Here is a 48093-nt window from a genome sequence, read left to right as displayed (position 1 = left end):
TTTTCCTGTCTTTTGTGTTCGAGCAATACTCCTACAACCCTTGTACGGTAAGCTTTTTGCTTCTTTTCAGCAAGCCCGCTATAGGTTTGGTCCCCTTCAAAATCGTGAATCGCAGTCCGAACCGTTTCCCCAGCAGTCTTATCGGGACAGACGGCATGAACAATATGGCCCACCATTTGTAGCGCTTGAAAAGGGACCATCACTTCATAATCTTCCACATAATCGCCCACTAACATTAAAATCCGCTTTCCCGTCATGTTTGGACTCCTTGGCAAAATTTAACCGACAAAAAAATGAAGCAAAGCTGACTTACTGGATAACAAGTCAGCTTTGCTTCATTTTAATCAGGGGAGGGTTGTGATTACCTCCTTGGAGACTAGGGGAGAGGGAACTCGCCTAGAAACCGTTGCGGCCCCAAACTACCATCGTGATGGAAAAAGTAAAAACACCTAAAAAAGCAGCCCAACCCACAGTCAAAATATCCATAGTCTTATTTCGCCAGTCATGATAACGAAGGATTTCAGATTTTAATCATACGTCAAAGCGGGACAGAATGGACTGGAAGGGCGATACTCAACGCCATCCCCCAAGCGGAGGACCTTCGGTTTCCGGGATGATTGGAGAGGCGATCGCAACACACAAACCCAGAACTTCCCCCCTAATGAGTACAACCTACTCCCCTAACCCGCTTTCCTGGTTCACGAAATCGTCCCAGGACCTCCACAAGCGGGAATCTGTGAGCGCAATATCCTCATCCAACTCGATGATGAGAGGTTGAATTGGGATATTCTGTAAGTGTGCTAATTCTGAGGCTATTTCACCGTTCATAACATCAACCAGAGATATCTTTCCCACAAAACCAATTCAGAAATGAGTTAGGAATCAGCCAATGAGGCAGCTAGTCAAGGGGACTAGCTGCCGACGGATCTATGAGCGCTTGTAAGGCCGTGAAATTGGATAATTTAATTGCCCTAATCCAGGATTCGATACGGTTCCCAGCATACAAAGATTTCAGGACCTTGGTTTTAAAGATTTCCAAACTAGACAAACCAATTCTGTCAAGTTTAGCAAAATTAGTATCGAGACGGTAGGGAAAACGGCCAGTAAGCTCTCGCAAGCGGATTTGATAATCCCGATCGCTCCGATACTCTCTGGAGTGTATTCCCCAGGAATTAACTAAGGCGATCGCTTGAGCTAATTGCATCTCTGTTCCTTGAAATACTAAGCCATTACAGTTCGTTTGCTGGAGGTTCCGAGTCCGGTTGCTTGTATCTTCTGGTTCCATCACAACATAGTAAGGTGGATTATGATAGTGATTATCGCGAGCTTTTGCCACATCGAGGGCATCTCCAATCCAAATATCAATAATTTTAGGTTTACCAGCTAAAACTTCCTCCAGCATCCAACAGACAAGGACGACTTTTATCTGATTAGCCTGGAAAGTTGTTTGACTATCGCGAAATCGAGCCGTTATTTCCGTTGAGATGGGAAACCAGGTTTTAACTTCGATTCCGGGTACAATATTAGGAATTCCGCTCAAGATTGCATCAGGGAAGCCAGGGTCTTGTCTAATCCATCGACAGCCATCCGGCCAAACTTGGATTTCATTCAAATGTCGAATGAGTGCATATTCTATGAAATTGCCGATTATCGGAGATAATTTACTAACAATTTTCGACAGTTCTATCGCGCCTTGCAGATCACTGGGCTTCGATATCGTTATTACATCGATTTTATGGCCCTTCAATTCAAGTAAGGCCAGCGTTGCTATTTCAAGCGCTTGGTGGTAGTCCACTAATTTTCCTGAGTTTCAATGGTTGATTCTACTTGTTCAATGAATTCTATAAAAGAAATCCCGATCGCCCGACAATATGCCCGCAATTCAATGACATCAATTCGTCTTTCACCTCGTTCACATTTACTAACAAACGACTGGGTTTGTCTTAACCGTCCGGCAACTTGTTCTTGCGTCATCCCTGCGGCTTTTCTCGCCCTGCGAAGCTGGCCGAGAAATAGCAAATATTCTTGCGTAAAAATTGACTTTTCCATTTCACCTGACCTCAAAGAAAATGATATAGTCGATTTTAGAATAGTCCAAAATCGACTATTTTTTAAAATTCAATTAATGCAAAAATAAAACTAATCAAGAATAAAAACCTTTAAATTAGAGACGACCCAGCAAGAATGAATAAAAAAATGCAAGATTTGACTCTTATCCCAAGCACTGCCATCGGTGGCGTCCAGATCGAGAATGCTGATGTGGCAACCCGGTATCAATTTTGGCAAGCCCCTACGGTGATTGTGTCGGATGGGGCTTATGGGTTGGGGCTTTTCCCCGGTGATCCACCGACTCCAACCGATTTGCCACACTGGTACGATCGCCACATAGAAGCCTGGTCTGACTATTGTTTGCCCGAAACAACTTTATGGTTTTGGTGCAGTGAAATGGGTTGGGCCACCATACACCCTCTCTTAGAAAAAAATGGCTGGCAATATCGCTCAGTCAATATTTGGGATAAAGGGGTTGCTCATATTGCCGGAAATGTTAATAGCAAGACGATTCGACGGTTTCCAATTGTGACTGAAGTTTGTGTCCATTATGTTCGTAATGTGGAATTACCCACTGGGAATGGCGATCGCTTACCGATGCAGCAGTGGTTACGGTATGAGTGGCTCAGATCTGGCCTGCCTCTGAATAAAACAAACGAGGCGTGTGGTGTGAAAAATGCTGCTACTCGTAAATATTTTACTCAAGATCGGCTGTGGTATTTCCCCCCCCCAGAAATGATGGCTTGTCTGGTTAGTTATGCAAATCAGTATGGTAAACCAACAAACTGGCCCTATTTCTCACTCGATGGAAAGTCGCCGGTTACCGCCGACCAATGGTCACGAATGCGCGCCAAGTGGAATCATTTTCATGGGGTGACCAATGTTTGGTCAGAACCCGCAGTTCGAGGGGCAGAACGGCTTAAGGATAAACAAGCTAGATGCATTCATGCGAATCAAAAGCCACTGCGTTTAATTGAGAGAATTATCTTAGCTTCTAGTGATTCTAATGATGTAGTCTGGGAGCCTTTTGGGGGCTTATGTTCAGCAGCCATCGCTTCGATGCGTAAAGGCCGTCGCTGTTACAGTGCTGAAATTAATCCTGATTATTATAAACTGGCAAAAAATCGCCTAGAACAAGAATATGATATTCGGAGTTCTGCTTTATTTCCTGAGTTGGTCTAAGACTGAATCCATTAAAAGCTAGATTGTAGCTTTAGGAAAGTAGGGTCTTGCTTATTCCAACCCTTAGAATTGCTGCGGTAAGAGATCTACTATATATCCGATAACTCCACCACTTCATCAGGGTAGGCTTCCATTAAGGCAGGCAAAACGGGACAGGGGGGGATGTCTTGTAAATTGGCGGGTTTACTCCAGGTAAAGGGGGCTTGTTTGGCGGCAGAAATCCATAACAATCGTTTGGCGCGAGTCATGGCAACATAGAGTAAGCGGTATTCTTCGGCAATTTTGAGGTTTTCGGCTTGTTTCCAAGAATCGGCGATGGAGGGGAACTGGAAGGGTTCGTTTTCCCAGGATTGGGGTGCGCTTTGGTGGTGGAGGTGTGCGCGAATTTGGGCGCGGGCGACTTCGGATAGGGTGTATTCCCCGAGGAATTGTGCCGGAGGGGGAACCCAAAATTTGCCAGGAATCATGTTTTCATGAAGGAAGGGGATGAAGACATAATCCCAATCCAGTCCTTTGGCTTTGTGCATGGTGACAATGGTGAGTTGTCTCGGGCGAGTATAAATTTTCTCGGCGTTATCTTCTGTATCAACGGGTTCAAAGCGTTCTGAGGTGACAATTTCGTTGAGGACGGTGAGAATGCCGCTCATGGAGGGATTTCCGGCGGTTTGTTGCGCCAAGCGATCGCCTAATTTGTCGGCGGTGGCGAGTTCGGAGGCGTCATAATGTAAGGCTAAGGCGAGGAAGGAAATCAGTTGATACAAGGGGAGTTCGATCCTTGAGGTGAGCAAGCTGGCACAGAATCGTCTGGCTTGTAGTACCGATGGGGGTTGAGGTGGTTCTAATGGACCGGGGTAGAGAAATTGTTCGGGTAAGCTAGTGAGGGCGTTTAAGTCTTGGGAGGGGATTAAGTTGCGATCGACTAAGACGCGCAAAACGGTTTTTAAATAGTCGGGGGAATGGGGGCGATCGAGGAATTGCAGCAATGCCAGCATTTCTGCGGGAACTTGAGACCGCCGATCGCTGGCGGATACATCAAAGACTTCTATCCCATATTTATTTAACTCACATTCGATTCCATACAGTTTGGGATTGCTCATCACTTCCTGGATAAATCGCCCTTGGCGGTTTTCTCGGACTAAAATAGCTGCCGATCGCTCCTCAGTTGTCTCACTAAATAACTGCACCGCCCTCCGCGCAATCAGTTCGATGCTGTGATAAATATCCCGAGGTTGGTACATTTCCAATCCTCCTCCGGTGTGAGGCGGATTCGCATCGGGTTGGGGGTCGCCGGTTTCCACGGTCCGAATATTTTGCAAGCGAAAGGGCAATTTAGCCGAAGGGCGACTGGATTCTATCTCGGGTGTGATGTGATGCTGCTGTGCATAATGACGATTCACCCAACTTAAGACAAAATTGGCGGCATTGATAATAATTCGGGTACTGCGTCCGGCGCGATCCATTGTCGCCAGGAGATTTTCGCGATCGCAAGCTTCACAAAAGCGGCGAAAATAGATCGGGTCTGCGGGAGTAAAAGTAGAATTAATGGCTTGATTGGGGTCACCGACGCGAATTAAATTGGGCGGTGCATCGGGATCGTCGCACTTTCGGGCCAAAATTTCTAATAATTGGGTTTGCAAGGGGGAAGAATCTTGCGCTTCGTCTTCAAATACGGCAAAGACTTGTTTTTGCCACAAATAACAGGCACTCTGATTTTCCAGGACGCGCAAGGCGGAGAGAATCATGTCATCATAATCGATAAACATCCGCGATCGCATCAAGGTCTCGTACTGTTCATATAATCCAGCAGCGATCGCTAAAATACCATACTGATCATCGGGAATTTGTCCCTCGGATTCCATCGCGATTTGCCATAAATCTTTGGGTAATAATCCAGAAGATTTGGCTTCGTGAATAGCAGTTTGTGCGAGTTGCGGCAGTACATCCGTGCGTAATACAGACTGACGGCGCAAGCGTTCCGTTTCCTCGCCATCAAATTGACAACCTTCTATTAAAATTTGATACCGCTGGGGATTAGCTGCAATCCAGCGTTCTACACTTTGGATGATCAGGCGGTTACTTTGGGTGGGGGTGACTAATGTCATTTGTTCCAGGTCCAAACCGGATAATTCGGGATGACGGGAGGCGATCGCCAGTGCTAATCCATGTAACGTATTGACCGTAAATCCGATTTGTGGCATTGCCAGTTGTCGCAATGCGGCGCGAATTTTTAATTTTAAATTCGCCGCAGCAGAACGGGTGAAGGTGACGACAACCAGATGGTTAAGATAATGCAGTTTAAAACGAGCGATCGCCAATGCTGCTGCATCTGCCATTCCCTTGGATTTTCCTGCACCCGGGACCGCAGATACCGCCAAGGGACCGCCCAGCCAATCCGCCATTTGCTGTTGTCCAGGTCGTAATCCATCGCGAATGCGTTGTTCTGCCTCCTGGCGCTTTTGAGCGAAAGGCGTCAAAGGTTCGGCAACCGATCCAGGCAAGTTGTTATCAAAATCTTTCGACATCGTGAGGTTAAACCGGGGACAAGGACGAAAACGGGCGGTCATTATGAGTGTATCGTTTCTGGCGGGCGATCGCCTCCGTTTCAATTTTTGTAGCAGATTCTCCACTTCCCAAATCGTAAGGTTAGGTTAGGACTAACCGGCAACGGACCTTAATTTGACTCTTTCCCTATCCCAGGAGAACTCCGATGAAATCTTATCCCCGCGCGATCGCCACTGCTTCTGAGAACTGTGGCCCCACAACAACCCACACCCTGAAGGATGGGGCTATACGGACAAAGCCCGCCTGCGCGGGCTACTCTATAAAATTGGGGTTAGATAGGCGAATTGGGTCTCAAACCCCGATTTTACTGCCGATGTTGATTTTGATGGGTGCGATCGCCAGTTGTAGTGCCGTTCCGACTTCACAAGAGGCAAGGAACGAGTCCCTCGTCGCCCAGCAAGGTATGGTCCCAGCAGCAGCACCGATGCCTCCATCCGATGCGGTTGCCAATGAAGTAGGGCGTTCTCAGGGGATGGTTGCGGAAGTTGCACAAGGGTCAGGAGAGATTCCCCAAGCAGCACCGCAATTGATTAAAACTGCCTCAATGACAATGGAAGTAGAGGCGATCGAGGAGCAAATTCCAGCGATTAACCAGATTGTTAAGCAAAAACAAGGGGATTTGTTGCAGTTTGAAGACAATAAACCGCGATCGCAAAATACGCGCCATGTGGTTTCGATGCAGTTGCGCGTCCCTCAGCAACAGTTAGAAAATACCATTAATGCGATCGCCGAACTCGGCACCGTCATCAATCGTTCCATTACCGCTGAAGATGTTTCAGCACAATTGATTGATAACGATGCGCGGTTAAAAAATCTCCGCAAACAAGAAGAAATGATATTAAAAATCATGGAACGGTCCGGTTCCGTGGGAGATGTCCTCAATGCCGCCCGAGAGCTCAGTACCATTCGTGAACAAATTGAACGCATCGACGCGGTTCAAGCCAATTTACGGAACAAAGTCGCTTATTCCACTCTTTATTTAACCCTAGAGTCTCCAATTTCCGCAGCAGAAGTTCCTCAAAAATCTTTGGGTAAAGAACTGCAAAAAACCTGGGAAAATGCCTCGGAAGCGGTAGGGGATGTGACCGTTGGGCTGCTCAAATTCACCCTGTATTTGCTGGCCTTTAGTCCATTTATCCTGTTAGGAGCCGGGGTAGCATTTTTAGGGTATAACAGAATCAAGCAATCTAAACCAAACGAGTCCAGGATTAATCATAATAGCTAGAGGTAGAGAAGTAAAAAGTCGGGGCGATCGCTGCACTGACCGCCTCTCTTCCTAATCCCTGTCTAGGAGAGGCATCAACTCGATTCGCTCTGGCTTTAGAAAACAGCCGATAAAGAAAATAGGCAAAAACTCATGCACCAACCTGGAGACCTAATCAAGGAACGCTATCACATTCTTAACCTTTTAGGAGAGGGCGGAATTGCCACGACTTATGCTGCCGAGGACTTGAATATCAGCCAACAAGTCGCGATTAAAGTCTTATCCCTGCGGCGGTTGAAAGACTGGAAAGCCCTCGAACTCTTTGAACGGGAAGGCAAGGTTTTGGCGCAACTGGAGCATTCAGGGATTCCCAAATATCTGGACTATTTTCAACTGGATCTAGAGGGCGATCGCCGCTTTTACATCGTCCAAGAAATTGCCCCGGGTCAATCGTTGCAAGACTGGGTAGCCAGCGGATGGCGTCCCACTGAATTGGAGGTGAGAGAGATTGCCAAACAACTCTTAGATATTCTGGTGTATTTGCATCAACTCACCCCTCCCGTTGTCCATCGAGATCTTAAACCCCAAAATATTATTCGTCAGTCCGATGGCAAGGTATTTTTAGTCGATTTCGGTGCAGTTCAAGATACCTATCGCCATACCATCACCAACGGCAGTACCATCGTCGGGACTTATGGTTATATGGCCCCGGAACAGTTTCGGGGACAAGCTAAACCGCCCACCGATTTATATGGGTTGGGTGCTACATTGTTGTTTTTATTAACCCATAAAGACCCGGCAGATTTTCCCGAAAAACGGATGAAAATTGATTTTCGTCCCTATGTCAACCTCACCCCAGAGTTTGCCGATTGGTTGGAAAACCTGTTAGAACCCGTCATCGAAGATAGATTCACATCGGCTGCTGAAGCTTTAGCAGAATTGGAGGGAAAACGGGAACGAATTGCGCCGCGATCGCCCAGTAATTTGCAACCTGCCGGGAGTCGGGTTGTTTTGCAGAAAGATCAGAGTAGGATTAAAATATCTATTCCTGGGCAGGGTCTAGAATATCAACATATATTTTTATTTATTTTTTACATAATATTTTTACCAACGTTTTTTATTATCACAATGGGAATTTTTGAGGATTTGAAAGAAAATTTTTTTATGATCACAATAAAAATTATATTATTTTTATTGTTTATATTTAGCTCTATAATTATTTTTATTTGGAATGTTTTTGCTTCCACTCACTTAGAATTTACTAAAAATAAATTTACCAGAACTTGGTATTTTCTAGGAATTAGACACAAAATTGACCGAAATATTAAAGATATCTGTCGGGTAGAAGTCTCTCGAACTAATGTTAATGTCAAAGAGCGCCCTGCCTTCACCTGTGCCTTACAAATGGGCGGGGTGGCGACTTACTGCTTTGGTTCCCGGCTTAGTAAAATGGAGCAAGACTGGTTAGTAACAGAAATCGCTGAGTTTATCGGAAAACCTAAATTAATTGACAAGTAGGACTAAAATAGGGGTCAGAACTGGATGAATCTACAACTGGCTGACAAATGCACAGGTATCGACCTTATTTGAGTTTAGCGGGTATCCTCATTCTGGGTACTGTCCTGCGGTTTGCCCAATTAGAGGCCAAACCCATCTGGTTAGATGAAATTCTCACCGGATTATTTAGTTTTGGGCGAAATCATGACAATATTCCCTTAGATGCAGTTTTTCCTTTAGCACAATTTGTCGATATTTTTCAGTTAAATTCAAGCGCCAGTTGTGGACAAATTGCAGAAACAGTGGCAAGGGAATCGACTCACCCCCCGCTGTTTTTTTGCTTAACCCATGAGTGGTTGAAGGGAAATGAGGGGGCCTGGATATGGCAAGCCCGATCGCTCTCGGCACTGTTTGGCGTGGGTGCGATCGCTGCCATGTATGGCTTAAATCGGATAGCTTTTTCTCGGCAAGCTGGACTAATGGGTGCAGCAGCGATCGCAGTCTCTCCTTTTGCGGTTTACCTGTCTCAGGAAGCACGCCATTATACCCTACCGATGCTGTTAGTTATTTTATCCCTCAGCGGATTGATTCAGATTCAAAAAGATTTACTTCATCGGGGAAAAGTTCGCCCTTGGGTGGGAATCACTTGGGTAATTTTTAACACCCTAGGATTGTACAGCCACTATTTTTTCCTATTAGCTTGGGTCGCTGAATTATTTACAATTTTTGCGTTAAGTTTGGGACAATACCTGCATCCTGAAAGGCTGGGATTACAGCAAGAATCCTCCTCGGCACCGCCTAAAAGAATGGTAACTTGGCTCAGTTTGGGGGGGTATAGTTGGCTACCTTTGTTATTGTATTTCCCTTGGTTACCCACTCTGCACAACCATTTTAGCCGTCCCGAAACCGATTGGTTTAAACCCTTTGAACCTTCATGGGTGGATAGTGTAACCCCCATTTTTCAAACCTTAGCCGGTTGGTTGGTCATGATAGTAGCATTCCCGGTGGAAAATCAACCGCTTTGGATTGTTATTCTTTCGGTGATTTTGATGCTGCTCTGTTGGGGGTATTTTTTGCTTTCTATTGTTCCTCGACTTAAAGCCGTTTTAACAAGCCAAAGTACCCGGTTATCGGGTTTAACTTTACTGGTTTTTACGGTGGTTATTTTATTAGAATATTTGATTCTTGTTTATGGGTTGGGCAAAGATATTACTTCCGCAGTGCGCTATCACTTTATCTATTATCCGGTAATTTGTGCCTTATTGGGCGCGAGTTTGACGATGAATCCGGTAGTTATCAAAGAAAAAAACAATTCTGCGCCGGTTAAGGGTTTGATTGGTAAACTCCGGGAGAAGGGAAAGTTATATTTAATTCCCAGTTTTCTAATTGTGGGGCTGATTAGTAGTGTTTTTGTGGTATCAAATTGGGTATTTCAAAAGTCTTATGATCCAGCCGGGGTAGCGCGGCAGCTAAATTTAGAACCGACTGTTCCTTTAGTGGTGGTGGTGGGATATGAGAATATGCAAGAGGTAGCTTTGGGGTTGAGTTTTGCCCTAGAATTGGATAAAATTAGGACCCGGAATTTACCCGAGACGGGTTGGGCATTTATGACGCGATCGCCTAGTTATCAGTCCGTCTGGGAAAATCTGAATTCTGTTTCGGGATTACCGCCTTCTGCTGTTAATTTATGGATCGTGGCTCCGGGTTTGCGTCAGCGGGAATATCCTCCTCAACTGATGTTAGGCGATCGCCTCTGTAATCTCGACCCCAGTCAGTATTATCGATTAGGAATTCCCTATCAACTTTATCGGTGTGGGGAAGAGTAAAATTAGCCCGCGCAGGCGGGCTTTGTTCCTATAGCCCCACCCTTGAGGGTGCGGGCTTTTTCTCTTAAAAATTACTCATCCATTTGCCACATTTCCTTAGTGAAATCTTCATCTAAGAATTTCTTAGGACGCAGCACTAACAACACTTTACCGAGAATTTTAATCTGCGGTTCTTGTTCAAACCACTGCATTTTGAGTAAGCTATTTTCTTCCAATAAGAAGTAGCCGTTTGGGTCCCATTGACGGGCAGCGCGATCGACTAAAACGAGGACTTCTTCCGCTTTCCCCGGTAGGTTAATCGGTAAATCGTCGCTATGCCAAAGAATCGTCACCGGATCTTCAGCGAGTAAGAGAACTTGCCAACTGGGGACGGGAACCCAGGCGGCATTTCCCGAGGATTTGACGATGCCAAAGGGTTCTTCAGGTTCGATTAAAGGAACTGCTTGTAAATCTTCCACAGTGAGAGGCATTCTGCCGACAACCGGGAGGATTTTAGGTAGTTCTTCAGCGGATTCTAAACGGTAAACCGAGAGGGTGGGCGCGGGTCGAGTTGAGGTGACGGTAAAATCCGTCAGCAGTTGTTCGACTTGTTTACGGGCGGTGGTACTATGGGCGAAAGATAATCCTCGGGCAATTAAGCGCGATCGCTCTTGTAAATCGGATTTTTGGCGGGCGAGTTTCCAACATTGATAGGCGACGGCATCCCCGGGATGGGTGGAAAAAGCTTCCGGAATTTTGGCGAGTCGGGATAAATCTTTCATCGCTTTAACGAGTTCGTGAGTCTCGTCAATATCCAGGTTTTTACCCACAATAAACTCGGCAGCTTTGGCGCGCTCTTCTTGACTGAGGATGCGGAGTTCATAGAGGATATCGCTGCCTTTGCGGTTAAAGTGCGCCTGCGTCTCTTCAGATACTCCAGCAGCGATGATGGAGTTATAAACTTGAGAACCAACCACAATTTGATTTTGTTGAATTTGCTCAAAGCCGGTTTCTTCAAAAATTTGTTGGGAATTATACCCGGCTTTTTGTAAGCGTTGGCAGGCGGTTCCCCAGCCGACCCAGTTTCCTTCTTTACGACGCAATAATCGGATTAAATCTTCGGATTCTTGGGGGGATAAAGCCGCTTCTGTATTGGGCTTGGACATTTCAGGCGAGCTATCTGTCATGGGTTCTCAATTAATAATTCAGGTTCAATGTGAGCAGTTTGGAGGGGGATGAAGGTGAAAATTTTGAGGAGGTTAAGGAGTAGTCTGGTTCAGACTATCTACAGCCTGTCGCAGTTGTCCATTATGAGCTTCTAGCAACTGATGAGCCTCCTCTTTGTTGAGATGAGTCCAATGCATGATTAAGGCCAGTTTGACCGATCGCCCGCTTTTTTCTAACAGAAACCCAGCCTCTTGGCGACTTAATCCCGTCAAATCTTCCAGAATTCTCAAAGCCCGGTCTTGTAGCTTTTTATTGGTGACCGAAACATCCACCATGCGGTTACCATAGACCTTTCCCAACTTGACCATCACTCCCGTTGAGAGGATATTTAAGGCCATTTTGGTCACGGTTCCCGCTTTTAACCGCGTGGACCCGGCTAAAATTTCTGGTCCCACGAGCAGGCGAATATCGATATCCACCGGCACTTCTACCTGTTCTGCCGGAACACAGGCGATAAAAACTGTGCTCGCCCCCCGACGACGGGCCGCTTGTAACGCCCCTTGGACATAGGGAGTGGTTCCCCCGGCGGTAATGCCCACGAGTACATCTAAGTCCGTGAGGTGGCGTCGGACTACGGCATCTTCTCCATCTTCGGCACGGTCTTCCAGGTCCTCAGAACTGCGGATTAAAGCCCCGGCACCCCCGGCGATGATCCCCTGGACCATTTCCGGGGGAGTACAGAAGGTGGGGGGACATTCCGCTGCATCCAGGACTCCGAGACGGCCACTGGTCCCGGCCCCAATATAAAAGAGGCGTCCGCCTTGGCGGAGTTTGTCGGCGGCGAGGTCGATCGCTTGGGCGAGTTGAGTCCGGGCGCTGGCGATCGCCGCTAAGGTTTTGGCATCCTCCTGATTAAACAGGTCCACCAATTCCAGGGAACTGAGTCGGTCGAGATTTGCGCTACTGGGATTCACCTGCTCTGTGAGTAGATGTCCCCGTTCCTCCAAATTTGTCATGATTGAGGGATGAATGAATAATTAAGAATTTTTGATGAGCAATTCCGGCTGTGCCAAGGGGTTCCTGGGTCCGGGGTGGTGGGTCGAGGGAACCTAAAATAAACCCTCTGTTCCGTTCTTCCCCATTACAAGAGTAGTTTTTTACTTCCGATCCCCTCCCCTTACTAAGGGGAGGGTTAGGGTGGGGTGTTGGCGGTAAGGTGCGATCGCGCCTTACTCAGAATGGGCGGTGGAGGGTCCACGCACACGCCCGATCGCGCTTGCGCGTAGAAATGAGGTTGGGCCAACCTCCATACAGGCGTGATTGTCTCCTTTGAGTGACGCGCAAGTGGAGATTGCCAAAGAGGGACCCCACCCTAACCCTCCCCTTGCTAAGGGGAGGGGACCGGAGAAGCACCCTGAAGGTAAAAAACCTAAACCTGAACGGGAAAAGCACTGATTTAGAGCAATCCTTCCAACTGCCGACGAATGCGATCGAGTTCTGATGAGGGCAGATCATCCTCGGTGTCCGGGCCCTCCGGTTGCCACTCCAGTTCTTCCAGATTCGTTTCTGGGGGAATGGCTAATTCCCCTTCATGGATCAGTTTGGAGTCATACCCCGCATCCCGGCAAAATTCCTCAATCTCCTCCGAGTCCAGGGCTTCAGGAGTGGGACTCGCAAAATCCTGGGCCTCCAATAACAGGGCATAACGGGTGGCGTCATCTTCCGACTCAAACATCAGGATCGTGTTGCGATCGCCAATCCGTAGTGTATGGATCCCTTCATTCTCCGTGCGGGGATTAAAGAGTAACACGAATACTCGCATAAGCTCAAACAATATTTCTAAACTTTGAGTAGTTTATCTTTAAGGAGGGGCGAGCGCGATCTGTCCAGGGACTATCCTCTAGGTAGACGGCAGATGAAATCCGTTAAATTAAAGTAAAAAATCGCTCCTCCCAGTCTTTCCTTGAATCAAACCGAGTCTTTACCCAGTCTAAAGCTACATCCCATGAGTCTCAAGCCTCCTGGGTCTGACTCCTTGGGATAGCAATCACCACTTTCCTGATCAAGTCTTCCGTTAAAATTGGGGGATTTGGGTTTTATGCATTTCATTCCGGCGAAACCTTCAAGTCTCGTAGTGTATGTAGATTAAGCGCTGTTGATATCACCAGATGACCCATTCCCCCAACTCTCCCCAACCTAAACCGGATCCTCGGACTCACTCCCATGCCTGGGGGCCACTGCTCAAAAAGGCCAGCCTCACTGTTGGTGCAATTTTCCTCGTTGGGGGTGCCGCAGGTGCTGTCTATGGGTGGTATTTCGTGATGAATCAACTTTCCCCCCTGGTTAGCGAAGAACTCACGAAGCTAATCAAGCGCCCGGTTGCGGTGGGTCCGGTTCAGGGGTTCTCCCTCTCTACCATTAACCTCGGGAAATCCAGTGTTCCCCCCACTTCCACGGATCCCGACCGGGCCACGATTGAAAAGGTAGAGGTGTCATTTAATCTCTGGAAGTTCTTACATAGTCGCACCCTGGCGTTAGATATCACCCTGGTTGCACCCGATATTTATCTGGAACAAAATCGGGAGGGAGTATGGTTAGAAACCACCCTTCATCCCAGTGATGAGGAACCCGGTCCGATCAAGATTGAGGTACAGGCAATTCGCTTCGAGTCGGGATTTTTGGTGTTGGTGCCTTCTGCGCAACTGCGGGCAGAAATTGAAAATTTGGATAAGGTACCCCCGCCTCGTCCTCTGGCGATCGAAAATGTGGAAGGGGATGCTAAGTTTTTGGATGACCAAACTCGGGTCTCTTACCAAGTCCGGGCAAATCCCCGGCTAGATACTCAAGGGGAACGCGGTCCAGATCCCACTTTGGTGGTGAGTGGAGAAACCCAACTGGAAAGCACCGAAACCCAGTTGCGAATTCAGGGAAATAATCTAAATGCCCCGGATGTCATTCCGTTAATTCCCAATTTACCCTTGGTGGCCTATCAAGGCCGATTAAATGCTAATTTGACCATTCATCTGAGTAATGAAGAGTTATTTGGATGGCAAGGAGTTGCCAGTTTTTGGGATATTAATGCCCAGTTAATTGGATTACCCCAAAACCTTACTCAAGGACGGGGTGTATTACGCTTTTCTGACTTAAAGGTGGGATTTGAAAATACCAGTGCTTTTTATGGAACCATTCCCGCTAAGGCCCAAGGGGCGATCGATACGGCAGGAGAAGGAGAATACAATTTAGGAATTCAAATTTTGCCCGTAAGTACCGAGGATTTTATTAATTCCTTGAAACTAGAAGTCCCCTTAGATATTGTGGGAGAATTGGCGGGGGAAATGCAACTCACGGGACGGTTGGAAGCGCCGATTGTGACTGCTGCCGTGGAGAATACGCAACCGATCGCCGTGGATAAAGTTCTGTTGGGGTTGCTAAGGGCGAATGTGACGATCGCCGTGGAACAAAGTACCCTCACCGTTAACGAATTTCTGGCCCAACCTGTAGCAGGAGGACAAATTACCGGGAAGGGTATTGTCCCCCTAGAACCGATGCAGGCGATCGCTTTGGAAATTGAAGCGCGAAATATCCCCGCCGATGCGATCGCCCGACCCTACCTCAACTCCCCCCTCCCCATTGTCCTCGGTTCTGCCAATGCCACGGCTAAAATTACCGGATCCGCACAAAGTCCCACCACGTTGATTCAATGGGCGTTACCCCAAGGGACTTATCCCGGTCAAGGGGAAATTATTGTCCTCTCTGATACGGTTGTTGTTCCTAATGCCCGGTTTCAAGTTGCTGGAGGCACTGTGACGGCCAATGGTAGTTTAACCGATGACCGATGGCGTGCCTTTGTCAACGCCCAAGGAGTGAACCTCACTCAACTGGGAACACCGGAACCCACTGCCACTCCTGCAACCCCGGCGATTTTAACCGCCCGGATTCAAGCATCCGGCAACCTTGACCTCGATGCCAATGAACTGGCGGTGATCGCCCGGTCCTCAGTGGAGAGTCCTGGGGTGGAAACCCTCACTGCTGATGCCACAGTGAATAACGGCCAATGGGAGGCGAATGTCAACGCTTCCCAGGTGAATTTAGGAACATTTATCCCTAATTTGGCAGTTCCAACTACCCTACCTACGGCTAATCTCACCCTTGGTGGCACTTTGGACGGAACTTTGGACCCGAACAATCTCCAGGCAACCGCCAATGCTGAATTACAGACTCCCGGGGGGAGGGTGAATGCGGATGCGGGATTAAATAATGGAGAATTTCAGGTAATTGCCACTACGACAGGATTCGCGGTGGATGACCTGGCCCCCAAACTCCTGCCAGTCCAGGTGGCGATCGCCCAAGGACGGGTGAATCTATCTGGGAATTTGGAGAATGTCGCGTTAAGGGCGATCGCTGCTACCAGTCAAGTGCAACTCACAGTTGCGGGAAATCCCCTCACCGCCAACAGTCAACTCAGCAATGGTCAATTAATCGCGACTCTCAATGCCTCAGAAATCCCCTTAGCGCCTTTCCTTCCCCAACCGGAAACCCTGCCGGTAGTTCTCACAACGGGGCGCGTGAACCTCTCTGCCGACTTATCCGGAGTCGAACCTAGTTTAAATCCCGAGGATATTTTAGCCACAACGCAAATCGCCCTACGGGTTGGGGATGCACCCGTGACGGTGGATGGGCGATTGGTGAATGGGGCATTTGATGCCAGCTTTAATGCCGCCAATGTTCCCTTAGAACCCTTCCTCGGGCCTAACTTACCCGGTCCTGTCAATGTTGCCAATGGTCAAGGGACGGTGACGGGAACCTTGGACCGTGTGGAACTCAACGGTGTGAATGCGACGGGTCAATTTAACCTCAATATTGCCGGTGCTCCCCTGAATGCCAAGGCCACCATCCGCCGAGGCAACCTCCAAGGAACTCTCACTGCCGATAACCTGCAACTCGATCGCCTTTTCCCCAATGTATTACCCCTGCCGGTCCAATTAGCCCAAGGTCGAGTTAATATTGCTGGAAATTTAGCCAACCTCACTCCCGCTACCCTCAACGCCACCACGGAGATCCGATTTAATCTCGCCAACGGGACCGCTGTGGCCGACGCTAGACTGCAAAACGGCAATTTTCAAGGGTCAATTGTGAGTAGTCCTTTGTCAGTTGTCCCCGGTTCTAGGCCGACTGATGCCGGAATTCCCATGACCCTGGGACGAGGAAGAATAACGGCAAGGGGACGGTTTGGGAGTTTTGCCCCGGAAGAGATTAATGCTAACTTACAAGGTGAGGTGCAACTGTTGGGCGGGACAGTGACCGCCCGTTCCACGGTGAATCGCGGCCAATTTGAGGCGATGGTGAGTGGGGCAGGATTAGCCTTAGCACAACTTGCGCCTAACCTAGCGGGGATACAACTCCAAGGGGGTCAAGTGATAGCCCGGGGGAACCTAGCCAATGTTGGTCCAGAGACGGTAAATGCTACAGCCCAAGTGAGACTAGAAACCCCGGGAGGCAGTCTGAAAGGGGAGGGGCGTTTAAATCAAGGACAGTTTCAAGGAACTGTGACAGGCGATCGCATTGCTGTTAACCCCTTTGTCTCGTTACCCGTCCCCGTTGTCGTGAATCAGGGCAATTTGGCCGTTTCCGGGAATATCGCCACCTTAGACCCCCGGGCTTTGAATCTCACTTTAAATGCTAATCTGGATCTAGCCGATGCCCGAGGCGTGGCAACAGCTACAATCCGCAATGGACAATTTGACGCTTTAGTGACCACAAGAAACATTCAGGGCAGTCAATTGGCCCAAAATGTACCCCAAAACTTACGGATTGGGGACGGTCGATTGGCGGCATCGGGCCAGCTTAATGCGTTGGAACTCCAAGGTATTGACGCCCGGGCAGACTTACAACTCGCCGTTGCCAATGGGAATCTCACAGGAACGGGTACCGTCCGCAATGGGCAACTCACAACAGTGATTAATGCCACCGGCATCGATGGGAATCAGTTTGCGCCGCAGTTGTCTATTCCCGTGGCGATCGCCTCTGCCGAAACCACCATCCGCGCCAACCTCGCCAACTTCAACCCCCTCAACCTCGATGCTACAACCCAATTCCAGTTACTCGTCTCCAATGCCGCCGTCACCGGAGAAGGATTCCTGCGAAATGGACAATTCCAAGCGACCCTCCTCGCCGATGACTTCGGATTAAATCAATTTGCCCCCAATCTCAACCCCAACCTGCAAATCTCCGATAGTCGGGTCGGATTAGCCGGAAGTATCACCGCCTTCACCCCTGCCGGAATTAACGCCACTGCCGAAGCACAACTCGCCATTGCTAACGGTCGAATTCAGGCAGATGCAACTTTAAACAACGGCAATGTGAGCGCTTTTGTCAACTCCTCCGGCATCCAAGTCAACCAACTCGCCCCAGACTTACCCGTTTTGGTCGAACTCGCTAATGCCGACTTCCGCATTGATGGTAATATCCAGCAATTACAACCCCAGAATCTGGATGTATCCGGAGATGCCCAATTACGGGTCGCAGGGGGAACCGTCACCAGTACCTTTGGGTTAGATGGCGGCACCTGGAACGCCGTCTTACAGGCATCGGAACTGCCTCTCAATGCCTTGGCCCCAGACTTGCAAGAACCGCTATCCCTCTCCAGCGGCAGCATCAGCCTCTCAGGAACCGCTGATTCTTTTGAACTGGCCGATATTCGCGCCACAGGACAGGCGGAACTTGTTTTAGACTCCCTCACCCCTAACTCCCCCTTATCCCCCTTTGCCGCCAGCATTTCCCCCCTAACCAGCGCCTTCCAATGGACTGGGGAACGTTTAGAAGTCTCCCAAATCTCGGCCCCGGGATTAACCGCCCGGGGTACAGTGTTCGTGGATGTCGCAGGAATCGCAGCGCCACAAGTCACCGGATTTGACTTTAACCTAGATGTCACTGACTTTAATCTAGCGGGATTACCCCTACCCGTTGCCAGTCTCCCGGCGCAAACCGCAACCGGGGAACCCCTGCCGCCCTTTGTTGCTGGAATGGTGAATTTTGCTGGACAAATTACCGGAACTGCGCCCCAGTCTCCCCAACCCTTACCTTTTGATATCAATGTTATTGGGGATGTGCGACTAGACCAATTTGCCCTGGCTACCTTAGAATTTGAACCCGTCTTAACCGGACCGATTCGGGTCAATTCTGATGGGGTACAAATCGCGATCGAGGGAACTCAGGATGCCATTTCTGTCGCTTTGGATGAAAACTTTTTCCCGGAATCTTTTTTAGTGAAAGCTGGAGAAGCCATAGCAGAAGGTACAATTGATAACGGCAATCTCCTCAATTTTGAAATCTCACAATTTCCCTTGGCTATTCTCAACGCCTTTGTTCCTCCAGAACAAGGACCCGTGGCGGGTTTACTCTTCACCCAGGGTCAATTTAATTTAGACACCCAGGCAGCGGCTGCACAACTGGAAATCCGCAAACCCCGCATTGGACTGATCCAGTTTAACGAAATCGTTGGTGAGATTTCCTTTGCCGATGGCGTCGGTGTCTTAAATGGTGGGGCGGTACGGTTTGGACAGAGTGAATATTTAATCCAAGCGAAGGCTGTCTTGGATGAGGACCCGAATTTTGAAGGGCGAATCGAGATTGCCCGGGGTCAAGCCGAGGATATCCTCCAAACCCTGCAAATCTTTACTGTCGCTGACTTACAACGGGGATTGAAACCCCCCGAATATGCCACTCCGGAAACGGTTCAACCCTTAGATGTGGGAGTCGCCGACACCTCCCTGATTGCCCAACTGCGGCGCTTTTCGGAGATTAGTCAGCTTGTGCAAATCAATGCCCGGGAACAGCAAGCTCCAGGCATCCCGGAACGAGTGGATATCCGAGGCACTCTCGGCGGTGAAATTACGTTCGCCGGTTCTGTAGAAACGGGAGTTGAGGGCGGGTTTGATATCCAAGGAGAAAATTTAACTTGGTTTACCCAAACTCCCTATCCGGCAATTCTCCGGGGAGAAGTCGTCCGTCAGGAGGGTCGCACGTTAGATATTAATCGAGTCCGAATCCGGGGAAATGTTGCTGAAGGTGCGGTCACTTTCTTGCCCTTGCGAATCGAAGCCGAAGGCAGCACGATCGCCTTTACGGGTACCCTGGGAGGAGAAACCCAGTCCGGGCAGTTGCGGGTTGAACAGTTACCGGCTTATTTGATTCAGGATTTTGTAGAACTTCCTCCTAACTTGGAGGTTGATGGATTAATTAATGTGCGAGCCAACCTAGCCGGAACTGTGGAAAATCCCCAGGCGATCGGAGAAGTTTCCTTAATCGATGGGACAATTAATGGGGAAGATATTCCTTCCGTCCAGGGTGGATTTAGCTTTAGTAATTCCCGACTCAATTTCAGCAGCATCGCCCCGGAAACCTTCCAAATCAACGCCAGTGTCCCCATCCCCCCGGGGCCCGGGAATAACGAGATTAGTCTCGATGTGGATATCCAGAATGAAGGATTAACCCTGGTGAATATTCTGTCAGAACAACAGGTAGAGTGGGTGGATGGAATAGGCCGAGTGAGCTTCCAAGCCCTGGGAAATCTTAACGTAGAAACAGGTGAAATAGAAGATTTGGTGGCCCAGGGTGAAGCCATTCTTGAAAAGGCTACTATTAACTCCGCAGCCTTACCCGAACCCCTTACCAATGTTACCGGAACCGCCCGATTTGAGACCGATCGCATCATTGTAGAAGGTATTCAAGGCGTCTTCAGCAACGGCACTATTGTTGCCGCCGGAATCCTGCCCATATCCGTTCCCCTGAGTGGCATTGATACCCAAGTTGCTAACAATCCCCTGACGGTTTCTTTAAAGGAACTCAGCGTCAATTTTGAAGAATTATATCAAGGGGGAGTTCAGGGTAAAGTTCTGATTACAGGGACCGCCTTAGAACCCCAAATTGGCGGTGAAATTGTCCTCTCTAATGGACAAGTGCTACTCCCTAACGAAGAATCGCAAGCAACTGCAACCACAGGGACAACTACCACAGGGACAACTACAACGGAAACCGAGGCAGAACCGGGCTTTGAATTTAATGAGTTGCGAGTCGTTTTGGGTAAAAATTTACAAGTTGAAAGCCCTCCCCTGTTGAGCTTTTTAGTCGTAGGGGATTTAACCATTAATGGATATTTAGAAGACTTACGTCCTCGGGGAACTATTACTTTAGAACGGGGAGAAATTAACTTATTTACGACCCAATTTAGGTTAATGCGGGGGTATGATAATGTTGCCATCTTTAACGGAACCTTAGATCCCTATATCGATGTCCGATTAATGGCAACTGTCCCAGAAGTCCGGGGAAATTTAGTCAACGTCGCCTCATCCTCTGAAGTCAATGAGGCGATCGATACCAACGTGGGTAGAGTCAGAAGCGTGCGCGTATTAGCCCGGGTTGATGGGTTGGCATCGCAGTTAAACGACAACTTAGAACTCACCAGCGAACCGGGAAGAACCGAACAAGAAATTGTGGGATTAATCGGCGGTGGATTTATCAATACCTTTGGACAAGGAAATCCCACCTTAGCCCTCGCTAATATTGCTGGAACAACCCTCCTGGGAGACGTCCAAGATGCGATCGGCGATGCATTAGGACTCAGTGAATTTCGCGTCGGACCCGCCTTAGTTGATGAACGCAGCGGCGATCGCTTTGCCTTGGAAGTAGAAGCTGGAGTGGATATCACCCGCAACTTATCCGCTTCCCTTGAACGCATCTTAATTGATGACAGTCCCACTCAATTCAGTATTCGCTACCGCATCAACGACCAAATAATATTACGCGGTTCCACCGATTTTGATAATAACAATCGCGCCCTCTTTGAATTTGAAGGCAGGTTTTAAGAAAAGCCTAACACTTTAAAAAAATACCGATATCGGGCCATAAAACATCAAGTTCTACTGGCCTCGATATCGGTATAAGCGGTTGGTGGCGCGTCCTTTACTTTGCCTAATTTACCCGGATTATGTATGCCGGATGGATTCGTAGATCTCTACATAATTTTTCCCAGGATAATTCCAGGAGTAATCATATTCCATACCCTGAATCGCTAATTGTTGAAACTCTTTCGGAAACTCATACCATAAATCGATCGCCCGACCCAGGGCTGACTCCACCGCATCATTATCCGTTTCATAAAACACATAGCCATTCCGTTTTGCCGGGGGCTTATTCTGGTCATAATCGCGGTCAAAGACCGTATTCACTAATCCCCCAACCCCGCGCACAATGGGAACCGTGCCATATTTCAATCCAATCATTTGCGTTAACCCACAGGGTTCATAATTACTGGGAACCAGAATCATATCTGACCCGGCATAGATTAAATGGGATAACTCTTCATTAAAGCCCAACTCCAAATGACAGTCGGGGTTATCATTTAAGAACTGTTTCTCATGCCAGAAATGGTCATTAATGGCCGGTTCCGTTGCTGAACCCAGAAGGACAAACTGCGCGCCTTTACTCAGGGCATAGTACATGGCGTGGTGAACGAGATGTACACCTTTTTGTTGGTCAAGTCGTCCAATATAGGCGACAATTGGCTTATCTTCATCTTGCAGCAATAAATGCGATCGCAGGGCTTTTTTCGCTTGCTGCTTGCCTTCAAAATCATCAATACTGTAATGACAGGGAATGTAGCGGTCTATTTCCGGATTCCAGAAATCATAGTCAATCCCATTCAGAACCCCGGTAAACTTATCCTGATGTAAATGTAAGGTATGACCCAATCCGGAACCCACCTCCGTGTAATGGGCTTCCCAAGCATGGTGAGGGGAAACCGTCGTCACCGCATTGGAATAAACGATGCCGCCTTTCATGAGGTTTATAGCAAAGGGATTGAAATTATCTCGGAGGCGATCGTATTGGAAGTAATAGGCATCTTGATTCAGACCCGTTGCTCTAAGTACCTCTGAACCTGCCATCCCTTGATGTTTAAAGTTATGAATCGTGTAACAAACCCGCTGATTCCACATCCCATTATACTTGTAGATTTCGTACAACAGAACCGGAACTAAACCCGTTTGCCAGTCATGACAATGAATGATATCGGGTCGCTTATTACTTCTGAGGAGAAACTCTAAAGCTGCTTTGCTAAAGAACGCAAAGCGCATATTATCATCACTACAACCGTAGTAACAACCCCGGTTAAAGAAATTATCCTCGCAGTGGGGTTCAATAAAGAAGCAAACCCGCCCGTGGACCCATCCACAATAGACCGAACAGTGAACCGCCCCCCCATACCAAGGCACGAACAAGTCCTTATAGGCATCATGAAGGCCCCAAATATGGTCATAGCGCATACAATCATATTTGGGCAGAATCAGTTCCACCGTATGGCCCCGATTCTCCAATTCTCGGCTTAAACCATAAACCACGTCCCCCAATCCGCCCGCTTTAATCACGGGGGCGCATTCCGAGGCAATCTGTACGATGTACATTTTTACTCCTTACGTTACAAAACTTAATTTTATCTCTGCTTTCATTGATTAGCAGCAAGGAGTCAATTTTGGCAAGTGCCGGTTTCACGAAATCAACACAAGCACCCCACGGCTACAGGGGTGAGGGTGCAATTCCTTAAACATCGGTCCTGTAACGGTTAGAAACCGGGGTTCGGGAAAAAATCTGGGCCGATCTTGCACTAATTTAAGCCCGAAACCCGGTTTCAGGTCCCCGTGAACTCATCGGATATTCAGGTCACGGGGCCTCGGGTGGCAAATCTTCTGCCTGGGAGACCCTTGAGGTGGATTAAGGCGATCGCCCCAGAAGACCCTTCTTGCTGCCTCCACCCCTCTGAGAGATGTTTGCATCCCCTAATCCCCGGGTTCAAAAGCAAAGGGGGGTTAGTTTTAGACGCTTTAATTGTAGAATCATAGAAAATTCATCAATTCAAATCTAAATAGTATTAATAACTATGAATGAACCTCCCCTCACCAAACTCTCAACCGTTGCTCCACAACTGCACAGCAAGATTCCTGAACTCAAACTGCTGATTTTATTTGGGTCAAGAGCTAGAGGAGATTTTAACACCCAGAGTGACTGGGATTTGGCTGTTTTATATGATGCTAAATTGACAAAAGACAGACTAAATGACAATTTTGATTCAACCCTTGAGGTTTCTAATTTTCTCAGTGAATTATTGGGGATTTATACCGATAAACTAGATATCGTCGAACTCAATCGAGCTGGGGCGCTGATCTCTCATTTTGTGGCTCGGGATGGAAAGCTAGTATATGAGCGGGAGGCAGGAGAGTTTGAGCAGTTTTGCAATCGAGCCTTACTTAACAAATCCGACCTTCAAAAAATACATCATGAGAATTTAACAACAGTTCATCAGTTTTTGAAGAGGTGGAGAGCATGAGTTCTATCGAGCCAGTCGTAGTCAGTAGCCGAATTCGCTTGATTTCTGAATATCTGGAAATACTCCGAGATTTTAAAAGTATGGAACTCAGTGAATATTTGGCAAATGTTCGTCATCAATTATTGGCAGAGAGAATTTTGGAAATCCTGATTCAGGCTGCGATTGACATCAACCGACATATTTTAAAATCCGGACAATCGCCCGACAGCCTCAAAAATGAAGAAACGTTTTTACAAATGGGTAACAGCGGGGTAATTTCCGTAAAATTAGCCGAAAACCTCGCCAGATCCGGCGGCTTTCGCAACGTATTAGCTCATCACTATCTCAAAATTGATAGTCGTCTCGTTTTTAGATCGATTCAAGATACTTTAGAATTTTATCCGCTTTATGTCCAGGAAATTGTCACTTATTTAGAATCCTTAGAGGAAAGCATCGGGGATAGTTCAGGATAGGGAAGAGAAACTGGGTTTCTGTCTGGATTTGCTGCAAAGCCCGACAGAAATTCGGTTTCTTGTCACTGGGATTAAAAGCCTAGCTGGATCCGTTAGGAGTGCGGCAGAGTATCCGGTTCCAGATAACGTTGATAGATAGCATGAATTTCTTCCTTAACCCGATCGCGGATGGCTTGGGGAGCCACCACTTGGCATTTTTTTCCATAAGGGAGGATTTCTCGAATCAACCAGAATGGATTTGAAACCCGACGGACCACTTGGCGCACCTCGCCAATCACCTCATTGCTGATGTCACTGTCTTTGCTTTCATAGGCTTTGACCAAGCCCCCACAAAAGTGCAAGTACACTTCAATAAAGTCGAGGCCATTTCGCCATTCCCCGGCGATCGGTTGAATCTCTCTAATCCGGTCCAGGCGCAGGCAGCGATTATGGATGAGTTCGGGAAAGTCCGTGTTTTTGATGTCTTCGGTCTCCTCGCACCAGATTTCCAAATAAAACCGCTTTTCGCGAAAGGGGAGTTCTGCACAACGCACGGTATAAACCAAGTCACTCTCTTGAGCGTTCCGATAAAACACCCGAAACGGTTGCCGGTTCTGGATATGCTCTTCCACCTGCCGACGCCATGTCTCATTAGGTTGAGTGGCCAATTGCTGAAGGGCCAGACGCAGGGGGGCTTCTAAATTCCCGCGATCTAAGAGTAGACTCGTCAGGGTTTGAGCTTGGGGGATATGGCCCGTATCAATCAGGAGGCGCTGGGCTTGCTGGAGGGCTTGAACCTGGGCGCTCGTCAGGTTCAGGGGCTGTCCCAGTTGAAATTTTCCCTGTGCGATCGCCGTCAGCAACCCCGAGATACTCCCGCGATCGCCCCACCGCACCTTCAATGCATCGGCGATTTCTTCCAGTCGTTCCTTGGTCCCTGGGGGAATTGACAGTGTAATTGTGTCTTTCTTTCGGATCATTTATAAAATACACTTGCACTTTTAAATTTATTATGCCATAGTAGCTATTGTAATTGAACACGAGGTCGAATCTTATGTCGCAACGTCTTCGACTCTTGAAAGGCCCACCCAAAAGTTTGGAGGAGCGCTACTTTAGCGATATTCGCCCGGTACTGTACCAACTTCATGGCAAGCATCAGCAGTACGGAGTCAGAACCGGAACCACTTTGGCAGAACATTTGGATTCAGCTTGTCAGTTTATCTTGACAGTCAGCCGCCAAGCCGGAGTCCCGGACCGGATCCGGGAAATTCTCCTGGCAAGCGCAGCGGTTCACGACCTCAACAAACTCGGCGATGCTTCCGGTCGTAAGGTGAAACAGTTGGCGAGAGATCGGGCATTTCTGGAACAGCAGCTTCAGGAAGCCTGTGTCCAGTCTCTGGTGCAGGGAGAAGACTCACTGGAACTGGCTCGCCGTCTCATCGAAAGGCACTCGGGGCACGGGGTCAGCGATGGCATGATTTTTTCCCCGGAACCGGACGAGATGGAATCCTGGGTGGCGATGTTAAGAGCCGCCGATTTATTTGATTTAGGAATTCCTGAACAAAAGCGGATTCAGAAATTACAAACGGAACTCACTGTAGCTTTTGACCGGACCTGTTTGCTTTACCAAGTGAGAGTCTCAAAGGATCAGGGATACATCACGGCTTTACTGCTGAATGCCGTAGAGGAAATTTTAATTAAAGAGGGATTGACTCCCTTGGCGATTTTCCCTGATGGAGTTTTGTTTGAGGGGGTCAGTTGGCCGGAAGGAGATTTAATCTCAAAAATAGCAGCACGGTGGCAATCTAAGATTAATGAAGTTTTCGGGAAAAATATCGAGCAACTGGTTAATCCCACCAAGGATGGAATTAAAATTTCTCCGCAAGCTATCAACCAAGATATTGATGAAGTGGTGGCGATCGCCTTCGGGTTTTTAGAAAAAAAGAAAGGAGGCTTTAAAGCCAGTAAAATTGAGCAGGATATTGCCAAATGGGGACAAAAAGCCGGTACAACGGCCTTAGTAGAGGCGGAATCGGTGGGATTAGTCCCCGTGAGTAACCCCGAAGAATTTGCGATCGCAGAGGGATTAAAAGCGGTTTATTTAAGTTATCGCAGCCTTCAGCCGCAACCGAGTACCCAAGAAGTTTGGGATTTAATTGCCACACTGGTGGGGATTTCTCCGGTTCATCGGGCGGCGATCGAACCCTTTGACCCGCAGTATGCGCGTCCTTTGTTTGCCGCCAAAGTGGTTACAAAAGGCCGCGAAGGAATCGAAGCAGCCTTGCGGGACTCCCTCCAAAGAAGAAAAGAAAGTGAGAGCGGAAGCGATGGCTCAGAGGATTCAACGATTGCTCCAGAAATTCGCACAGCAGTCGAGCAACTGTTGAACCTACCTGTTCCCTCGTTGCTAAATGGATTTGATGCCTTGACCGATTACATTACGACCCCTCCCAAAGAGCGGTCTTCTCTCGGTTATACATCAGCTAACACTGAAAAACTGCGGTCTCCAAATATGCCACCGGGAACCAAAGTGCAGATGTTTTCTAATCGGATTCCCGGTGGAATGAGTGCGGAACCGACTCGGTACGCGGATTCTATTGAAGCATTAGCCTATCAGTTAGTTGCGATCGGGGGACAGTTTCCGGCAGGTAGTAAACATGAACCGATGTACTTACACTTCCTCCTGCCTTCCGGTTCTTCTCCAGAACTACGGCGAATTTGGAGCGATTTCTTACGGGATAAAGCCCGAATTAATTTAGAAGGTGGACCGATTCAAGTTGATGAACGGCAACTTTATCGGGATAACAGCTTAGAGTTCAAATCTAGCAAAGTTGTAGGATTTGCCTTTCCTCAACGCTCGGATTTTATTAATGGCAACGTCCTAATTCCTTTATTATGGGGGGATACCAATGTTTCTGTAGCGCTGCTTAAGTCATTGTGGTTGGCATTAGAACTGTCTTTATCCTTAGAAGTTGGATTTCCATTTATTGTCAGCTCTCATTTGGAAATAGAACCTTCTGTAGAGGTTTATGGCAAAGTCGAAGGAATTCCCACCTCCCTCATCCCGTTACTAGAAACAGGGCAGTATAGTCGGGAAGATGCCACCAAAATTCGGGACAGACTGCGATGTCTTGGACCGCTGGTTTTAGCCGTTGCCAGCCCTAAAAAGCGGGATGATTGCCTGTATGATTTAGCGCGGGCAACATCCCAACCCTTTAGCCTTTACTACGTTTTATTGCGATGGATTTTGCGAGAAAAAGAGAATCCCAAATGGGAACAAATCTGGAGTGACATTTGTGAACCCCTGAATACTTTACTGGAGAGTCTTATGCCCGATGACAATCATATCTTAACGCAATACCTCAAACAAGCGGCTCAACTGGCAGTCGCCGGAACAATTTGGGCGTCTTATAAGCGGACTTCTTCCATAGAACCGTTTGGCAATTTTATCGCCGCCATTCGTTCTCAAAAGCCTTACATGGATTTGGACCTAGTATTTGCAGCCCTGGTGCAAAATTATCATACCCGACTTGATCGCATTGTAGGTCGCAGGACAGGGTATAAGGTTGGCGCAACCAAGTTCGAGCAAATCAAGAAATATTATCAGGTCCTGCGCCAACTGTATGAAGAGGTCTATCAAGGTCGAGCCGAAAGGCTAACTGCCGACCAAAAAACCTTAGAATCTGCTTATTTTTTCTTCCTCCAAGAGGAGAGAAATAAAGTTAAGGCTGAGTCTGAAAATTCCGATATTGAAGTAACTGAAACTGTTGAATAGGAGACTGAATCATGTCCATTGAAACCCTAAGTAAATTTCTCGCGCCCACCTATGAAAATTTCCCGAAAGGTCGGACCATCGGGATGGTGGTCTTGCGGAAAACCCAATCTGAGTTAATTCTCCGCACTGAAGGCTCCGGGGAACCCATGTGCAGTGAATTTGTGCAAGCTGGATTTCAGCATAAAAATTCGATTCAGCGTTTAGTCATGACCAAGCGTAAACAAGTCGCACCTGAACGGCGATTTGGTCGGGAACAACTTCGCGGATTTGAGCTTTTACATCCAAACAAAGACGGAGCAGTCTGTTCCCTAAATACCAATGCGCCTTGTGAAATGTGTATCGATTGCTTTCTGTATGGATTTGCTGCCGGTGGAGGAGGCGCACAAAAAAGCCGGGTTTGGACGGAAGATGCATTTAGCTTATTGCCAACCTCTGAAACTGTAGCCGAACGCACCATCAATGCTATTTTTGAAACGGGAACGATGCGCGATGAAAATGACAAAGCATCAACCGCCCTCAATACCACTGAGTATATCAAACCTGGGGTGCATTTTCTGGATGTGGTGACCCTGAAAGATATGACTGCTGATGAGATGCGATATGTTCTGGGTAATATTTTGATGACCCCCCGATATGGGGCTGTTTCCAGCCGCATTGGGCGCATGGAAAATCAGATTTTAGGGATATTTGGAGGGATTACAGAACTGCCGAGTTCGTTGGAGTTGGTGCAAAGTCTCTACGATGCTTTGATAGAGGCAAAAACGCCTTTAGAACATCCATTTGATACGGATTTGTTGGAGCGAATGACTAAAGATGCGATCGCCACTTGGACAAACCGTCGCGGAATTTCTATGCAGCTAACAGAAGAGCAATTAACCGCTGTAATCGCAGATGTTGACAGTCACTGGGATGGAGAGCGAGAAACGTTTCTCAAACGCCTGGATCGTTCTTATGAAACCTTCCGCAAACCTCCGGAAAAAGCTTCTAGCAATCGGAAGGGCAAGAAAAATACTGAACCTGTAACCCCAGAAGGTTAAAATCCGTCTCCCCTTCTCCCAAAAAGGGAGAAGGGGTTTGGGGATAAGGGACAGAGTGGCAAAATTCACCCGGATTTTGTCCTTCCGATTCAATGCAAAAATTATATTTTGGACCGTTCTAAAATTCGTTAAAACCTTTCAAAAATTAGCTTATGTCACTCCTCACAACCGTAGAAAATACACCAGCAAATTTGCCTTTATTTAAACAGGGGCGTTTGGTCGAATTGTGGTGTGCAGAACCCGTTTTTTTTGCCTCCCGAGAATTGTCCGATGCTTATTATACCGAGGGAGTATTGGGAAACTATGCCTTAGCTTATGCTTTGGGTTGGGTTCGTTCTCCCTATCGTCTGTCTGGAACTGCAACCTGGCGACCGACTTACCTGGAAGATTTAGGTTCACTTTCGGATTGTTATCTGTTACCCGCTTGGCCTAAACAGGGCAAGGTGACATTTCGGTGGGAACGATTTAATGCACTTTCTGATTCTTATTGGTATGCGATGACGAATAATCGAGTCGCAACCGCCCGCGAGGATTTGCCCGTCCAACGTGAGGGGAAAAAACCCAATTCATTTAGACCTAGCAATTTTCCGCAGTCGGGAAGGTTACGCACGATCGCCCGAGGAAATGTATTTCAAACCTTAGTCTTTGGCGATCGCGAATTACCGGATTACATTCGCGTCGGTAAATTTATGAGTAAGGTTCGAGTCGAGGTGATTTCAGAACTTAAACAGATTGCTTTGCCTGAAGGAATGTATCAAAGTAGCGCGTATCTGAATACGGCAGATTTACCAGCAGAGTTGCAGATGCTCTCTTTTGATTTAATCTCAATCCCACCAGCACCTTTAGTCAAAAATCTCCGGTTTCAAGGTGTTGCTTGGCAATTTGGCGAAATCATTGTTCCTGTCGGTGTCTGCTTTTGTGGTGGAGGAATCAAATAATGAGTAATGAACCCTTATCAATCCAGCTTGAACCGCGCAGCATTGCCGCTTGTACTTCCTTGCCTCCAGAACTCGCTTTTATGGGGAATGCCTTGCAGCATCAAGTCGAAGTGTACGAGCGATCGCACGATCATGACTTGATTCTCGCCCTTGCACCTACGGGCACCGGCAAAACGAAAGGTGGGTTATTAACCCTGCTGCATCAACCGACCAAAAGTGCGGTCTATATCGCCCCCACCAATGCCTTAATTACCCAACAAACAGAAGCAGCTAAAAACTTTGTCAAAGAGGCGGGATTAGACCATGTGGTAATTGAGGCATCTGCCGCCAAAATTCGCCAGTGGTCGAATGCTCAAGTGGGAGCACGTTCTGGAGAAAAAGTCTATAACCTGTTAAGGAATCCGGCGACAATTTTTCCAGAATTAGGGCCGAAACGTCCGGTTTTGCTTGTGACTAATCCCGATATTTTTTACTACGCCACCTTTTTTGCCTATAACCGACTCGATCGCGTCAATATTGCCAGTGGATTTTACACCAAATTTTCTACGGTTATCTTTGATGAGTTTCATCTTTACGATGCGAAACAGTTAGTGGGATTGCTGTTCTATTTAGCTCACTCGCACATTTTTGGCTTTTTTGAACAAGGGCGACGAGTGATTCTGCTCACCGCTACACCGGAACCTGCTTGTGAAGTGGTATTCAGTAATTTAGAAGCGCAGGGGGTCAGAATTGCCCGGATTGATGGGCTGGGAACCTCTAATCTGTTACCCTCGCAAACTGCGGTTAATTTGGAGTTGCGATCTCAACCGACGAAACCAGAATTTGTGGCTGAGTTAGCCGATGAAGTGGTGCGGCGATACCAACAAAGACCCGATTGCAATGGGGCGGTCATTTTAGATTCTCTCTCTGTGGTGACTGAGTTGTACCAAACTTTAAAAGCAAAAGGTTTAGGCGATCGCATCGGGAGAATTACCGGCCCTGCTTCTGCTACGGATCGGAAATGGGCAATGGAACAATCGATTATTTTAGCCACCAGTACAGTGGATGTGGGATTTAATTTTGAACGGCATCCTGCACCGACTCGACAAAACTTAGATTGGTTGATTTTTTCAGCCCGCGATCGCGCTGCATTTTGGCAGAGAATTGGGCGAGTGGGGCGGGTATTGGGTAAAACGGAAACTGATATTCCGTCAGAAGCGATCGGCTATTTACCCGAGCGCGCATGGGAACAAGGGATTACCAACCTGGACCGTTCTGGCGGGCGATCGGCCCTAGCTGAAACTCTCGAAACCCTTCAATGCTTAGATCGACCTTTTTGGCTGGCTTATTGGCGTTCTGAGGCATTTTTAGAAATCGCCCGTCCCCTATTAGAAATGGAAGAAATGCTAGAAAACCTGCCCCAGCATTCGCTCATTTCTGAACTGTTTGAAAGTCTGCGATTAAGTCTGGGAGGCAAACGCAGTTGGTCCTATTATCGTTCTCGAATCAAAGATATCCGGGCCGCCCGAGAGTTAGCTGAGAAACCGCTTAAACTCGTTCCGGGTCGGAGGCATTTTATCCAAACCTTTCTCCAAATTAACTGCCCGGAAGATTGGGAAGACATTAGAGCTGGAAATGCCGACTTAGAAGATATTGAAAAAATCTTCAAAACCCAACCTGAAGCTGCCCAACACTTCAAAGAATTTGCCGCTAAATGGAGCGCCAGTTATGCACCACTTTTCCAATTTCGCTCCGGGTTATTTGAGAGTCTCAAGATTCGCGATCCGCAGGGGTTATTTTTAGACCACTCCTCCGAAACCTTTTTAGATGCATTACATCTCTTACGGTATTGCAACTTTGTTTCAGATGGTGAAATTCTGGAAATTCAAAGTCCCGCCGATCCGCCTTATGAGGTAAGTTTTCGGTTGCGTTATCGGGGTAAAATCCATGAATTTATCACTGAAGAAATGAACAAGCTCAATGCTTTTTTTGGTTGTAAAATTCAAAGAGGGTCTGGGGAAGCGATCGCCCCAATGCCCTTAATAGAAAGCCTGGAAAAAGAGTGGTTTCCAGGAGTCATCCTTTGTCCGCTCAAAAATGCCGGTCCCCTGTATCGACTACGACAAGCTAGAATCGAATCTTTTCCCATTACGGTCAACTGCAATGATGGGGAAAAAATTTATCAGTTTTTCCCAGGAGTGGCTGGAATACTAGCACTCGCAACGGAAGGAGTCAAGCTCCGTCTCCCCGATGAACAAGAGTTCTATTGTGTCTAACGAAAACTCATTTTATTCTATTAACAAATCCATGAAAAGCCAACAACTCATCGAAATGCTCTCTCAATTTGACCCTGATACTCCTGTGGTAAGACAAGGTTATGAAGCAGGATATAACAGCATCAGTATTATTGAACAAAAAAGCATTCAAATGAATGTAAACCCCGAACATTTCTATGGCGCACATGGCCCTACAGACCATCAACCAGAGCCAGTTCCTAATGTACCGTTTGTCGATGTGATTTACCTGGGCGGATATAATCATATTTCTCGGGAACATGGTTTATATTAAGCCTTGAATGAAGATAGGGAGTTGTACTGTACCTACAAGTACAACTCCACCCCTAAAACATTGTCCCCACATTTATTGACTTTAATTATTATGCCCCATAGTCTCATCATCAACCTAGTTCCCACTTCCCCGATTTACCCGCAATTTCTCACGGGTAGACATCTCCATGCTCTGTTTCTCACCCTCATCAATTCGGTTAACCCTGAATTAGCGACCTTTTTACATGAACAAAAGAGTGAAAAAGCCTTTACCCTCAGTCCCCTGCAAGTGAGCCATTCCTCTCAAAATTCCGGGCAATTGTTGCAGTGGCAGCACCATAAACCCATTCCCAAAGGGATGGGTTGTTGGTGGCGGGTTTCCTTGTTAGATGATGGCTTATTTAACAATTTGATGCAGCTTTGGTTAAATCTGAATCCCGAACAACCTTGGCATTTAGGTGCGGCAAATTTGCAGATTACTCGAATTTTGGGGACACCGCAGGTGACTCAGCCTTGGGCGAATTTTTGCAGTTATGGGGAGTTATATGAAAAGGCATCGGATAGTCAACGTAAAATAGATATGGTTTTCTGTACGCCGACGGCTTTTCGGCAGGGTCAATATGATTCCTGTTTGCCTACCCGAGAATGTTTGTTTAATAGTTTGCTGCACCGTTGGAATAAATATAGTCAAATTCCCCTAGCTGAATCTTTGACGGAGTACATTTTCCCGACTTATGTGAATGTTCATTCGGAGATTATTAGCGATAAACGCAGTAAGTTTATTGGCTGTGTGGGGGAAATGGGATATTCCATTTTAGGGGATGCTTCGCCGCAAATTATCAAGGATATTAATGTTTTAGCTGATTTTGCACTCTACAGTGGTGCAGGACGTAAAACGCCGATGGGAATGGGGATGATTCGGCGATTGAATGTGTCTTGATAGGAGGCGATCGCCAGGTAGTTCTATCCAAAATTAAAAGTCATGAACAATTCTGATTACATTACCATTGCTGCACTCAATCAATATTCTTATTGTCCTCATCGCTGCTGGCGGATGTTTTGTGCAGGGGAATTTCGGGACAATCACTACACTTTGGAAGGAACCGATTTACATGAACGGGTGCATACCCTGGGAGAGGGAAATCGCGAGGAAGTGTGGCAAGTTCGCGCGATTTGGCTGAAGTCGGAACGGTATCAACTGATTGGCAAAGCGGATTTAATAGAATCGGTGGAGGGGGAAGTTTATCCAATTGAATATAAGCGGGGGAAGAAAGGAGAATGGGATAATGATGAGTTACAAGTTTGCGCTCAAGCCTTATGTTTAGAGGAAATGATGGGGAAAACAATTGAGCGCGGGTATGTGTATTATGCCCAAACTCGGCGACGGCAAGCGGTGGAAATTACGGAGGAATTGCGACAGGAGGCGATCGCCACTTTAGAAGCCATTTCCAACCTCCTCCAAACCGGAACTATGCCACCCCCTATCTACAGCAAGCGTTGTCGCGGTTGCAGCTTATTTAATCAATGTTTACCCCAAGCTGCGGATAAAGTTAAACGCTATCAAGAAGCGAGTTAATTGGGGAATATTGAAGCCTTTTTTTGGTTCCTTGAGCCGGAGGACCCCACCCTAACCCTCCCCTTGGCAAGGGGAGGGAACAAGACGGGAATTTAGGGAAAATAGAGAAACTTTAGATTAAAATTAGGAGAGAATTGTGGGAACCGTTTATATCACTCAAGATGACTGTTTTATTGGCAAAACTGATGAGCGTTTAAATATTAGCGCCAATAAGCAAAAATTGCTGGATGTGCCGTTAATTAATATCGAAGGGGTGGTGATTATGGGACGGGCAACTGTCTCCCCCGCAGCAGTGACGGAACTGCTTAATCGCCATATTCCTTTGAGCTTTTTAACGACAACGGGACGATATTTAGGACGATTAGAACCGGAACTGACCAAGAATATTTTTGTCCGCAAAGCCCAATGGCAAGCAGCGGGAGAAACGGACAAATCCCTGCATTTGGTCCGGGGGTTTATTCGGGGAAAACTCAAAAACTATCGCAATGCTTTGTTACGCAAACAGCGAGAGCGAACTGATGTAGATTTCCAAACGGCAACGGATCGCCTGAAGCAGATCCTTTCCTCCCTGATATCAACCGCTACTATTGATTCCTTGCGCGGATTAGAAGGGGCAGGAAGTGCCGCCTATTTCCAATGTTTTGATGCCTTAATTCGTAGCGAAGGATTCAGCTTTGAAGCCCGTCGCCGTCGTCCTCCCACGGACCCGGTGAATGCCCTGCTGAGTTTAGGCTATTCTTTACTCAGTCATGATATCCAGAGTGCAGTAAATATTGTAGGATTTGACCCCTATCTCGGATATCTCCACGTCGAACGCTACGGACGTCCTTCCTTAGCCCTAGATTTAATGGAAGAATTTCGCCCGATTGTCGTAGATGCAATGGTGTTGAATGCTATCAATAAGCGCATCCTTACTCCAGCGGACTTTACCACGGAACGGATTAGCAATGCAGTATCCTTGACCCCAGAAGCCTTGCGAACTTTTCTGCGACTTTATGAACAGAAAAAACAGTCAGATTTCACCCATCCCGTGATGGGAAAAAAATGTACCTATCAGGAATCCTTTGAAATTCAAGGACGACTGATGGCGAAGTATTTGATGGAAGAAATCGAGCAATATCCGCCTTTAGTGTTGAAATAGCCATCCCATCCCGGAGAATTAGCGCAACTGCGGGTTGCTGAGGCGGGGTTGGGGTGAATTTGTAGAACATTCGGTGGATGGGTTATGTATGTTGTGATTGCTTACGATATTTCCGAGGACAAACGACGCACCAAAATTCACAATATTCTTAAGTCCTATGGACAGTGGGTGCAATTTTCGATGTTTGAGTGTGATTTGAACCAAACACAGTACCAGAGACTGCGGATGCGCCTGAGTAAACAGATCAAACCCGATGAGGACAATATCCGATTTTTCTTCCTCTGCGCCTGCTGCCAAGGTAAAATAGAACGCATCGGGGGAGTAGAACCGAGGGACTCGACCATCTTTTTCGCTTAGATTTAGCGCGAACCCCAAGCTGTAAAAAAGAAGGGGGGAAATTTTGGGGCTGAAATCCCGACGGGATAAGGCGTTGAGTGCTTTTCCCCCTTCTAGCTGGTTCGCGCAAATCCTGAAAGCTATATGGAGCAATGATTTGAGAGGAAAATGAATTTTACCTATTTACAACTGGGCGGCTGTAATGGTATTTTTAATCTAGGTTCGCGCAAATGCACCTTGAAAACTGCATATACCAAGGGTTTCAACCACGGGCGGTCCCAATGACCTCTAATCCCTTTCAGGGATTGAAACGCGACTCTTAATATCAATCCTTGAAACCCTGATTCGTCCCAATGACCTCTAATCCCTTTCAGGGATTGAAACTGATTTGTTATTTGAACTGAAAGAAAAAACCGGGGGTCCCAATGACCTCTAATCCCTTTCAGGGATTGAAACATCATTGAATTAGAGGCAATTATCGACACCTTAAAGTCCCAATGACCTCTAATCCCTTTCAGGGATTGAAACCCAGAAACATCCTAGGACTGATTAAATCATGGCGTTTCGTCCCAATGACCTCTAATCCCTTTCAGGGATTGAAACTCATTTTTCCACCAGGAATCCTGCATATTTTGCGTCCCAATGACCTCTAATCCCTTTCAGGGATTGAAACAGTCCAAGGGGCGCATTTTATTTTGTGCGCCTCAGTCCCAATGACCTCTAATCCCTTTCAGGGATTGAAACCTCTGCATCTTCGGCACGGGATAGGGCATCGTCTAGTCCCAATGACCTCTAATCCCTTTCAGGGATTGAAACCCGCTCTGAGACTTGGGAGGAAAAATTAGGGAAAGGCTGGTCCCAATGACCTCTAATCCCTTTCAGGGATTGAAACCGTCAATCCGGATTGCCCCGACTCTATTTAGTCGCGTCCCAATGACCTCTAATCCCTTTCAGGGATTGAAACTTATACCCTCAGAGGATTTGATGGAATAAGCACCCGTCCCAATGACCTCTAATCCCTTTCAGGGATTGAAACGTGCAGCAGCGAAATTGGGTTGCTGCTGACTTCCCCGTCCCAATGACCTCTAATCCCTTTCAGGGATTGAAACAAAGTACACAGGAAGCGCTACCCCTTACCTTGTCGAGGTCCCAATGACCTCTAATCCCTTTCAGGGATTGAAACATAGAGTATTCTGGGCTGGGAGAGGCGGTTTTTGGTCCCAATGACCTCTAATCCCTTTCAGGGATTGAAACCTAAAGAGGCTGCAAAAATGCCTCTTTTCTTTTCGTGTCCCAATGACCTCTAATCCCTTTCAGGGATTGAAACACCAAATGATTGACTTCTACCAGGCCCAAATCGACCAGGTCCCAATGACCTCTAATCCCTTTCAGGGATTGAAACCAACTCTGGGGTAGTTTCGGGGGTAGATTTAGGTCCCAATGACCTCTAATCCCTTTCAGGGATTGAAACTGAGTGAGCCAGGGTGAGGGCGATCCTCCAGATATCCCGGGTCCCAATGACCTCTAATCCCTTTCAGGGATTGAAACACGGAGTAACCTAACTCTCGGGCCCGCACTTTAGCGTCCCAATGACCTCTAATCCCTTTCAGGGATTGAAACCGAATCCGTTTCACCTGATGCCGTTGCAGCAAGGGTCCCAATGACCTCTAATCCCTTTCAGGGATTGAAACTGCTGAACTTCAGGCGATCGTCACTGAAGCTAAGTCCCAATGACCTCTAATCCCTTTCAGGGATTGAAACCTTTCGGGCGTGGGGATTAACTGGATTTTTTGTCGTGTCCCAATGACCTCTAATCCCTTTCAGGGATTGAAACAATCGATCGCACTCCTTTGGAATGTCCCTCAAAGTCCCAATGACCTCTAATCCCTTTCAGGGATTGAAACTACAGCGCAGGCGATATAGCCATTTTCGTTGTGGAGTCCCAATGACCTCTAATCCCTTTCAGGGATTGAAACTCCATTCCAGCCCGTTTGCCCTCAAGCAGTAAATGTCCCAATGACCTCTAATCCCTTTCAGGGATTGAAACCCCCCGCTTCCCATAGGAGTTCGCAACAATTGCCAGCGTCCCAATGACCTCTAATCCCTTTCAGGGATTGAAACTGAAACGGTTGCTAGGCAATGGTTCCAGAACGCGTCCCAATGACCTCTAATCCCTTTCAGGGATTGAAACGGAAATTGACCGCAGACTTGGGGGAATAATATTCGGTCCCAATGACCTCTAATCCCTTTCAGGGATTGAAACGACGAAACGCAGTTCAAATGGCGAAAATTAAAAGGTCCCAATGACCTCTAATCCCTTTCAGGGATTGAAACTCAGCGCACACCATTCACCACCCATCCACCACCCGTCCCAATGACCTCTAATCCCTTTCAGGGATTGAAACGGAAAATCCCCACGAGAAAGGTCGGGAACTTCGGGTCCCAATGACCTCTAATCCCTTTCAGGGATTGAAACAAAATAACTCATTAATACGCCCCGGTAATTATTAGTCCCAATGACCTCTAATCCCTTTCAGGGATTGAAACGCTCTATCGCCATCAAACGAGAGGGAAAAGTGTCCCAATGACCTCTAATCCCTTTCAGGGATTGAAACATGAGATTGTTGATAGATGTCTGAAGCGTCGCAAAAGTCCCAATGACCTCTAATCCCTTTCAGGGATTGAAACATCGTTGGTCCATCGCTGACAATCTCCCTCTTTGGTCCCAATGACCTCTAATCCCTTTCAGGGATTGAAACACCGTCCCAGCAACGACTACGGCAACCAATTTAAGTCCCAATGACCTCTAATCCCTTTCAGGGATTGAAACTACGCATCAATCCGGAGGCTGGGTGAATCTAGCTGTCCCAATGACCTCTAATCCCTTTCAGGGATTGAAACGCAATGAGCTTCACGCAGCAGCAGGAATTTTACGTCCCAATGACCTCTAATCCCTTTCAGGGATTGAAACAAAAGATTTAATGAGATTGATTCCAGGCACTTCCGTCCCAATGACCTCTAATCCCTTTCAGGGATTGAAACTCAATTTTGGCTTTTCTCCTCCCCCAGTTGATATAGTCCCAATGACCTCTAATCCCTTTCAGGGATTGAAACCGAACACCGTCCATCTTTCCTATGGCGTGCCAGCAACAGTCCCAATGACCTCTAATCCCTTTCAGGGATTGAAACGGAAATTACTAACTTACTGCAAGCTTTAACGGCTGGATTTAGGTCCCAATGACCTCTAATCCCTTTCAGGGATTGAAACCTAGCTTATTGATCGCCCGCCAAACCCATTGCTCGTCCCAATGACCTCTAATCCCTTTCAGGGATTGAAACTCTGGGCATATCTCACGCTTAAGCCAATTAAAATCAAAAAGTCCCAATGACCTCTAATCCCTTTCAGGGATTGAAACAAGGTCAAGGCTGAAGAGGATCGGAAGGCTGCGATCGCTGGTCCCAATGACCTCTAATCCCTTTCAGGGATTGAAACAGTCTGGTAAATAGTAAAGAGCCGATAGCTACTCGTCCCAATGACCTCTAATCCCTTTCAGGGATTGAAACGCCAACCCGGAGGCGATCGCATTCGCCAAAGCAGTGTCCCAATGACCTCTAATCCCTTTCAGGGATTGAAACCACTGTTTGCTCCTGTTAGTGTAGTGGGGCATTGTCCCAATGACCTCTAATCCCTTTCAGGGATTGAAACCCACCACAACTGTTGAGATGCCACATTCGGGAGGTCCCAATGACCTCTAATCCCTTTCAGGGATTGAAACCATTATCAAGACTTACCCTGCTGATGCCATTTCGTCCCAATGACCTCTAATCCCTTTCAGGGATTGAAACCTTTGTATGCCGCGAATGCCTGCCTCATCGCATCAGGTCCCAATGACCTCTAATCCCTTTCAGGGATTGAAACCCGATGGTTAATGGGAAGGTGGCAGTTGAGATTGATGGGTCCCAATGACCTCTAATCCCTTTCAGGGATTGAAACGAAGAGATTGATTCAGTCACCGCCATCAATGGAGTCCCAATGACCTCTAATCCCTTTCAGGGATTGAAACGAATATCGGCTAACAGTAGCAGGGAAGGATATCACTGGTCCCAATGACCTCTAATCCCTTTCAGGGATTGAAACATAAAATTCTGTAGAGTAGAGGGGATAGAGCAACAATGGGTCCCAATGACCTCTAATCCCTTTCAGGGATTGAAACCTAATCGAATAATCGAATCAGCCAAGGCTTTTTCGTCCCAATGACCTCTAATCCCTTTCAGGGATTGAAACAGTTTAGAGCGGGCTAATATGCCGTCCGGGGCTGTCCCAATGACCTCTAATCCCTTTCAGGGATTGAAACCAGTTTTCAGTGAGAGATCGCCTCTCCTCTAACGTCCCAATGACCTCTAATCCCTTTCAGGGATTGAAACCAGTGCTTTGTGATGAGGGCGAAACTTCGGTGAATCCCGGGTCCCAATGACCTCTAATCCCTTTCAGGGATTGAAACTTGAGATAACTTCTACTCAATATACAGGGGTTCTTCCGTCCCAATGACCTCTAATCCCTTTCAGGGATTGAAACCCGGTCTGAGGCCGCGTCAACCTGCCACTCCTTCGCGTCCCAATGACCTCTAATCCCTTTCAGGGATTGAAACCTAACTCTAGGATCATTTTGATGCCTTACCAAAAGTCCCAATGACCTCTAATCCCTTTCAGGGATTGAAACGCACCTGCCGGGACCGGATTACAGGGGGTTGCCAAGTCCCAATGACCTCTAATCCCTTTCAGGGATTGAAACCCTGAATGGAAAAAGAGCCGGGTTGAGAATTGGGTCCCAATGACCTCTAATCCTTTTCAGGGATTGAAACTGAGGCACAGAATCTTTCTAAGGAACAAATAACCGTCCCAATGACCTCTAATCCCTTTCAGGGATTGAAACCAATCACTCGAAAATATTTAGTATTGGGCGCAGTTTCTGTCCCAATGACCTCTAATCCCTTTCAGGGATTGAAACGCTTCAACGTGCGCCAAAGCCGCATACACCTGGGTCCCAATGACCTCTAATCCCTTTCAGGGATTGAAACTCTTCATTTATGGGAAATGAAGAGACGTGAATTCGTCCCAATGACCTCTAATCCCTTTCAGGGATTGAAACGTAAAATGATTATCAATGGTGAGACAGAGATATAGTCCCAATGACCTCTAATCCCTTTCAGGGATTGAAACCCACACACTCAGCATTTTGCAGGCGTATAGAATGTCCCAATGACCTCTAATCCCTTTCAGGGATTGAAACCATACTTCCCTCGTCGTCCCTTAATCTCGAATGCAACTAAGGGAAAGTCCCAATGACCTCTAATCCCTTTCAGGGATTGAAACAACTTATGCCTATTTTCCCACCCGGACAATCTTGTCCCAATGACCTCTAATCCCTTTCAGGGATTGAAACTTATAACCAAAGACTAAACAACCCTTTGGCTATCCTGTGTCCCAATGACCTCTAATCCCTTTCAGGGATTGAAACATGATTAGGTTACCTCTTCTGAGTGAATAACTGGGTCCCAATGACCTCTAATCCCTTTCAGGGATTGAAACTGATTAACTGAAGGCTCCATAACGATATGTCTAAGTCCCAATGACCTCTAATCCCTTTCAGGGATTGAAACCAAAACTTGAAGGAAACGATTCTTCTAAGTCTGCGATCGCGCGTCCCAATGACCTCTAATCCCTTTCAGGGATTGAAACCAAGTTTTAGAGCGCCCCAGGCAGGCGGTAGTCCCCGAAGCATTGTCCCAATGACCTCTAATTCCTTTCAGGGATTGAAACTTGATTCCCAAAAGAGGGGGCAATGTCAATCCATGCAGGTCCCAATGACCTCTAATCCCTTTCAGGGATTGAAACGAAATTACTGAAGGAATACAAGATATACCTTTAGAGGAGTCCCAATGACCTCTAATCCCTTTCAGGGATTGAAACATGAATTGCCTGGATTGCACCGCCGCCCTGCTACGGGGGTCCCAATGACCTCTAATCCCTGAAAGGGATTGAAACGAGCTTGATGACATGAAAACACCGGACCGATCGCCTCCAAATCCCTCTTTTGAGAGTGCGATCGCCCCGGTGCTATTTCTCACATTTCCCTGAATTAGGGTAAATTCTCGGGACCTGCTCCAATTACGCCTATTTTATGACGGAATGTGAGTTCGCCTCCAAACCAGCCGGTTACTCCCAATAAAGTGGCGATGACCACGGAAAGAAGCAATCCCCAAGGTAAAATCGGTGCGGCAGGGTCGCCTAGTCGCGTCCACATATTGATAATACTCAGCAGCAGTACGCCGATATTTCCTATCATGTGAATCCATCCAGCGCTGCGAGCCCGGACTCGTTTGACTTTTACGAAGTCAAACATTCCAGTCAAACCAGCGGCGAATCCACTAATGATACCTCCGACAATCAGCCAGAATGACGCTTTGGCCCAAAATAAATCCGTTGTGCCCAAATACACCACATCGCTGATGAGTGCGGCAATCAGTAACCCGATCGGCATGGTGACAATCACGGGGTGGATCGGATGACCGGCGATCGCCAGTTTACTCGTCACCCCAGAATCCAGATACTCTTCGTCTTTGGTTTCAATGACCGGGGGAATATTCGGATAAGGGGATATTCTTCTTTCGCTTGTTTCCATAATCTTTTGTGTTAACAGCAAATTTTTAACAAATAAGGAGCGAATACTTGAGGCGATGCTAAGCTCACCTGTATCCGCTCCTTATTAAGCTGCCTTAGTTGTAAGTCCTCTTCCCCTCCTCCTAAATCCACCTACCGGCAGATTTAATCCCGTTCCCGGGGAATAAATTTACCCCTGTGGACCAAACCATTCCCTGGTAAAACTGCCATGCAACCCATACGGGACGTGATGTTTGAGGTGCAAGCGGGCGATCGGCCCTGGGGTCAAATCTTCCGCATCTAAGATCACGACGTCGGACCGATGGTGGGCGGCATCGTACACCAACAGTAGCAACCAGCCTTGATCTTCGCGGGTTCCTCCAGGACGCGGAACGAACACAGGTTCCCCAGTAAATCCACGAGGGGCGGCACTCCAAATCTGTTGGGTTTGCGTTTCCAGGTCCAGCTTTAACACCGCCTGCAAGGGGGCATTTCCCTGGGGTGCATGGGCCGCACCGATATACAAGTAGCGATAGGGACGGCCTACTCGTTCCGGATGCAGGGAAGGAAACTCACAGCAGCGGGTTTCTATCACCTGATGCTGCACGGTTTCGCTTTCTAAATTCACTTGAAATCGCCACAACTGACCCGCCGGAACTGTATCAAAGTCCACCTCGCGAAAATCTCCATCGGGGTCAACTGAGGGGAAGGATTCATAACAGATGGAATCAATAAAAATTTCCCCATTTTCTTCCCAGGCATTAGCATGATGGAAAACAAAACAAGGTTCAGTATCAATGATTTTGACCTCTGATTTCCCATCCCGAGGAATTAAAATAATTTTTGTTTTTTCATGAGGATTAAAGTCAATACATTGACCAGCACCGCGCCATCCCAATAAAAAAGGGAAGGGATTAAACCGAACGGGATTTTGAAAAAAGATACAGTAGTTGGGGGTGATTACCATGTCATGGAGGAAGGCAAACCCTGGAATGCTGTGGGAATGTTGTCGCACCACTTCCCCGGTGGGGTTGAGTTCATAAATGGTGATAGTGCTAGAAGGTCCGGGTTTAACGGCAAAGTTGACGAGGCAAGGTGCACCGCCATCCCGTTGAGAATGGGGGTCAATGCGGGGATGAGCCGCAAAGGCATCTCCGGGTTGTAAAGTGCCTTGAATCGAGTCTAATCCTAGGGTTTTTAGGGTATGAGGGTCGAGGCGATGGGGTTGGGCGGCTTCCCATAAAGCCAGGAGTTTGTTTCCCCAATAAATGATGTTTGTATTGGCAATATTTTTAATGTTGACGTTGAAAATATTGGCTAACCATCCCCCGGGTTTTTGAGTACCGAAAACGCCGCGATAGAGAATTTTACCGGCTTTTTTTTCGGCGAGGTAGCCTTCGGTTTGGACGAAGCGGTTACTAAAGTGGGCGCGACTTTGGTTGATAGCAATTTTACAAATCATGCCATCGCCATCAAAGGGATGATGAATGCGATCGCCATTAATATCCAGGAGTCCGGGACCGTTTTTAAAGAAAGTACCTTGTAGTTCCGGAGGGATTTCTCCTTCGATGTCGTCAATCCAGTAGTCAAATTCCCTAGGTTGGGATTCGTAGCCTTTTTGCCAGTCTTGGTGAGTATAGGATTTGGGGGAAGAAATGTTTTGGGTTTGACGGTTTTGGAGTTGCATGAATTTGAGAGAGTGTAAGGTTAAATGGGGGTAGATTAATGTTAGTTGGGACGATTGGTTGGAATGTTGGTATTGCGAATTATAGCGGTTTTCTAGCTAATAGACTCCGAACGATCCCCCTAAATCCCCCTTGGAAAGGGGGACTTTGACCCTTATAGCGTACCTCAATAGCTTGAGAACCGCTAGAATCCAGAAATGACAGAAATTCGGGAGGTTGAAATTAAGAGGACATTGGCTAATTTTTGGGGTTTGAGGGATTAAGCCGAGGGTTCAAATTCGGGGACTTGTTCAGGTTGTAAAGTTTCGATCGCCCCTGCATGATCCGGACTTAATCTGGGCATATCTTCATACTGCTGATTCTCTTGCGATGAGGGAGATGAATTGTTCCCGCCATCACTATCCGGTAGCCATTTAATGAACATTAAGGGTAACAGGGTGGTGAGATTGGTAATCACCACTAATAGCCAGAGTTGGTCAAAGTTGGTTTCTGTCACTCCCAACAGATGCATCAGCAATGCACCTTCTTCGTATGACAGCAGTCCCGCTAGGTTGGTGACGGACATTAAAAGTGCGAACAAGGTCGCTTCCACTCCTGGGGGGCAAAGTCTGGCAGCGAGGACCAGGACTGGCATATAGGCGATTTGTCCCATGACGGTGAGAATCAAGCTATCGCCGATGCTAAACCAATGGTCATCAATGCCGATCGCCCGGTTGGTATGGGTCACCAGTAACAAGGTTGTCATCCCTAACACCGCAGAGAGCAGGGTGGACCACCGGAAGATTGTGCGAAAGGGAATGGTTTTAAAAAAGCGTTGGAACAGCCAAATCCCAATCAGGGATGCCAGACTGGTCACCAGTCGCACTTTCCCTAAAAATTCGGGTTGAAATCCCAATTCGTTGGTAGTGAAGTAAAAGAAGGCGGAATCACTTGAGGGAGTTGCCTGCCAGATAAACAAGAAGGCAGTGGGTAACCAAATTGCTTTTTGGGCGATCGCACCTTTGAGTTGAATCCCTTGTTCTTTGACTTGCGCCAACCCAATTGCATCCTCTCCCACTCGTTCCTCAGCAATCAACCAGGCGACTGCGCAGACAATGGGAGGAAAGGTTGCAGTCATTAAAAATACAGTTTGGGTGCTGAAATGTTCCAGGAGGGAACCGCTTAAATAAGCAGTAATCAATCCTCCGATCGCCGAGGAACCCCAGCACAAGGATTGCAGCGACCCAGCATTACTTAAAGACTCGTTTCTGGCTCGTTCAACGACGAGGGAATCTACAATCACGTCGCTGACGGCAACAGACAGGGAACTGAGTAACATAAAGGCTGTCGCTTGCCATCCACTGTTGACAATGGTTGCCATGCCAATCCAGGCGACTGCACCCAATATCCCCGACAGAATGAGATAGGGCCGTCTGCGATACCCCAAAATGGGCAACCCATCGGACATAAACCCAAAGAGGGGTTTGACAATCCAGGGTAATGCGGCAATCCCCATTAAGGCTGAAACTTCGGCAGGACCTAGCCCGAGTTCGTCTTTGAGGAAGAAACTAACGGCTAAGCGCGCTAACCCCAGGATGCCTTGGACAAAGTAAACTACCAAAATAGCAACCAGTTCAGGGGTAGGCTCGTTTCCGAATAAGAGTTTCTCTTTTATTAAAGTTTTGATTTTGGCTCCATTCGTCGGGGAAGTTAACATGGGGCTTATTTTCTTAACATTTCTCAATAATTTATAGCATAACTTTATTTTGCCGGGGTGACTACTTCTGGGGAGGGAGGTAACCACGGATTTCACAGATTTTCACGGAGGTATGGGGGGGATATGAAGGGGGAGGGACGTAAAATGGGTGGAGATCTGTTTTGGGTTTGATGGGATGTCTAAGCGAAATTCCGGATTTAGGCAGGTTTTTTTGGGGGCGATCGCCTGTGGTTTGGCTGTCATTTTAGCCGGTTGTCCTGTGTTGTGGGGACCCCCGACGGGTGTGGAAAGCCATCTGCTATTGGGGAATCCGAGTAATGCTACTGGGGACCCAGGGAATGCGGATAATTATTTGATGGAAAAGCCGCAGTATGTGTTGTCCTATAATCGCAGTCTGGGGACAGCAAATTGGGTGAGTTGGCAGTTGAATTCATCCTGGTTGGGCACGGTGGACCGCCAAGATGATTTTAGACCCGATGAATCGTTGCCGGAGGGGTTTTATGCGGTGAGGGCGACGGATTATCGGGGGAGTGGATATGATCGCGGGCATCTGGTTCCTTCGGGCGATCGCACTGCCTCCGTTGAGGACAATTCTTCTACATTTGTGATGACAAATATGATTCCCCAATCTGCGGCGAATAATCGGGGAGTGTGGAACGAATTGGAACAATATTCCCGGCAGTTGGTGGAAGAAGGTAAGGAGTTGTATATTATTGCCGGACCCGAAGGACAAATTAAGGCGATCGCCAATGGTCGAGTCACAGTGCCGCGCTATACTTGGAAAATTATTGTCGTTCTCGATCGCCCAGGGAGTGGATTGAGGGACATTACAGCAGATACCCGGGCGATCGCCGTCCGAATGCCCAATACGGAACGAGTAGCGAATACAGCATGGCGGGATTATCGAGTCTCTATCGATGTATTGGAAGCTGCCACAGGATATGATTTCTTATCTAATCTGCCGGGAGGGATTCAAGAGGCGATCGAGAGTCGAGTAGACAATCTCTAATGATCAGAACAGGACAAAGCACAAACCCCAAAGGACAAAGCACAAACCCCTGCCTTGTCCTGATGGGGTTATGTTTCTACAACCGTTGTCTTGAGTCCTACAGTTTTATCTTCAACAGTTCCTAAAACATAAACATCAATTTCAACCTCTCCGCAGCGATAAACCCTTAAGTCATTCAATTGCTCATTCAGGAAATTAAATAACTCTTGATAACGGATTCTGGTTGCTCGTTCTTCTTCATTGTGCCATGATTGTTCCCGGAGTGCGGGGGCAAAGAAACGCTCGATACTCACGGTTTCAACGGCAGTATCTGAGGGTAAATTACTCTGTTCTAGGAGTTTTCCTGGGGTGATATTTGGGCAATTATATGAGACAACTTCCCAGGGATAATCGGCTTCACTCATCCAGAGTAAATCTTGGGTTAATTTTGTCAATTGTTCGATGATGGATTGGGTCATATTTGGGTTGTTTTTAAGGGGATTTATTGAACTTAAATGGGGGGTTTCCTTAAGAGGGACCCCACCCTAACCCTCCCCTTGCAAAGGGGAGGGGACCGGAGGTGTACTTAGATGTGAGATGAATCACCATACCCTAACCCTCCCCTTGCAAAGGGGAGGGGACCGGAGGTGTACTTAGATGTGAGATGAATCACCATGAGCGTAAAAACTTATTTTGGTAAGGGAAAGGAAATTAGGGCATCTTTTTAATTATCCGGTTCCCCCTCATCAATTAAGACAAAACCGGGAAACATTTTGGCGATCGCATTGCCTAGCTCGTATTCAATTCGTTTTTCTCCCGCCATATCTTCAATCACTAAATAGGCAATTTGAGACCGATCCACTCGCATCCCCACCCGCCATGAATCCGATGATTCATAACTGGGAAGTTTGACCATATCCGGTAGAGATTCTTTCAATTTTATTCCCTTGGATTGAGGGTCAACCCAGAGAGTTAAACTCAGGGGGGTATCATTTTGAAAGGTCACTAAGGGGGGAATATCGGCAAACTGGGGTTTTGCTAATTCATCTAAACCTGAACCCCCTTTAATAATGGGAATATATCGCTGTTCTCGTTCCGCTTGAGTATTAATGGTATCTACAACAATCCCCAAAGTATGAACGTATTTTTCCGTTGGTTCTACGAGTTGATTAGCGATTAAACAAGCGCCGTAAGAGATGGCATAAGCACTATTAGTGATATTAAAGGTTTGGTCAAGACGGGGGTCAGTTTCATCGATGGCTAAAGCATCGGAAATGGCGCGTTGTACCAGGAGAAATTGGGAGAATCCGCCGACTAAAAAGAGGCGGTCAATTTCTAGGTCCTGTTGCTGTAGCCAAGTTTTTAAGCGGTTCATCACCCGATGAATTCCGGCATTAATGGGGGTAAAGGCTTCTAGGACTTCGGCGAAGGTGACGCTGTAGCCGCCAGCAAAGATATAT

At 47.3% G+C, this 48093-nt stretch carries 32 protein-coding genes and 1 CRISPR repeat array (1 of these 33 cut by a window edge); of the genes, 17 read left to right on the top strand and 15 right to left on the bottom strand.

Features of this window, described 5'->3' with window-relative positions; translation table 11 throughout:
* The 4 genes from NG792_RS11280 to NG792_RS11265 all read right to left on the bottom strand — a co-directional run.
* Positions 1–257 (bottom strand): DJ-1/PfpI family protein (locus NG792_RS11280; RefSeq protein WP_261235504.1); only part of this gene is annotated, 257 nt, incomplete at its 3' end.
* A gap of 139 nt (positions 258–396) precedes the next feature.
* Positions 397–486, bottom strand: a complete 90-nt coding sequence (petN, locus tag NG792_RS11275) for a cytochrome b6-f complex subunit PetN (protein WP_261235503.1) — start codon at positions 484–486, stop codon at positions 397–399.
* A 412-nt stretch (positions 487–898) separates the two neighbouring features.
* Positions 899–1795: a hypothetical protein gene (locus NG792_RS11270; RefSeq protein ID WP_261235502.1), complete on the bottom strand. Its 897-nt coding sequence runs from the start codon at positions 1793–1795 to the stop codon at positions 899–901.
* Complete coding sequence (locus NG792_RS11265; protein ID WP_261235501.1) at positions 1795–2049, bottom strand: helix-turn-helix domain-containing protein; 255 nt, start codon at positions 2047–2049, stop codon at positions 1795–1797. Before NG792_RS11265 ends, NG792_RS11270 begins: the two co-directional genes overlap by 1 nt.
* A gap of 135 nt (positions 2050–2184) precedes the next feature.
* On the opposite strand from NG792_RS11265, the gene NG792_RS11260 reads away from it, so the two are divergent.
* Positions 2185–3231 (top strand): DNA methyltransferase, encoded by a 1047-nt coding sequence (locus NG792_RS11260; RefSeq protein WP_261235500.1) that lies wholly within the window; start codon positions 2185–2187, stop codon positions 3229–3231.
* A gap of 89 nt (positions 3232–3320) precedes the next feature.
* On the opposite strand, the gene NG792_RS11255 is transcribed toward NG792_RS11260, so the two are convergent.
* Positions 3321–5795, bottom strand: coding sequence for an ATP-dependent helicase (locus tag NG792_RS11255; protein ID WP_261235499.1), 2475 nt, complete (start codon positions 5793–5795; stop codon positions 3321–3323).
* A 143-nt stretch (positions 5796–5938) separates the two neighbouring features.
* Between NG792_RS11255 and NG792_RS11250 the strand changes: the two genes are divergently transcribed.
* The 3 genes from NG792_RS11250 to NG792_RS11240 all read left to right on the top strand — a co-directional run bounded on the left by NG792_RS11250 (position 5939) and on the right by NG792_RS11240 (position 10320).
* Complete coding sequence (locus NG792_RS11250; RefSeq protein WP_261235498.1) at positions 5939–7018, top strand: DUF4349 domain-containing protein; 1080 nt, start codon at positions 5939–5941, stop codon at positions 7016–7018.
* 132 nt (positions 7019–7150) lie between these two features.
* The gene (locus tag NG792_RS11245; protein ID WP_261198247.1) at positions 7151–8515 is read left to right on the top strand and encodes a serine/threonine protein kinase; all 1365 of its coding nucleotides are present in this window, start codon (positions 7151–7153) and stop codon (positions 8513–8515) included.
* A gap of 47 nt (positions 8516–8562) precedes the next feature.
* Positions 8563–10320, top strand: coding sequence for a glycosyltransferase family 39 protein (locus tag NG792_RS11240; RefSeq protein ID WP_261235497.1), 1758 nt, complete (start codon positions 8563–8565; stop codon positions 10318–10320).
* A gap of 71 nt (positions 10321–10391) precedes the next feature.
* Here NG792_RS11240 and NG792_RS11235 read toward each other — a convergent pair whose 3' ends face one another.
* The 3 genes from NG792_RS11235 to NG792_RS11225 all read right to left on the bottom strand — a co-directional run bounded on the left by NG792_RS11235 (position 10392) and on the right by NG792_RS11225 (position 13288).
* Complete coding sequence (locus tag NG792_RS11235) at positions 10392–11486, bottom strand: RuBisCO accumulation factor 1 (protein ID WP_261198245.1); 1095 nt, start codon at positions 11484–11486, stop codon at positions 10392–10394.
* A 72-nt stretch (positions 11487–11558) separates the two neighbouring features.
* Positions 11559–12482: an N-acetylmuramic acid 6-phosphate etherase gene (murQ, locus tag NG792_RS11230; protein ID WP_261198244.1), complete on the bottom strand. Its 924-nt coding sequence runs from the start codon at positions 12480–12482 to the stop codon at positions 11559–11561.
* Between the two features lie 440 nt (positions 12483–12922).
* Entirely contained in the window at positions 12923–13288 is a 366-nt protein-coding gene (locus tag NG792_RS11225; protein WP_261235496.1) for a DUF3110 domain-containing protein, read from the bottom strand.
* Between the two features lie 346 nt (positions 13289–13634).
* Between NG792_RS11225 and NG792_RS11220 the strand changes: the two genes are divergently transcribed.
* Positions 13635–21329 carry a translocation/assembly module TamB domain-containing protein gene (locus NG792_RS11220; protein WP_261235495.1) on the top strand — a complete coding sequence of 2565 codons (7695 nt, stop codon included), beginning with the start codon at positions 13635–13637 and terminating at the stop codon, positions 21327–21329.
* A gap of 120 nt (positions 21330–21449) precedes the next feature.
* Here NG792_RS11220 and glgA read toward each other — a convergent pair whose 3' ends face one another.
* The gene (gene glgA / locus NG792_RS11215; protein WP_261235494.1) at positions 21450–22925 is read right to left on the bottom strand and encodes a glycogen synthase GlgA; all 1476 of its coding nucleotides are present in this window, start codon (positions 22923–22925) and stop codon (positions 21450–21452) included.
* Positions 22926–23398: 473 nt separating this feature from the next.
* On the opposite strand from glgA, the gene mntA reads away from it, so the two are divergent.
* Together mntA and hepT are read left to right on the top strand one after the other, a co-directional pair.
* Positions 23399–23845 (top strand): type VII toxin-antitoxin system MntA family adenylyltransferase antitoxin, encoded by a 447-nt coding sequence (gene mntA, locus NG792_RS11210; protein ID WP_261235493.1) that lies wholly within the window; start codon positions 23399–23401, stop codon positions 23843–23845.
* Positions 23842–24297 (top strand): type VII toxin-antitoxin system HepT family RNase toxin, encoded by a 456-nt coding sequence (gene hepT / locus NG792_RS11205; protein WP_261235492.1) that lies wholly within the window; start codon positions 23842–23844, stop codon positions 24295–24297. Before mntA ends, hepT begins: the two co-directional genes overlap by 4 nt.
* A 92-nt stretch (positions 24298–24389) precedes the next feature.
* Here the strand turns inward: hepT and NG792_RS11200 are convergent, their stop codons facing one another.
* Positions 24390–25256, bottom strand: a complete 867-nt coding sequence (locus NG792_RS11200; protein ID WP_261235491.1) for a helix-turn-helix transcriptional regulator — start codon at positions 25254–25256, stop codon at positions 24390–24392.
* A 74-nt stretch (positions 25257–25330) separates the two neighbouring features.
* Here NG792_RS11200 and NG792_RS11195 point away from each other — a divergent pair, with 74 nt between their 5' ends.
* The 9 genes from NG792_RS11195 to cas2 all read left to right on the top strand — a co-directional run bounded on the left by NG792_RS11195 (position 25331) and on the right by cas2 (position 35625).
* Positions 25331–28051 carry a CRISPR-associated protein Csc3 gene (locus NG792_RS11195; protein WP_261235490.1) on the top strand — a complete coding sequence of 907 codons (2721 nt, stop codon included), beginning with the start codon at positions 25331–25333 and terminating at the stop codon, positions 28049–28051.
* Positions 28052–28062: 11 nt separating this feature from the next.
* On the top strand, positions 28063–29088 hold the full coding sequence (cas7d, locus tag NG792_RS11190; RefSeq protein WP_261235489.1) for a type I-D CRISPR-associated protein Cas7/Csc2: 1026 nt from the start codon (positions 28063–28065) through the stop codon (positions 29086–29088).
* Between the two features lie 152 nt (positions 29089–29240).
* Positions 29241–30026 carry a type I-D CRISPR-associated protein Cas5/Csc1 gene (gene cas5d, locus NG792_RS11185; RefSeq protein ID WP_261235488.1) on the top strand — a complete coding sequence of 262 codons (786 nt, stop codon included), beginning with the start codon at positions 29241–29243 and terminating at the stop codon, positions 30024–30026.
* Entirely contained in the window at positions 30026–32281 is a 2256-nt protein-coding gene (cas3, locus tag NG792_RS11180; protein WP_261235487.1) for a type I-D CRISPR-associated helicase Cas3', read from the top strand. The genes cas5d and cas3 overlap by 1 nt, the downstream gene beginning before the upstream one ends.
* Positions 32274–32573: a hypothetical protein gene (locus tag NG792_RS11175; protein WP_261235486.1), complete on the top strand. Its 300-nt coding sequence runs from the start codon at positions 32274–32276 to the stop codon at positions 32571–32573. Before cas3 ends, NG792_RS11175 begins: the two co-directional genes overlap by 8 nt.
* Before the next feature lie 90 nt (positions 32574–32663).
* On the top strand, positions 32664–33491 hold the full coding sequence (gene cas6, locus NG792_RS11170) for a CRISPR-associated endoribonuclease Cas6 (RefSeq protein WP_261235485.1): 828 nt from the start codon (positions 32664–32666) through the stop codon (positions 33489–33491).
* Between the two features lie 42 nt (positions 33492–33533).
* Positions 33534–34127, top strand: a complete 594-nt coding sequence (gene cas4 / locus NG792_RS11165; protein ID WP_261235484.1) for a CRISPR-associated protein Cas4 — start codon at positions 33534–33536, stop codon at positions 34125–34127.
* A 136-nt stretch (positions 34128–34263) separates the two neighbouring features.
* Positions 34264–35268: a type I-D CRISPR-associated endonuclease Cas1d gene (cas1d, locus tag NG792_RS11160; protein ID WP_261235483.1), complete on the top strand. Its 1005-nt coding sequence runs from the start codon at positions 34264–34266 to the stop codon at positions 35266–35268.
* A gap of 84 nt (positions 35269–35352) precedes the next feature.
* The gene (gene cas2, locus NG792_RS11155; protein ID WP_254563943.1) at positions 35353–35625 is read left to right on the top strand and encodes a CRISPR-associated endonuclease Cas2; all 273 of its coding nucleotides are present in this window, start codon (positions 35353–35355) and stop codon (positions 35623–35625) included.
* 254 nt (positions 35626–35879) lie between these two features.
* Positions 35880–41649: direct repeats of the CRISPR family, unit length 37 nt; unit sequence GTCCCAATGACCTCTAATCCCTTTCAGGGATTGAAAC.
* Between the two features lie 94 nt (positions 41650–41743).
* On the opposite strand, the gene NG792_RS11150 is transcribed toward cas2, so the two are convergent.
* From NG792_RS11150 to NG792_RS11140, 3 genes are all read right to left on the bottom strand, one after another.
* On the bottom strand, positions 41744–42286 hold the full coding sequence (locus NG792_RS11150; protein ID WP_261198227.1) for a DUF2231 domain-containing protein: 543 nt from the start codon (positions 42284–42286) through the stop codon (positions 41744–41746).
* 168 nt (positions 42287–42454) lie between these two features.
* Positions 42455–43951 carry a carotenoid oxygenase family protein gene (locus NG792_RS11145; RefSeq protein WP_261235482.1) on the bottom strand — a complete coding sequence of 499 codons (1497 nt, stop codon included), beginning with the start codon at positions 43949–43951 and terminating at the stop codon, positions 42455–42457.
* Between the two features lie 257 nt (positions 43952–44208).
* The gene (locus NG792_RS11140) at positions 44209–45645 is read right to left on the bottom strand and encodes a folate/biopterin family MFS transporter (protein WP_261235481.1); all 1437 of its coding nucleotides are present in this window, start codon (positions 45643–45645) and stop codon (positions 44209–44211) included.
* A gap of 175 nt (positions 45646–45820) precedes the next feature.
* Here NG792_RS11140 and NG792_RS11135 point away from each other — a divergent pair, with 175 nt between their 5' ends.
* Entirely contained in the window at positions 45821–46654 is an 834-nt protein-coding gene (locus NG792_RS11135; protein ID WP_261198223.1) for a DNA/RNA non-specific endonuclease, read from the top strand.
* 68 nt (positions 46655–46722) lie between these two features.
* On the opposite strand, the gene NG792_RS11130 is transcribed toward NG792_RS11135, so the two are convergent.
* Entirely contained in the window at positions 46723–47112 is a 390-nt protein-coding gene (locus NG792_RS11130; RefSeq protein ID WP_261198222.1) for a nuclease A inhibitor family protein, read from the bottom strand.
* 245 nt (positions 47113–47357) lie between these two features.
* Positions 47358–48093: the 3' end of an Hsp70 family protein gene (locus NG792_RS11125; RefSeq protein ID WP_261235480.1), read on the bottom strand. 875 nt of this gene lie beyond the right edge of the window; the window shows 736 of its 1611 coding nt (coding positions 876–1611); the start codon falls outside the window, past its right edge; its stop codon occupies positions 47358–47360.

Source organism: Laspinema olomoucense D3b (genome assembly GCF_025370785.1).
Lineage (GTDB): Bacteria > Cyanobacteriota > Cyanobacteriia > Cyanobacteriales > Laspinemataceae > Laspinema > Laspinema olomoucense.
This window is presented reverse-complemented; position numbering and strand designations above follow the sequence as displayed.

Coding starts and splice junctions, on each gene's coding strand:
- petN (WP_261235503.1), bottom strand. CDS start 486: ATGGATATTTTGACTGTGGGTTGGGCTGCTTTTTTAGGTGTTTTTACT.
- NG792_RS11265 (WP_261235501.1), bottom strand. CDS start 2,049: ATGGAAAAGTCAATTTTTACGCAAGAATATTTGCTATTTCTCGGCCAG.
- NG792_RS11260 (WP_261235500.1), top strand. CDS start 2,185: ATGAATAAAAAAATGCAAGATTTGACTCTTATCCCAAGCACTGCCATC.
- NG792_RS11255 (WP_261235499.1), bottom strand. CDS start 5,795: ATGACCGCCCGTTTTCGTCCTTGTCCCCGGTTTAACCTCACGATGTCG.
- NG792_RS11250 (WP_261235498.1), top strand. CDS start 5,939: ATGAAATCTTATCCCCGCGCGATCGCCACTGCTTCTGAGAACTGTGGC.
- NG792_RS11245 (WP_261198247.1), top strand. CDS start 7,151: ATGCACCAACCTGGAGACCTAATCAAGGAACGCTATCACATTCTTAAC.
- NG792_RS11240 (WP_261235497.1), top strand. CDS start 8,563: ATGCACAGGTATCGACCTTATTTGAGTTTAGCGGGTATCCTCATTCTG.
- NG792_RS11235 (WP_261198245.1), bottom strand. CDS start 11,486: ATGACAGATAGCTCGCCTGAAATGTCCAAGCCCAATACAGAAGCGGCT.
- murQ (WP_261198244.1), bottom strand. CDS start 12,482: ATGACAAATTTGGAGGAACGGGGACATCTACTCACAGAGCAGGTGAAT.
- NG792_RS11225 (WP_261235496.1), bottom strand. CDS start 13,288: ATGCGAGTATTCGTGTTACTCTTTAATCCCCGCACGGAGAATGAAGGG.
- NG792_RS11220 (WP_261235495.1), top strand. CDS start 13,635: ATGACCCATTCCCCCAACTCTCCCCAACCTAAACCGGATCCTCGGACT.
- glgA (WP_261235494.1), bottom strand. CDS start 22,925: ATGTACATCGTACAGATTGCCTCGGAATGCGCCCCCGTGATTAAAGCG.
- mntA (WP_261235493.1), top strand. CDS start 23,399: ATGAATGAACCTCCCCTCACCAAACTCTCAACCGTTGCTCCACAACTG.
- hepT (WP_261235492.1), top strand. CDS start 23,842: ATGAGTTCTATCGAGCCAGTCGTAGTCAGTAGCCGAATTCGCTTGATT.
- NG792_RS11200 (WP_261235491.1), bottom strand. CDS start 25,256: ATGATCCGAAAGAAAGACACAATTACACTGTCAATTCCCCCAGGGACC.
- NG792_RS11195 (WP_261235490.1), top strand. CDS start 25,331: ATGTCGCAACGTCTTCGACTCTTGAAAGGCCCACCCAAAAGTTTGGAG.
- cas7d (WP_261235489.1), top strand. CDS start 28,063: ATGTCCATTGAAACCCTAAGTAAATTTCTCGCGCCCACCTATGAAAAT.
- cas5d (WP_261235488.1), top strand. CDS start 29,241: ATGTCACTCCTCACAACCGTAGAAAATACACCAGCAAATTTGCCTTTA.
- cas3 (WP_261235487.1), top strand. CDS start 30,026: ATGAGTAATGAACCCTTATCAATCCAGCTTGAACCGCGCAGCATTGCC.
- cas6 (WP_261235485.1), top strand. CDS start 32,664: ATGCCCCATAGTCTCATCATCAACCTAGTTCCCACTTCCCCGATTTAC.
- cas4 (WP_261235484.1), top strand. CDS start 33,534: ATGAACAATTCTGATTACATTACCATTGCTGCACTCAATCAATATTCT.
- cas2 (WP_254563943.1), top strand. CDS start 35,353: ATGTATGTTGTGATTGCTTACGATATTTCCGAGGACAAACGACGCACC.
- NG792_RS11150 (WP_261198227.1), bottom strand. CDS start 42,286: ATGGAAACAAGCGAAAGAAGAATATCCCCTTATCCGAATATTCCCCCG.
- NG792_RS11145 (WP_261235482.1), bottom strand. CDS start 43,951: ATGCAACTCCAAAACCGTCAAACCCAAAACATTTCTTCCCCCAAATCC.
- NG792_RS11140 (WP_261235481.1), bottom strand. CDS start 45,645: ATGTTAACTTCCCCGACGAATGGAGCCAAAATCAAAACTTTAATAAAA.
- NG792_RS11135 (WP_261198223.1), top strand. CDS start 45,821: ATGTCTAAGCGAAATTCCGGATTTAGGCAGGTTTTTTTGGGGGCGATC.
- NG792_RS11130 (WP_261198222.1), bottom strand. CDS start 47,112: ATGACCCAATCCATCATCGAACAATTGACAAAATTAACCCAAGATTTA.